A 43,872-nucleotide genomic window follows, 5' to 3' on the forward strand; every position below is an offset into this window, starting at 1 on the left:
TGCTGAGTTTGAATCAGGATGTCTGGCAGGCCACCTTCGGACATCACCTGCCCAGTGCCCTGGAGGACCGTCTCACAGCCAGTCAGGTGCTCCTGCGTGGATTAACGGAAGAGGATGCGGAGAGTCTGCTGCGCCTTCGCCTAAGCCAGACCGGCCTTGCTGCCGAAGCCAGGGATGAATTTGAGCGTTTCGTCAGCGTGAAACGGCACTTCCTGGGACGGCCCATCGGCAGTGTCTCCGCACGGGCTTTCCTCCGCCATTGCGCTCGCCAGTGGGAGATCTTCCAAACCGCACCGCCTGAGTCAGAGCAGCCAGAGGTCACCGAACATTCGGGTGCGATGGACGTTGCGATGCTGCCTTCTTTGGAAAAAGAGGTGGGTGGGGCGATCCCCCTGATGACTGAGACCGTGCGTCTGACCGCTGCCGAAGCTCCCGCCATGGCGCTGCCCGAGCTTTTCGATCCAGAGACCGCCAGCAGCCTGCAAACCATGGCCGAGAGTCTCACCGAGCCTCTCGCCGCCCTGCCTCAGGATGAAGTGGAATCCCTCGTCATCGACACTGCGCCTGCCGAAATCTCACAACTGCCCGTTGCACCCGCGGGTGGCAATGGCCAGCATCCCGATGTCACCACAGTGGAAGACGACGACTGGAGCCTCCCGAGCGGCCCCGCACCCGCTGGGAAGCCCGTGGTGCCCAGCACGGATGCCTTTGTGAAACTGCGGGAGATGCTCGCCAGACTGCGTCAGCCGGGGCAGGTGGCCACCAGCCTCGCCGCCGAAGGCCAGAACTTCACGCCACCTGTTGCCGAATCTCCCTTCCGCGCGCCTGCGGCGGGTCAGGCATCACCACCGCCATCCTCCGTCACCTCCCCCTTTCAAGTCTCGTCCGCCACCGTGGCTGCGACCGGCCTCGCGCCGATCAAAGCCAAGGCACCTGCCACTCCCTCAGATTTGCTTCAGGGCAGATTTCAGGCATTGCGTCTGCAATTGCAGGCCGAGGCACTCACCCAGCCGCTGGATTACAGCCGCCTCGCAGAGATTATCCGTCTCGCTGGACGTCGATTCCCCCTCGTGCGCTTCAGCGAGCACGAACTGCCCAGTCTGACGGGGCGATACGCCCTTTACTGGTCCCTTCAGGGGGTGGAGATCCTCTTCGGCCTCGCCCCCTTCAGTGATGTCTCCTATTGGCGGACCCTCAGCAGCTTTGCCGCTGGGCGTCTCACTGACCTTGCGAGCCAGGCAGAGTCTGAGTCTGGTGCCGCGCCGAAGCTGAAGCTGGTCAGTTTCAAAACCGAACGTGAACAGCTCTCCTGGCAGAATTTCCTCAACAGCCAGATCCTGCCCGAGCCCATCCGGCAGATCACCGACGTCGTCCACCTCGACACTGACGGACTCGCCAGCCTCTACTCCATGCAGCGCATCATCAAGGAGTCCGAATCCGGCGTGCTCCAGGCCGAGCCTGCCAAGGTGATCGGCGTTCTGGCGCGTGAGCTGGATTTCTTTTGGAAACGCATCACACGGATGGCGTAACGAGTTCAAGCACTGGGCAAGTGCCGGATGGGTTTCTTGTGGCAGGGTTTGCCAGTCATGACTCTTGGTTGGGCCGTTCGATGACGTAACTTTGGGGCATAGACCCCATAGCTTCCATGCGCGGCGCTCACCTATGGTCGGGCGACGGTGAAGAGGCATCTTCCGTGCCGCGTCATTCAGCCAACGACATCATACCTATGAAACTCAAATTCTTTTTCATCGCCAGCGCGCTCACGTCCTTGAGCTGCTGCACGCATCCAAACTCGAAAGAACACTCCTCAAAATATCGCGCCGAGGAACAGTTCACCGAATTCATCGGCCTTCCGATCTGGAACAGTCAGGACGTGAAATTAGGCACGGTGAAATACATCACCGCCGACCTGGAGAATGCGCGCCTGGTCGAAGTCATCGTGGCAAATGCCGACGCATCCAAGTTCACCGCAGTGCCACCCCGAGCACTCACGCTCGACGCCCCCAATCAAGTTATTCGTGTGAACATGAGCAAGGCTGGATTCGACGCCGCCCCGGCTTTCAACACCTCCGATTTCACCGCCTCCTCCCAGCGTGGACCGGTGGCCAGGGTCAATCGCTACTTCGGGCTCGAGCCTTGGTTTTTCACCGAAGGCCAGACGGTTCGAAAGAATGCTAAAATCCTGAAACTGGGTCACGTTGCCAGGACAGATCAGCTCCTCAGCCTCCCGATCGTGAACACCAAGGGGGAATCCATTGGCAGGGTGCAAACGCTGCGGATGGATCTGCCCAAGGGCCAGATCGTTCACGTCGTGGTCGATACAAGCGGCATGGGCAGTCCCAACAGCGTCATCCAGGCACGGGCACTGCGTTTCAATGCAGAGCACAACGGCCTCATCCTGGATAGCTCCATGAACGAGCTCGCCGGTGAGCCGCACTTCCGCTGGAACGACAGCAGCAGAACATCCTACCAGGAGGAAGCGTATGTAAACCGCGACGTAAAGGCTGATAATGGACTTCATTCGAAGCAGAGCGCGCAGGAAGGCATCGTCAAAAAATCCATCCCGATGGAGGAAGGAGACAGTTTCCGTGACGAGCAAAAAACCGCCCTCATCAAACGAACCATCCAGGCCGACTCCAGTCTCACCGCGCATTGCAAGAACGTGGAGGTTGTCACGCTCCACGCCCAGACGACGCTGCGTGGTCACGTCAGTTCGATCGAGAGCAAACAACGCATCGGAGCCATCGCGATGCAGGCCGGAAGGCCGGAGAATGTGAGCAATCTGATCGAAGTCAGACCTCACTGACTTCACGATCAGTCAGTTCATCCGCATTCATAGCAATGCCGGAGGTCGGAAGCGACCTTCGGCTTGTAAGGTTCAAATGCATGGCCCAGCGTTTCTTACTTCGGCACGACTGAAGGTGAGGCGTCGTGGCTGCGCCATTCTTCGGCAAGTTCTCGAATCCGGTGCAAATGATCATCGGTCTGACTCGCATAGTGCAGGAGACAGATCGTCACGCCGAGCAGGCCGACCGTGAGGAGCGCCAGCCCCACCGTCAGCCAGGTCAGATAGCGGGTAAGCCGGGTCAGTTGGTGGTGAATTAGCGCCTGCTCTTTGATGATGCTCAGGGAGAGAATGGCGCTCTTCGCTGTCGTCTTCGCCATCTGCGGCCCCGGCTCCTGTGCAGTGTTGGCCGCCTCCTTGTAAATCTCTAGCAGCAGCGCATCCGTGCTCAATGACAGATCGTTCGCGATGGCGCTCGCGCATTCCTCGTCGGTCATTTCTTTGTTATCGGGCATGGGAAAGCAGGGAAGGTGACAAAGAGTCAAGGCAGGCTCAATCGTGCGCCTCCATGCTCTGCGCTTTGGGCATGAGCAGGAGGAAAGAAACCAATCTTGATTGGATCAGCGATTCCTCAGGCGCTGAAGTAGTCGTACTGGGTGCGGTGCTCCATGCACTGATGCAGGTGCCTGACATCCATGTCACGCGGGTGCGCCATGGACTTGAGCGCGGCTCTGGTGATGGCCGCATTCTCCGCCTCATGCAGGTCATCTGCCTGGATGCTGCATCGCAGCAGGAAACGTCCGGTGACGAGATGGTGGATGCTGGCCTGGTAGTTCATGGGTGCTATCGTTCGATGTGGAACTGCCGACTAGTAGCGGCGTCCGTTGTAGTAGTGACGATTGCGCTCGTCCTGGGAGCCGCCGATGACATTGCCACCGAGGGCACCGAGGCCGCCGCCGATGAGGGCACCTTCAAGTCCGCGGCCGCTTTGATTGCCGATGATGCCGCCGACCGCCGCTCCGCCGAGGCCGCCGACGACGGTTCCGGTGCGGGCGTTAGGTCCGTTGGTGCAGGAGATGAGCGAAGCCGACGCGAGCAGCATGGCGATGTAGAGTGTTTTCATGGTGGGCAGCTAGCCAGACGCATCTCTGAATCACTATGGGGTGTTTCCCCCAAAACGGAACCGCGCTCGACAAGCCGCCGGTTATCGAGTCTGCTAAAGGCACAGTCGCTACCGAGGCATCGAGGCGGGGCTCGTGATCGAGCCATGAAAAAGAAAGCATCACCTCCCGCGTCGAAACGCACGGCCAAAGCCGCCACGCCTGCGATTCAGAAATCCAAGTCGAAGGCGGAGCGCTCATGTCCCATCGTCGGCATTGGGGCTTCGGCAGGCGGGCTGGAAGCCCTGGTGCAGTTCCTCCAGCATGTGCCTAAGGACAGCGGCATGGCGTATGTGATCGTGCAGCATCTCGATCCCACGCAGAAAGGCATGATGCCCGAGCTGCTGCAACGCGCCACGGCCATGAAGGTGACGCAGGTGAGGGACCGCACGAAGACACGGCCGAACTGTGTGTATGTGATCCCGCCGAACAGCGACATGTCCGTCCTGCGCGGTGTGCTGCATCTGCTGGCTCCCGTTGAAATGCGCGGACTGCGTTTGCCGATCGATTTCTTCTTCCGTTCGCTCGCTGAAGATCAACGCGAGCAGAGCGTGGGCATCATCCTCTCAGGCATGGGCAGCGATGGCACGCTGGGACTCCGCGCCATCAAGGAGAAAGCCGGCGTGGTGCTCGTCCAAGATCCGACCACGGCCAAGTTCGACACGATGCCCCGTAGCGTCATTGATGCCGGCCTCGCGGACATCATTGCATCAGCCGAGGAACTGCCTGACAAGCTCATCGCCTACCGGAAGCATCTGCCACAGCTCACCACATCGGTGCTTCATCTGGAGGAGAAGGTGCAGAGCGCTTTGGAAAAGATCGTCATCCTGCTGCGTGCACACAGCGGCCATGATTTCACCCTGTATCGGCGCAGCACGTTGTATCGCCGCGTGGAGCGCCGCATGGGCATTCATCAGGTGGGGAAGATCAGCGGCTATGTGCGCTACTTGCAGGAGAATCCGCAGGAGCTGGGCATTCTCTTCAAGGAGCTGCTCATTGGTGTGACCAATTTCTTCCGCGACAAAACGGCCTGGGAGCAACTGGCGTCGAAAGCGATCCCGCTCCTGCTTAAAGACCGGCCCGCAGGCACCACGCTGCGTGCATGGGTGGCCGGTTGTTCCAGTGGAGAGGAGGCGTACTCGCTCGACATGATCTTCAAGGAGACGCTCAAGCACCTCAAGTCCACGGACAACATCTCGCTGCAAATCTATGCCACCGATCTGGATAAGGATGCCATCGACAAGGCCCGCCTTGGTCTCTTCCCCGAGAACATCGTCGCCGATGTGTCACCCGCACGCCTGACGCGCTTTTTCATCAAGGAAGAAGGCGGCTACCGCGTGAACAAAGAGATCCGCTCCATGGTGGTCTTTGCGCCGCAGAACCTGATCATGGATCCGCCGTTCACGAAGCTGGACATCCTCTGCTGTCGGAACCTGCTGATCTATCTCACGCCAGAATTGCAGAAGAAACTGTTCCCGCTGTTCCACTACAGCCTGAATCCAGGCGGTGTGCTGTTTCTCGGCAGTGCGGAGAGCATCGGCAACTTCACGCACCTGTTCACGGCGCTGGCGCTCAAGGAGCGCATTTTCCAACGCAACGAAACGGCCATGCAGGGCAGTCATCTGGATTTCCCCGCCGTCTATGTGCCTGCTCACACGGACCGCCGCGAGTCTTCAGTGACAGCGCGTCCTCCGGCACCCAGCTTGCAATCACTCGCCGATCAATTGCTACAGCAGCGCTACGCCCCGCCCGCCGTGCTGGTGAACGAGCACGGCGACATCCTCTACATCAGCGGCAGAATCGGCAAATATTTGGAACCCGCCGCCGGCAAGGCCAACTGGAATGTCATCGCCATGGCCCATGACGGTTTGCGCAACGAGATCTCCAGCGCGCTGCAAAAAGTGAACCGCAAAAAAGGCACGGTCGCAGTACGCGGCATCAAACTTGGCCCGCAGGCCGACACGCATGCCGTGGACATCATGGTGCAGGCGATTGAGGAGCCGAAAGAATTGTTCGGCATGGTGCTCATCGTGTTTTCCGACTCCGTCGTCCCAGTCGAGACACATCCTGAGTCTGCGAAAGGCAAAGCCACGGCCAGCAACAGCGCCCGGCAGCGTGAGCTGCAAAACGAACTCAAACATGCCCGTGATGAAGTGCAGGCGGGGCGCGAGGAGATGCAGACCTCGCAGGAAGAACTGAAGTCGATGAACGAGGAGCTGCAATCGACCAATGAGGAGCTGCAATCGACCAACGAGGAACTCATGACCTCGAAAGAAGAGATGCAGTCGCTCAATGAAGAGCTGCAAACCGTCAACGCCGAGCTGCAAGCGAAGCTCGACGAGTTGTCCGGCACGAACAACGACATGAAGAACCTGCTCAACAGCACGGACATCGCCACCGTGTTCCTGGACAACGATCTGCATGTACGCCGCTTCACCTCGCAGGCCAAGACGATCATCAAGTTCATCGCGACCGATGTGGGCCGCCCCATCACCGACCTCGCCTCGGACCTGCTTTATCCTGCGCTGGTCAAAGACGCCCACGAAGTGCTGCGCACACTCGTTTTCAGCGAGCGCTCCATCGCCACGCAGAACGGCCGCTGGTTCACCGTGCGCATCATGCCCTACCGCACGGTGGACAACCGCATCGACGGCGTCGTCATCACCTTTGCCGACATCACCGCCGCCAAGAAAATCGAGGCCGATTTACGCGAGCAGCACCGCCACATGATCAAGCAAGCGACCGCACAGGGACTCGCCTTGGACAAAGCACTCGGCAAAACCAAGTCGGCACCCAAACGGAAATCCAAGCCATGAAACAGCCCACCACCGATCTGCGCCGCCGTGCTGAACGCAAGTTGCGCGAGCAACCTGCGAAGACGACGCGAGATGACCGTGCTGACACGCAACGGATGCTCCAGGAGCTGCAAATCCACCAGATCGAGCTGGAACTGCAAAACGAGGAACTCAAGCTGACGAAAGCCAACGTGGACGTGGGTTTGGAGAAGTTCACCGATCTCTATGATTTCGCTCCTGTCGGCTACTTCACCCTCACTGCCGACGGCACCATCCAGCAGGTCAATCTCACTGGCACCAGCATGGTCGGCGTGCAGCGTTCCAGGCTGGTGGGAAAACGCTTTGGCCTGCTGATTGTCCCCGGCTTGCGCACGGACTTCAATCACTTCCTCGAACAGGTGTTTGCCGACGATACCAAGCAGTCAGGCGACTTTGAGCTGCTGCGCCCGGATCAGCCGCCGCTCATCGTCAACATCGCGGCCAAGCGCCAGATCAATGAGACGGAATGCCACGCCGTGGTGGTGGACATCACCGACCGCAAAAAGGTCGAGGACATCCTGCGCCGCAATGAAGCGCTCTTCTCCGCTCTGCTCGCGCAAGCACCCTTCGGCGTCTATGTGGTAGATGACCAGCTTCGGCTGATCCAGGTCAATCCCCATGCGCTTCCCATCTTCAAAAAAGTGCATCCTTTGATTGGCCGTGATTTCGCGGAAGTTCACCGACTGCTCTGGCCGAGGCGTGTCTCAGACCCCATTGTCGCCAGGTTTCGACACACCCTGAAGACCGGTGAAGCCTATCAGGCACCAGAGTTCGTCGAGCGGCGCAAGGATACGCGGGTGGTGGAGGCTTATGAGTGGCAGATCCAGCGTGTCACCCTGCCCTCGGGCGATCATCGGGTCGTGGCGTTTTTCAATGACATCACTGAACGCAAACGTGCTGAGGATAACCAGCGTCGGATCGAGGTGCTGGCCGCCTCGAATGCGAAGCTCAAGAAGGAAATCATCCGCCGTCAGGCCGTGGAGGCAGCCCTCACGAAGAGCGAGCAGCTAGCGCAGAAGCTGCTGAAACAATCACGGCAGTTGCAGAAGAATCTGCGACAGATGTCTCATCAGAACCTTCTCGCGTTGGAGAATCAGCGAAAAGAGATCAGCCATGAGCTGCATGACAAAATCAGCCAGGTTCTGATCGGCATCAATGTGCGGCTTTCTGTCTTCACCCGCACGGCGGAGGTCGATCCGCGCGCCATCGCCCCGGTGCGTGAACTCGTGGAGAAATCCGTGAAGATCGTTCACGACTACGCCCGCGAGCTGCGCCCCGCGATGCTCGACCAGCTCGGCCTGATCCCTGCCTTGCGCACTTACATCGACGAAATCCCGAAGCGCAGGGGCCGGAAGATTCACTTCACCGCCTCTCCTGATGTCGAAACTCTCGACAACGACAAGCGCACCGTCCTTTACCGCGTCGCACAGGAAGCGCTCGTCAACGTCACCAAACATGCGCAGGCGCGCAGCGTTCAAGTCACCCTGCGCCTGGCTCGTGGCGGTGTGTGCCTAGAAATTGCCGACGATGGCAAAGCCTTCGACGTGGACCTCGTCTCCTCCCCCCAATGGAGCCATCGCCTCGGCCTCACTGGCATGAGAGAGCGTGTGGAGATGGCCGACGGCGTGTTCAGCGTTGTTTCCACACCCGGCAAAGGCACCACCATCCGCGCGGTGATTCCAGTTGGCAAAACCAAGCGTCGCCAATAAAAAATCCCGTGTCCTGGCGGACACGGGATGGAGCGTGTGTGGTGATCTCTGACTTACTTCGTACGCACGACCAGCACGCGGCGGTCCTGCTGCATCTCGGCTTCATTGCCCTGGGGATACATGGGGAAGCTCTCGCCGTAGCCATGGGCGCTCAGCACGCTGGCTGGCACGCCATAGCGCTGGGTGAGCTCGTCATACACGCGTTGCGCACGCGCGGCGGACAGCGTCACATTGTATTCGTCCGTGCCGTCCGTGCTCGTGTGGCCTTCGATGTCAAAAACGGTGCCGACCTCAGTCTTGCTGATCGCGAGAATCACACCGGCCACCTGTTGCAGTGCGTTGCGTGACTCGTCGTCGAGCAGTTCGGAGGTTTCCTTCACAAACAGCACCGGGAGCGTCACATACGGCAGCTCACGGCTTTGGCCCTGGTCTTCCACCAGCACCACGCTGCGTTCTGAATTGTACACACGACGTGGCTGGCCGGGTGTGTCCACCACGGTGGTGGTCTTGGTGGTTTTCACCGCCGTCTGAGGAGCGGGTGTCACGATCACCACCTTGGGTGCCAGTGACAACTGGCGCTGCACCACGGCAGAATCTAGTGTGCGAACCACGATGGAAGGCTGTGTGACGACTTGGACCGCAGGTTGCACCACGACGACACTTGCCGCTGGTGGAGATGCAGGGACGACGGTGACCTGGGCATGCATGGGGAGCTGTGCCAGGCAGAAGATGGGGAGAAAAAGCAGAGGAGTCTTCATAATTGGGTTGGAGTTTGTTATGCGATGGACGCCTCCATGCCTCGCCCTGCCTCACGTGATTCGCCATGGGGTCAAACCCCACTTCCACACAGCACCTTCATGCGCGCTTCAGCACGCCGAGCCACCAGGCGGAGTAGGACCGCATGGTCGGGCCAAGGGGTGTGTTATCGCGCAGCCAGCTCACGGGCTGGTAAAACGTTGTCAGCCCTCCTGGGAAGCCCCCGTCTATCCGTCCGCTTGAGTAAAGCGACTGCACCGGGGCGTGGCTGAGGACATACACCAGCAGTAACAGGAGGATTTGCACGAGACAGCCGGAGCGTGAAGAAGTTCGCATATTTCATTTCTACACATCCCGTGATCTCCAACAATGGGGTGAACACTCCATGGCCGGGCCGCTATTTTCCATAAAGCTTAAAGGGCTAATCCGCAGGCCCAGCTTCATGTCGAGGTCATCGTAAAAGAAAAGCTCCTCAACTCAGGCTGAATGCTTCCTGTCTGGTGAATCTAGCAAAGCCAATCGACAGGGGGCTGGCCTGATGGTAAGTGAAGAGCAAATGATCAAACAAACTCGTGCGCAGTTAAGCTTGTTGGCGGCGCACCTTGGCGAACAACGCGAAACCGTCCTGCAACGATGGCGCGTGGCGACAGCGAACGTTGCGGAACTGACCATCGCCTCTTCTTTGACTCGCGTGCAGTTCAACGATCACATCCCCGGCGTGCTGGACTCCTTCGCCCTGAGGCTGTGCGCCTGGCCGGATGAGGACAGCGCCAGGGCACAGCAGAATGAAAAGGAGCATGTCACCGAGCACGGCTTGCAGCGCTGGCAGCAAGGCTACCAGTTGCGTGAGCTGACCCAGGAGTGGGGCCACCTGCAAATGGCGGTGATGGATGAGCTGGAGTCTTATGCGCTGGCTCATCCGGGGCTGGAGCCGCGCGTCATGCCGACGGCGCGGCGGGCGTGGGCTCACTTGTGCTGGGATGGAATCAGCGACAGTGCCACGCAGTACTGGCGGCTCCATCAGGCGGAGGCGAACGGTCACGTCCGTGAGCTGGAGCAGGCTATCGCCACTCTGAATGATCTGGATCAGGCGCGCGCAGCAGCCTGGCGTGAGGCTGCCCATGATTTGCAGGGAAGTCTAAGTGTGGTGACGGGTGCGAGCAGTGTGCTGGACCGCAAAAACGTACCTGAAGTGACGCGCCAGGAATTCTCCCAACTGCTGCAAAAGGGTGTGTTGTCTCTGCACGAAATGCTCAATGATCTGATGAGCTTGGCGCGGCTGGATGCCGGCTTGGAGCATCGCAATGTCGTTCCCTTGGATGCGGGCGTTTTGCTGACGGATTTTTGCGAGACATCCCTGCCGCTCGCGCAGCAGCGCGGCTTGTTTTTGAAAATGAAAGGGCCGGACTCGCTGCCCGTGCATGGGGACCGGTCCAAGATCCAGCGCATCCTGCAGAACCTGCTGCTCAACGCTCTCAAATACACCGAACGCGGCGGCGTCACGGTCATCTGGGGCGCGGTCGAGAGTCACGATGCTCATGACTGGATGTTTTGTATCCAGGACACCGGCCCGGGCTTGGATGAAGGCCCGGGTGCGCCTCTGGCCCGCCAGCTATATGAAGCCACCCAGACCGCACATGCGGTTGACGACATTCACGATTATGAGAAGTCGGCAGGCGACCTCGCCCACGCGCCGACCGTGCCCGCCCAGTCCGTCACGCTGCCCGTCAGCCAAAAGCCCGGAGAAGGTGTAGGCCTCTCCATCGTGAAGCGTTTGTGTGAGCTGCTGGATGCCAGTATCGAGCTGGAAACAAGTCCCGGTGAAGGGTCCACGTTTCGCGTAGTACTACCGCGTCATTACAACATAGGCGTGAAGTGAGGGGGCGGGTTTCACCCCATGGCGCGGAAGCTGAGCCAATTCCGAAAGCTCAACGAAGGAATGCTGTATGGCACAGGATTGAAGGCGCGGCAGTGAGATTGGGCTCAACGAGATGGGGTAAGGCGAGTAGATAGCGCCGGAAGGCAGGTTTGCGGACGTTTTTGCTTGGTCTTGGACATGTCTTCCCCATGGCTGGGATATGGAGGACTGGTTGGGGGGTGGGGTGCTTAAACCACTAGGCGGATCAGCGCTTCGGCGCTCATCACCAGGATGCCAAACATCAGGTGGGTCATCACCTTGGCCGCTCCGCGCACCCGCAGGCTGCGCCCGCCGTGGTTGTCCTTCAGATCGGAGTTGTTGCGTTCGACGCCGCCGCGCGCGTTGTAATGCCGGGCGCGGTCGGGCTCCATCGGGATCGACTCGGGAGAGCGGTAGTCGCGCTTTTCAATGATCGGGATGCTGCCCATCTTCACACTGTGCGCACGGATGGCCTGGGCATCATAGGCGCTGTCCTTGAGCTGATAAAACACGGCTCCGGTGCGCTCGGCTACGCTCTGCTCCAGGATGATCGCCGCCTGGCTGTCGTGCAGGCTGGCACTGCTGAGATAGGCGCACAGCGGGATGTCGCCATCGCCGGTGACGAGGTGCAGTTTGTAGCCGCGCCAGTAGTCGGTGTTGCCCTGGGAGTTCGTCTTGCAGCCGTAGTTACACCACACTTCGGGCAGGTCTTGGAGGTTGGCTGCGAGCGTGCCTTGAAGATGTCGCTGTAGGCGTGTGGGCTCGGGTGGCGGTGGCTCCTGGCCTTTGCGCGGGCGGCCCCGCTTGCGTTTGGGTGTGTTGATCGAGGATGCCTCGCTCGCTGGTTCGACTTGCGGTTCTTTGACTGCCTTCTCGCGCGCTTCAATCGCGGTGCTGTCAGTGGCGGCGTGCCAGATGACCTCTTTGCCAAGGTGGGTGCCAATGAGGGTCTGGTGCGCGCGCTCACCCAGGCCGATGTCGGCAAACAGCGCGAAGGCACGGCTAAAGATGCTTTCAGAGGGAACGCTGCGTGGCCCGTCCTCCCAGCCACAGAGCCGCCGCAAGGTGGTGTTTTGTTTGAGCTGGCCGATGAGCGCCTTGGTGGTGGGGATGTTCCAGAGGGCTTTGGCGACAAAGGCATGCGCCATCTTGAGGTGCGATTTGGGCGGTCGTCCGTTGCCCTTCCAGCCGCAGGCCTCGACCTGCTTTTCCAGGCTGAGCAGCTCGCACACTTTGACGAAGCTTTTGTCTTTGGCACTCAGCGGCCCGGTGACCTCTTCTAGCGCTGGCAATAGGTCACGTTGAATGCCAAAGTGAAGTCGGGTAAGCAGTTTTAAGGTCATGGTTGGCTCGCACCAAACCTTCGGCCAAGGGGCTGCTTACCTCATCACTTTTTCACCCTGAATTTCCGGGGCCTCACGGGGTTTCGGAATTGGCTCGCTAAGAGCCTTTTAGCGTGGTCGCGTGAGCCAGATCATGCCGACGAGCGATTCCCCCCCAGCGACAGCAACTGCACCCGATCTGTCCGCCGCGTTGGTCGCGGTAGATGAAGAGATTCTCCTTCGGCAGGTGGAACTCCACATCCCATGGATCACCTTCATTAAAGTGGCGGCGGTGCTGCTGGCCGCATACGCTGTTTATGTGCTGTGGTCGCTGCTGTTGCTGGTGTTCCTGGCCTTGTTTCTGGCTGTGACGTTGAGCGCTTTTGTGGACTGGCTTGATAAGAAAAGACTCAGGCACTGGGCCAGCCTGCTGATCGTCATCGGCGGCCTGCTGGGCACGCTGGGTGTCAGCATGGCGCTCATCGTGCCCGAGCTGGTCCAGCAAGTGTCAGCCTTCAGCAAAAACCTCCCGCAACTGCATGAAGACGCGCTCAACCAGCTCCCGGTGGGCAATGTCATCCGGGAAAGCATTCAGAGCCTGCTGGACAGCGCCAGCTGGACGGAGGCCAGCACCTGGTTCGGTCATTTCATGTCCGCCGGTGGCATCGCACTCGGCGGAATCTCGCAGATCACGCTGCTGCTGGTGATCGCGATTTATCTGCTGATCGACGGGCGCAAGACTTATGACTGGTTTCTAGCCTTCTTCTCACCCTTGAAGCGCGCGAAGCTTCGACTGACCTCGGAAGAAATCTCCACGGTCATCTTCGGGTATGTGTCCGGGCAGGTGATCACCTCGGTGCTTGTCACAGTCTATTCATTCACCGTGTTGATGCTCCTGCATGTTCCTGGAGCTCTCATGCTTGCCATTCTGGCGGGCATTTTGGACATTTTGCCCATTGTGGGCTTCATCATCGCCACGGCACCGGCCTTCCTGCTGGCACTCAGTATGTCACCACAGACAGCTTTCATCGTCCTGGGGTTGTATCTCCTGTTTCATGCCCTGGAGAGCTACTTCATCATTCCCAAGGTCTATGGGAAGAACCTGCGCGTCTCCACGCTCACCGTGCTGATCGGCCTGCTGGCCGGCGCGTTGCTCGCGAGCATCCCAGGAGCGCTCGCCGCCCTGCCCGTGATCGCCTCCTACGCCGCGATCGAGCGCATCTGGCTGAAGCCCTTCCTGCGCGACGGCGTCTCTGAAAAGCATGAGCTGCAAAAGGACCTGCACTTTGGCGAGAAGGACTGAGTCATGATGAAAGCCTTCCTCTCACTCCTCCGCGAGACCATGCGCCAGTGGGATGCGCATCGCGTGCCGAAGATGGGCGCGGCGCTGTCCTTCTACACCGTCTTCTCGCTCGCGCCGCTTGCGATCATGGTGCTGTCACTGGTCAGCCTGGTGGTGGAGCGCACCGCCGCACGCGCTGAGATCGTCGGGCAGTTCAGGCACTTTGTCGGCCAGGAGGGGGCGGAGATGATGGAGATGATCTTGACGAAGGCTGCTGCGGACAGCGCAGGCATGCTTGGCACCCTCATTGGCTTTCTCGTGCTGCTCGTCGGCGCTTCGGGTGTGTTTGGCGAGCTGCAGGACTCGCTGAATCAAATCTGGGGCGTGTCCTCCAAACGCCACCCGGTCTTCATTCTGGTGAAGGAGCGTGTGTTCTCCTTCGCGATGGTGTTTGTCATGGGCTTCCTCATGCTCGTCTCGTTTCTGTTCTCCGCCGCCATCGCTGCCGCAGGCGGCTGGCTGCACTCGCGGTTTCCCGGCCTCGACGGACCGTGGAATTTTGGCAACGCCGTGGTTTCCCTGATGGTGATCGCGCTGCTGTTTGCGCTGATCTACCGCATGGTGCCGGACGCACGCATCACCTGGCGGGATGTCTGGCTTGGGGCGGTGATTGCCGCCGTGCTCTTTGAGCTGGGGAAGTTTCTGCTCGGGTTCTACTTCGGTCGCAGCGCGCTGGCTTCCAGCTATGGCGCGGCTGGATCGCTCATCATCATCCTGGTGTGGGTGTTTTACACCGCGCAGATCTTGTTCTTTGGCGCGGCCTTCACGCGGGTCTATGCCATGCGCTTTGGCTCACACCAGACTGGTAAAGACGAGGTGAAAGCGTGTTGATCCATCCATGCCTGGTGCAAGCCACGACACCTTCCAATCTGCGAGAAAGCACTCACCATGACTATGAGTGCTGATGCTGATGCAGTGGGGTAACACCCCATGGTGATTGATCCGTCCCCGGGGCAATTTGCAGTCCTATGAATGACGCACCTCCCGCACCACCTCTTGAGCTTTCCGTTCGGCGGACTCTGGACGATCTGAAAGAATTCGCTCGCCGCGAGCCAGCCCAGGCAATTGCCGCCGCGATTGGTGTCGGGCTGCTCATCAATCTGCTGCCATCGAGGATGGTCACCGGCACGGTCGCCATCGTCGGAGCCGCGCTCGTGCGTCCCGTCCTGCTCTCACTCGGTGTCACCAAAGCCATGGAGCTTTGCTGCCAGAAATCCAACAACACACTCCAGCCATGAACACCCCCAGTTTTCCCGACCTCGCCGCTGATGCACAAGCGGTCATCGCCCCCGTTTTGTCCGTCTGTGCCAAGCCTGCGGCTCAGGCCGAGAAATACATGCGCCAGCATCCGGGCGGTACGCTGCTCGTGGCAGCAGGTCTCGGTATCGTCGCCGTGCTCCTTGCCCGTGCATTGACTCCACCACCACCACGGAATCGTGCCATGCGACTGCTCGAAGACATCCAGGAACGCCTGACCACCCTCGGCGAAGACGGAGTACACGCGGTCAACCAGGGCATGGACAGCCTTGGAGGTGTCCATCTCGATCGCTCATTCAACAAGCTCAGCCGCAAGTTCAAGAGCCTGTTCCATTGATACCACAGCCAGAATGAGCGGCGTCCTTTAGGCTCTCTTGCTCCCATGTCTCCTACCTTGGAAACGCAGCATCCGCCTGGCCTAGCTGGTTTCAGGCACGATGCTTTCCACGACGGCAGGCATCACTGCAAAAGCGAACTTGATCCCAGTCGCGTGCCCATTTCTTACGCCAGGCAAAAGGTCGGCCACAAGCGGCGCAGAGCTTTTGCGGCAGATGCTGTTTCTTGACGCCATTCATAGCAAGGTCATCTGAGCGGGTGGAAACTGCTGCCCCAGCGAGCGCGAGGTCTTTTCCCAAAAGGGAAAGAAGCCCGACTTCGCCGCTGGAAACATCTGCGCATCCCACGGACGGCGCACGAGATGCAGTGGCACATTCAGGCCACGATGAATCGCAGGCAACGCATCAGCCACCGGACCGACCTGGGGAGACATGGCGACGATGGAATCCAGCTTTTCCCTCTCGGCCCAGGTTTGCAAAGCCGCTGCCGTGGAGCGCGAATCCGTCATGGTGACGGGACATTGAAAATGTGTCCCAGCTCGTGTCAGCCCATCCTGAAGCGCGGTGTGGATGGAGCGGACTCGGTACTCGCTTAGACCATAGTGCGCGTAGGTCGCACCGCTGGTGACAGCGGCGATGGAAACGGGTCGCAACGCGGCGAGCGGACTCGTTTCCAAACATAGATCATCCGCATGAATCCAGATCCCGACACTGCCTGCGGGTTGTGAGAAAGCCGTCGGCAACTCCGGCAAAGCCTGTCGAGTCAGGTTCGCATGATCCGCAGCGATCGTGGGCGTGATGCAGCCGTCTTCCAGCCGATCCATGCCCGTGGTGTCGGTCAGCATGGATGGCTCACAGTAGCGCTCCAGATTGCTACGGCGCACGAGGTAGGTCTTTCCGACGGTCTGCAAACCAGCGACCCAGCGCCAGGAGAGCGTGTTGCTCGCCGGATCGGCATCCAGCAGGTGCTGGAAGAAGAACTCTGCGCCGAGTTCCCAGGGCAGCCGCTCCGCATGAATCCAAAAGCTGGCCCACCACATGCGGGCGTGATTGTGCAGGTAGCCAGTCTCACGCAGCTCCTTCGCGAAGCAGTCCATGATCGCCACGCCGCTGTGCCCTTCACTGACTTCCTGGGTTCGTGTGATCACATCCTTGGGCAGGCTTTCGCGCAGCTCACGCACCCGCTGCCGCCATGAGCACCAGACCTGCGGTCGCATCTCCAGCCAGCCTTTCCAGTAGCTCCGCCAGCACACCTCCTGCACCCACTTCTCCACCCGGCGGAGATCATGAATAGCCAGTGTCTCCCGCACGATCTCCTCCGGCGTGATCAGCCCGAAACGAATCGCCGGTGACAGCCTCGAAACATCGTCATGAGTCATGCCGACAAAATTCCGCCGCGCTCCGTAACTGGGCACCCGCCGCATGAACTCCCGCCAGCGCAAAAGCGCCGCCTCACGAGTCAGCGGGAAGGGTTCGGTCATCAGAAATCGAACGGCTGACGAGGCTGCGCGGGCGCAGGGAAACGCAGCTCGACGACTCAATCAGGGCGTGAAGAAATGCCGCCCTGTCCTGCCAGCGGGCGTGCCGTGATCGACTTCCCAATACACGTCCTCCAGGATGGCTGCCTTGGTGGGATACGGGCTGGCTTTGGCAAACTCCGCTGCCTCTTTGGCTTCAGCATGTGCTTCGCTTCGGATGGCACTTAGCTCGTCTTCATCGGCATCTTTTTCCAGTAGTAAATGCGCGGCCCAGAGCTTCACGGGATCGTGGTTGAGCATCCGCTCGTCGGCCTCCTGCTTGGTGCGGTATTTGAATTTGTTCGCATCAGCGATGGTGAAGCCCTCGAAGCGATAGGTGGCGATCTCGATCACGGTCGGCCGATGCTCATGCCGAGCGCGCTCGATGGCGGGGTGGAGCTTGGCGCGGATATCGTAGAGGTCATTGCCGTCGCAGAGATCCCAGGCCATGCCGTAGCCCTCCGCTCGCTGCGCCAGGTTTTCCTTCATAGCCGAGGAACGCTGTACGGACGTGCCCATGGCGTAGCGATTGTTTTCGATCAGGTAGATCACTGGCAGTCGGAAGAGCGCCGCCAGATTCAGGCTTTCTTGAAACACTCCCTGATTCACCGAGCCCTCGCCAAGGTAGCAAAAGACGACGCCAGGGATGCCCTGATGCTTCAGCCCAAAGGCCAAACCTGCGCCCAGCGCTTTCTGCGTCGCCGCATAGCCATGCCCGCCCCAGTGATGATGCTCCGGGGTGAAGAACCCAAACGCGCCCGCCTTGCCTTTCGCACATCCTGTGGCCCTGCCAAACAGCTCCGCCATAGCTTCCTTCATGCTCATTCCCGCCACCAGCGCCGTCCCCATGCCGCGCAATCCGCAGAGACTGTGATCCTGCGGCTCCATCAGCGACCGCACCGCCACCGGGATGGACTCTTGCCCTCGTTGCACGATGAGGAATCCGCCCATGCGCCCGGCCTGATAATGCTGCAACGCCAACTCCTCGAAGGCCCGAATCCGCATCATCTGCCGGTAAAAATGCCACCGGTCGTCAGCCGTCAGCGTCCGGTTGACGGGCGAATGCTGGAAGTCTTCGGAGTAGGACATGCGAGTCCCAAAGCTTGTTACTTGGAATCAAAAAAGTCGAGGCAAAGCAGGCCCTGACGATCTGCTTTGCCTCGCCCTGTGCATTTGCCCACAGCCAAAGCTGCGCTTTACTCCACACTCCCATGACCCACGCCGTACTCAGCCTCCTCAAAGAAAGCCGTCACCCTATGCGCATCGACCTGATCGGGGTCGCGGGATCTGGGATGAGTGGGCTGGCGCTGCTGCTGCTGGCGCTGGGGCACAAGGTGAGCGGCTCTGATAAGGCGACGACGCTGGAAACGGATCGCCTGCAGAAGCTGGGGCTACAATTCTTCCACGGGCACTCAGAGCGCGAGGTGGAGGACTGCGACATGGTGATCTACTCCAGCGCGATCAAGCCGGGCAATGTGGCCTACGAGGCGGCTTACAAAGGCGGCATCCCTCTAGTGCGGCGTGCGGAGGCTCTGGCGGCGGTGATGGCGAATAAGAAGGGTGTGATCGTCGGTGGCACCCATGGGAAGACGACGACTTCGGCGCTGACGGCCCATGTTTTGCGCCAAGGCGGGCTGAAGCCGAGTCACTATGTCGGCGCGGAGATCCCGATTTTGGGCTCAAACGCGCACTGGGATACGGAGGGCGAGCTTTTCGTGGCGGAGGGGGATGAGAGCGATGGCACGCTGGTGAACTTCCATCCGCAGCATTCGATCATCTTGAACATCGAGCCTGAGCATCTGGATTTCTATGATGGCATCGAGGCGATCAAGAAGGTGTTTCGTCAGCTCCTGAGCCAGACGCCGGGGTATTGGGTGCATTGCGCGGAAGATCCGGTGGCGCGTGAGGTCTGCGGCGGCGTGGAGAACTCGGTGAGCTATGGCTGGAGCCGCGAGCATGATTTCTCGGCGAACATTTTGGCGATGAAGCCGGATCACTCGGACTTCGAGGTGTATCACAAAGATCAGCTTCTCGGCGTGGCGACGCTGGGTATTCCGGGCAAGCACAATGTCTCGAATGCACTCGCGGCGATTGCTTTGGCGACGAAGCTCGGCGTGGCCTTCGAGAGCATCCAGCACGCACTGAAGACCTTCCGTGGAGCGCGTCGGAGATTCGAGATCCGGCACAGCGGAGAGCGCTTCACGGTGGTGGACGATTACGGGCATCATCCGAGTGAGATCGCGGCCACTTTGGCGACGGCGAAGGGTCTCCAGCCGAAGCGCATCGTGTGCGTCTTCCAGCCGCATCGCTACAGCCGCACGCAGCTTTTGAAGAAGGAGTTTGGGGCGAGCTTTGATGACGTGGATGAGCTCTTCGTGACGGATGTCTATGCCGCGAGTGAGAAACCGCTGCCAGGCGTGAGCGGGAACACGATTGTCGAAGAGGTGCGTGAGCATGACAAAGCGCGCGGCGTGGTGCGTCCGGCGGCGAGTTTCCAGTTCACACCGACAATGCTGATGTCTCGCGACAAGGTGGGCAATGCTTTGAGACCTGGTGATCTGCTGATCACGCTCGGCGCGGGCAATGTGCATGAGGTCGGGCGCTGCATCGCGAAGGATCTGCCCGTGCTGGAGAAGCTCTGGGAGATCCTGGAGGCGAATGGCGGCGGCACTGCGAAGCTTTATGAGCCGATGAATCGCCACACGACCTTCCTGATCGGCGGCCCGGCGCAGTATTGGGTGGAGCCGCACACCGTGGCGGGCTTTGCGGAGATCGTGAAGCACCTGCGCTCGGCGAGTGTGCCGATTCGGGTGATTGGTCGCGGGTCGAATCTGCTCGTCAAAGACGGCGGCATCCGCGGTGCGGTGATTCATCCGAGCAAGGGCGAGTTTGAAGAGGTGCGCGTGGAGAATGGGCAGCTCGTTTGCGGTGTCGGGGCGCGTTTGAAGAAGATCGCCAGTGCGGCACGGAATGCAGGCATCGGCGGCCTGGAATGGATGGAAGGCGTGCCGGGGAATCTCGGCGGAGCCATCCGCATGAACGCCGGCGCGATGGGCGTGGAGATGGCGGACAATCTCGTCAGCGTGCGTTTCATCGCAGCCGATGGCAGCGTGCAGGAAAAGCCGCTGAGCGAGATCCAGCATCAGTATCGCAGCATCGCTGAGTTTGAAGAGCGCTACATCCTCGTTGCCGTTCTGAAGGGCAAACCAGCCACGATGGCGGAGATCGACGCCGGTTTGGAAGCCAGCCGCATGAAGCGCCGCACCAGCCAGCCCATCGGTGCCAGTGCCGGCTGCATGTTTAAAAACCCGCAGCTCTGTGGTGCTGGGAAGCTCGTGGATGACCTGGGACTCAAAGGCCGCCGCTCCGGCAAGGTCGTGGTGTCCGAGGTTCACGGGAATTTCTTCGTCAACGAAGGCGGAGCCACTGCCCGCGAGGTCCTGGACCTCGTGGCTGAAATCAAAGAAGTCGCCCAACGCGAGCGCGGCGTGCAGCTCGAGATGGAGGTGAAGGTGATCGGCGAAGATCAGCCGCTGCCGCTTTAAGTGGCGGGCTTTGTCAGAGGAGGTCCATCCACCTGGAACGAGGCAATCAAGACTGCCACGAAGCCGATCACCAGTACCATGGGCACCAGGATCAAGAGCAGTGGGAGCAGCATCACGAAGACGAGTGGTGCCAGGATCACGGACAGGATCACCGTGATGATGCTGGGCTTCTTGAGCGACAGATCGACCATCTCCGATGCGCCCTGGGAGGCATGAATGGCGACGTGATGTTTGAGCACCCATTGCTTCAAAGGCTTCAGCAGGATGCGGAAGGGCTCGGAGAGTCCGCTCTTGACGAAGGCTTTGTATATCAGCAGGTGACGAAGGTCATGTCCGCCCACGGAGAGTCCGTGGACAGTGTGGTGGGACGAGGAAGGCGTGGGCGCCTGAATGGTGCCAGCCGCGAGGTTAGGATTCGTGTCCATATGCGGATGTAAGGTTGGTTACGCCGTATGAAACGATGGCCAGCGACAAAATATTTCAGCCACGTTTTTCCTGGTGATGGCAACTTGGACAGGCTGCGGTGGTTTGAGGTCAGCCATGACCAAGCCTCTCAAACTTCAGTTCACGCTCCTTTGGTTAGCCTTTGCCACCCATTCGGCGCAGGGAAATCCTGCCTATGAGGCGGCTTCCAAGTATCTCGAATCCGTGAATGGTCATGCGATGCTCGTGTATGAAGATGGGAAGCTTGTCTTTGAGCGCTACATGAATGGGCACACCTTCGAGAAGCCGCATCTGTTGGCAAGCGGCACGAAGAGTTTCTCGGGATTCATGGCCGTGGCAGCACAGGAAGATGGTCTTTTAAAACTGGATGAGAAGCTCAGCGAGACGATCACCGAGTGGAAAGAGGACACGCAGAAGCAGGACATCACCATCCGCCAGCTCCTGAGCCTGAGCAGCGGCATCGCGGGTGGGGAAAATGGTCAGGTTCCGAGCTACAAGCAGGCACTCGCACAGGCGAAAGTCACGGGAGCACCGGGGACGCGATTCCAATACGGGCCGATCCCGTATCAAATCTTCGGCGAGGTGATGCGCAGGAAGTTGGTGACGAGCGGCAAAGCCAAGGACCCGCTGGACTACCTCCAGCAGCGTCTCTTTACCCCGCTAGGCATGAAGTATGAGCTGTGGCGCGAAGACGGCGACAAGATGCCGCACCTGCCCAGCGGGGCATTTTTCACCGCGCGCGAGTGGGCGAAGTTCGGGCTCTTTGTCCTCAATGGCGGATCGTGGGAGGGGAAGCAGATCGTGAAGCCTGAGTCGCTGGCGGAGTGCTTCAAGCCTGCGCCAGCGAATCCAAATTACGGCATGACTTTTTGGAAATCGAAACCGACGGACCCGATCCCAGATCTCGTGATGGCAGCAGGGAAGGGGAAGCAGAAGCTTTTCATGATCCCCTCGAAGAAGCTGCTCATCGTGCAGTTCGCCGATGCCGAGCAGCGCTATCGGGAGGAGAAATTTCTCAGTCTCGTGCTGGGTGACGCGAAGGTGGCGGGCTCTGGTGTGGCGTCGGATGCCGATGCTGGTGTCGAGAGTGAGATGGCAAAAGCCCGGATCGAACAGAATTTCAGCCTTCTGGACAAGGACGGCGATGGTCGGGTAAGCCGTGAAGAAGCTGGGGAGGCTGCGGACCGCATTTTCCCTGCGGACACGAATCAGGACGGCTTTCTGACCCTGGAAGAGGCAACGGCATTGGCGGACAAAATCGCCCGTTTTCGCCAGCTGCGGAACCCAGCCGGAAAAAAGTGAGATTCTTTCTTGCCAGAAAGCCTCCAAATTGGCTAACTCTAGCTGCTCTCATGAAAAATCGTTTCGCACTCATCCTCCTCGCCGCCGTCTCGCTTAGCAGCGTGGCGATCGCTGACATCCAGTCGCCTCCCGGTCACCATTACAACTGGAGCCGCAAACTTAGCCGTGGCATTGGCAATCTTCTCTACGGAATCGCTGAGCCGATCAATGTTTGGCAGAAAACAAACAGCTCTGATGGCGCCGTTGCTGCATTTTCTGATATTTTCGTCGAAGGACCAAAGCGCATGATTGTTCGTGCTGGATACGGCATTTATGAAGTGGCGACCTTCCCAGTTCCTTCTTGGAAGCTGACCTATCGCCCACCTTACTACAAGAAGGAGAAAATCGATCCATGGTGGGGTTACACTGAATTCGCCCCCCAGCCAGGCGCCCTTTCCGAGGTGTCCTACAGCCGCACGCAGGGCTGGTAAGACTGATATTTTAATCTGAGCGCAGGTCCGAAAGACCTGCGCTTTTTTTATCCTCAATTTTTCTTGGCGAAAGTAAGGCAACGTTCAGGAGGCGGTGATGGGAACTGTCTAAATCCGAGGCCATTTGGGGGACAAACTGCCAAAGATTGTGCTTGGAGTCTGACATGACTTTGTGATTACATTGTCATTAAATGAAAATTGGTAAAAAAAGCCCTTTTCAACCTTCGCACCCAGGTAATGCCGGGGTGTATTATATCGTTCGTGCAGGAATGAACGAATGTATTTTTGGATTTTATGATGAGTCGCAATACATTGGTTTTCAGCGACTTAGTAATTGTTTATTGTATATTTGAGACTCTCCGACCCACGGATGTCAAAGCTATCGGGATCTGATACCCAACCCAACCGCCGCTATGAAACGCACCGAACGTCCGCGCGATCTGTCGCAGCAACTTATGACTACCATGCGCACACGACTGCGCGTGCCCGTCACTACGCTGCTGCTAATCTCCGGTCTGACTTGGACTCTCCCCTCCTATGGTCTGACTCTGATCAAGACAAACTCGGGGGCCGATACCCTGTTGGCTGTTCCGACTTTCCTTCCGGCGACCAGTTATGCTCAGAACCAAGCGCCAACATTGTCAGATACGCTTCTATTCAACAGCACCATCACTAGCGCGACGACGTTTCGTGTCTCGAACCTTTCGACTAGCGCGACGAACCCCACCAATGGTATCCTGAATATAGGTGGGCTGCAGGTGGTGAATCCTGGCGGAGGTGCGATCACCATCCAGAATACGGCCAACCAGAACCAGACGATCAATCTCGGGGCTTCCGGGATAGACATGTCCCGGGCTACGCAGGCTCTCACGATCAGCAACACTTCCACGACCAATGGGATCACATTGAATCTGCTGAATGCCGGAGCGGCAACTTGGAGCGTTTTGGCGGGTAGGACGCTGACGGTGAGTTCGGTGGTCAATGGGACTGGCACGGGTTTGACCATCAATCCGGGTGTGAATGGGTTGGGTGGCATTGTCGTTTTGGGCAGTGCTAATGGAGCCAATAATATCACGGGAGCGACTACGGTAACCGGCTCCCAACTGACTTTGGACTATGCCACCACAGGCAACCGGATCGACAGCGCCTCCAGTCTGACACTGAATCGGTCCACGCTTTTAGTGCAGGGCGCAGCGACCAATACACAAACTGTAAATGGTCTGAATCTTGGAGTCGGAGTTAATCAAATTACGCGTGGCGGAACGACAGCTTCAATCAACGTGGGGGCGATCAGTAAACCACAAGCAGCGACCATGTTGAATATTGGTGCCGCAGGTTTTGTGACAACTTCCAATGCCAACATCAATGGAATCCTTGGTGGCTGGGCGGTAGTGAACAATGCAGACTGGGCGGTCGGTGGAGGTGTGATTGCTGCATTGGCTAGCGGCAGCTATACGGCCCGCACGGGTGCCTGGACAGATGCTGCTGAAACCGCGCATATTAACGTCACCGGCAGCGTGACTGCCGGTTTGACGGATACCATTCAGTCTCTGCGCTTCACTGGCGCAGGTGCTCTTTCATTTGCTCAAAATGCCGGCACGATTCTCAACATAGTCTCAGGGGGGATCATGCGGGTGGGAAGTGAAAACCAGACAACATCCATAACAACTGGGACACTGACTGCAGGCGGTGCCGCTGATAGTAATCCAGACACGCTGTACATCTGGAATAATCAGAATGCCATGACCATTGGCTCGATTATTGCCAACAACGGAGCTGCTGCGCTGAGCTTGGCAAAGGCTGGGGCTGGTGATCTTATTCTCACTGGTGCAAACAGCTACACGGGATCAACCGTCATCAATGACGGCAGGCTTACGGTGGGGGCGGGCAGCACGACTGGTGCGATTAATCTTTCAGGCAACATCCAAATCTTCGGGAACTCTGGCTCAGATAATACAGGTAGCTTCCGCTGGAACCGTTCCGACGGTGCTACTATTACGGGCAACATCAGTGGTGCAGCTGGTAATGATGGCAGCCGTCATGCATTCCAAAAGCTTGGGGCTGGCACGTTGATACTCACGCCGAACACCGCAAATACCTACTCGGGGGGCACCCTGATCACGGCTGGGATTATCCAGGCTGGAAACGCACAGGCATTGTCCCCCAATTCGCGTTTTGAACTGGCCAACACCGGAGGTGTCTCGCTGAATCTGAACAACTTTAGCAACACTATTCGCGGTCTCACTGTCGGTGGTACGACTGGTGGGGGAGTTACTCTTGGTTCTGCTACGCTTACTCTGAATTCATTGCCTATCGATGCCTTCAGCTACGCAGGGGTGATTTCAGGGGCGGGCGGTTTGGTGAAAAATGGCGAGGGATCGCAGACGTTCACTGCTGCACAAACCTTTACGGGACCCCTGATCGTCAATGCGGGAACACTGCAGGCTACAACCCTGAAACCAAATGCGGTGACGATCAATGGGGGTACTCTTCAGGCCACGACGGTGACGACTGGCGGAGCGCTTAGCGTCACCAATGGCATCTTTAGAGCAGCTTTGGTTTCGACCAATCCTAACGTGACTGTGGGCAGTGGTGGGAGCGTCATCCTCAATAATGGTAGTTCTCTTCCTGCGAATGCGAGCCTTAGCCTTGGGGCAGAGCGCGCCACATTGCAGGTTCAAAACGGCTCAAACTACGGTGTGGGCACATTTAGCTCCGTTGCTGGGAGCCAACTTGCTATTGGCACGGGTGTTGCGGTCACAACGTTGACCTTCAATGACACCGGGGTGAATAACCTGAATGGGGTTATTACCATGAGTGGCCCGATCAGTGCTGGAGCAGGTAACATCGTGAAAAGTGGTGCTTCCAATTGGATTCTCTCTGGCGGCAATGCATACAACGGCAACACGACGATCAATGCAGGCAACATTCAGATCGCTTCCGGAGCCACGGTGGAAGTATTGCCTGACCGCACGGCTGTTACTCTGGCGAATACTAGCGGTGTTGTTTTGAACTTGAACGGTAAGACAGAAACCATCGGTTCCATTGCTGGTGGTGGTACTGTTGGCGGCAATGTGGGCCTTGGCAGCGGCACTTTGAATGTTGGTCGGGATGGACTTAACACCACCTATGGCGGTGCCATCACCGGAGCCGGTGGAGTTAACAAGGTAGGCAATGGAGTACTGACACTGTCTGGAGCATCCAGCTTTACCGGTGGGTTGAATATCCTCGGCGGAGGGGTGCTACTGGCGAGAGCGGGTGGGGATACTCTTTCGGATACGTTGAACGTTCTTCTTGGGGCTGGGGGCACAACACTCACGGTGAATACATCAGATACGATTGGTCGCCTGACGACTCTTGCCAACAGTTCTCTCAATCTCGGCAGCGGAGCCACCCTAACCACGACTCACACGGTGGCACCTGACACTGTCCGCGCTGGCAAAGTGCATACGGCGACACGGGTCATGAGCGTCACTGGCGGTACTAGTGGCCTAGTGCCTGGAATGGTGGTGAAGTCCCAGGATGGAAACTCGGATATTCTCGACGGCACTTATATCGTTCAGGTGCTGAGCAGCAATCAGGTGCTTTTGAGCAATACTCCTGCCATTACCACGGGGACTAACGCCAAGAACTTTGTTTTTAGCAGTGCTGATCAAATGATGGGATCATTCACAGGGACTGGCAATTGGATCAAAAACGGTGCCGGGACTATGGTCCTGGGTGGAAATAACAATCTGAACGGAGCCATGACGATCAATGGAGGCGCCATCATCGCAGGTGGAATAAACGTCAACGGGCGTAATGTGATCCAGGATACCATTGGAAATCAGACAGCAGTCCAGTTCAGCACGAGCGCAGTGGCCAGCTTCAGCCTCGCCTCCAACGGCGTGAATCTGATTCCGTTTGAAAGAATCGGGAGCCTCTCTGGCGGACATCAAGGGGATGGAACCCCTGCCAACCCGGGAACAATCGTGAATCTGACCGGATTTGCCAGCACAGGGGCGCTGGCACTTGGGGGAAACAATGCAACCACCAGTTACAATGGCAAGATTCGTGGGGGGGGGGCGACTTGGTTGATCAAGGAAGGAACTGGAGTTTTCACTTGGAACAATGATGACGCATCCGTAATGGATGGCACGATTCGCGTTGAGGGAGGAGAACTCAATGTAGGTGGCACGTTCGGTCTTTCTAGTTCATCTAATGTGATGGTGTCCAATGCTGCTGGAGCAAAGCTGACGCTTAACACCTCCGATATTAATGGTGAGACTCTCGCTTCTATCGTTGGTGGGGGGCGCGGTGCGACTCGGAACTTCCCCAATGGAGTCGCTGGATCTCTTGCGGGCGGATTTATAGTCGGCGATGGAGGTGAGATTGATATCGGCGCTGGGCTCACATTGAACAACTCGACAGCGAATTCCGTTTTCGTTTTCAGCGGGACACTGTCTGGTGAAGGTGATCTCGATAAACTGGGGAACAACGTGCTCGAACTGCGCGGAACTTCTACTTATGAGGGACGCACCATTGTGCGGCCTACCGCCAATAATGTGAACAGCACTTTGCGGATCGGAGCATATGGGGCAGCATCAGGTTTGGGTGCTCCAACGACAGGTGGCTTTGGGGTGCTTCCTGCCACGACGGATTTGCAGCTATTTGCGGGCACCTCCGGTCTATTGAATGCAAATTCAGCTTTTGAACTCAGTGGTTCCACCCAGACTGTGAAATCCCTCTCGACGCAGGAAAATGCCGGCTCAAAAACCTTCCATTTTAACGGCGGCACAATTAACATTAACAACACAAGCCTCACTGACACGAACGAGCTTTTCAACGGCATCTTTAACGGCCTCGGGACGATCAATGTCAACGGCACGCATTCGAGTGGCTGGAGAATCCGCGCTGACACTGCCAGCGCCACTTTCAATAGCAATGTGGTTCATCAAGGCGCACTTAACATAAATAGTGGTCTGGTGATTCTTGATGGCTCGACAGGAAGCATCGGTGACGAAGTCCATTTGAGTGTGGCGTCCGGCGGTCAGCTCCGTGTGACACGCACGGACACCGTTGGATCTCTCTACGGCGCGGGTTCCTTGGTCCTGGATACTGATGAGGAGTTGATCCTCACCTCCGCTCCACAGGCGGGCATTAACACTGGAACTTGGTCAGGCTCGTCGTCTGGTGGAGGTGGGTTGACACTCACCGAACGAGCCCGCTTGCGGATGAACTCCAATCAGGGATATACGGGGCAGACGAATGTTTCGGGGGCCTCATCGTTGATCCTGAATTATTCGGGGGTAGGAGTTAACAACATCATTTCAGGGGGGCTGCGTCTGGCAGGGGCCAGCATCTATCTTGAAGGCGGCAGCGCTTCGTCAGTTGTGGAAAACGTCTCCTCGACCATTTTGGGGGCTGGTATTAACAGCATCTCGGCGGCCTCTGGCATGGGGGGCAGAATCAATCTCGGCGTCATCAACCGCGGGCCATTAGGCTCTATCGAATCTGGCAGCGTACTAGAAGTGCATGGTACATCTGCGGCCACGCAGACTCTCAATGACAATGCCTATATCGCGGGCACCATGGGCGGCCATGCCACCTTTGGTATTGGTCATGACATCACCACATGGGCTGTAGGCAGTGAATCCGGGCTAGTCACCACCATTACAGGATTACCTGACAGCGCGTACGAGCCGATAGGGCAAGAGTTGGCGCAAGGAGGGCACACCAACGTGTTGGGAGATTTCGATTTCAGCAGTAATACGGGTTCCCTGCGGTTCAACACCGCTCCTAGTTCAACCTTCTTGACTGTGACTTTGACTGGGAACGGATCTGATGCCCGCAGTGTGGAGTCTGGCGGTATCCTGGTGACCAAGAATGTGGGGGCGCATGACATTTTGATCACCACTGACGGCACAGCCCTTACCGGCGGTGAGGGCGAGTTAGTTGCCAATGAACTCATTCTCCATCAACACAACACGCGAGGCAGCCTGATTATTGAAAGCACGATCGTAAACAATCAGAACTCACCTTTTGAGTCATTTTTGAGCCTTACCAAAACAGGTCGTGGCAAAGTGATTTTGTTGGCCGACAACCAGTTTGACGGAAAGACCAGCATCTTGGATGGAGTGCTCCAACTAGGTTCCAGCAGTTCCAGCACAGGCAGCCTGGGCTTGAGTTCAAACATCGTTAACCATGGCTACCTCAGCCTGAATCACTCAGGAGGTGCGGTAGATTACACCTATCCAGACATCACAGGTTCTGGTGCCATCCAGGTCAAGAGCTTTGGCAAACAGATACTGGGTGGAGCCAACAGCACATACACCGGGGGCACCTATATCGTATCTGGAACGGTGCAAATCAGCAGCGGCACCTTTGCTGGGGGATCTGGATTGGGCAGTACTGCTGGGCTCACAACAGTGGATTCTGCAGGCACGCTGGAACTCGGCTCGAATGTCCGCATCAATGAAACCATCTATCTGAATGGCGGCATTCTAGCCGGTATCTCTGGTGGTGCCACACAACAGGGGCCTGTTTATGTAGGTGCCAACAGTCAATTGCGCTCCACCACTCCAGGAAACAGTCTCACGTTTACGGCTCCAGTTGTTACCCGCCCAGGCGCTACTCTTGCCTTAAATGGCTCGGGCAACTTCATCTTTAGTACTGCGAATAGCGTGCTTGGTCCGCTTACATCCAGCAGTCCGATTTATGTTGGGGGTGGGCCACTAAATGCCGCAGGAGTGGATGGAAGTCTTGGCGACGGAGCAATCGTGAACAATAGCTCCATCACCCTGAATCTCATCCATGCTCACTATGGGCTCTCCAACACGATCTCTGGCACTGGAGGACTCAATCAAACGAGAAACGTCGTACATGTGACAGGCCACAACACCTACTCAGGTGCGACCAACATAGGCAGCATGCAGACGGGTGCCAATATCAACGCCGACATGCGAGTCGGTGCTGACACCTATACCGGACGTCTCGGCACAGGCCCCATTACCCTTCAATCATCTACAGGTGGCCAGTCCACTCTGCGCTTCCAAAGTCTGCGCAATCAGATTCTGACCAACGACGTGAATATCAATCCTTGGACGGATGGAACAAATGCCCGCAATGCCGTGGTTGTGAGGTACGGTCTTGGCGCTCTCAACTTTGCGGGCACAGTTACCGCAGGCGAGCACTCCCAGCCAGGGCAGAACCCGTTCTCCCAGCGTGCGATCATACAGTCAGAGCCGAATAACAAAGTTACCTTTTCCAGCGTTATCTCTACAGGCTCAGGAAATCGACTGAATTTCCAGCCGATCAGCAATTCCATGTTCGAGATCGCTGGCAGTGAAAGCAACGTCTTGTGGGGGCGCTTCCTCCCACATGGGACAGACAATGCCACGGCCAATTTTGTTTTCAATAACAGCGGGGCTACAACACTCAAGGGCTACAATAATTTTGCCGGTGTAATCACCACAAATCGTCACCACAACACTTACATCCAGCGTGGAACTTTGATCGTGGATCATACCGATGATTCCGATCCTGATCTGGCGAACACCACCCAGGTGCCAGACGGCATCAACAACGATGCTGACCTCTATCTTCTGCGCGGGGCCACTCTCCTGTTTAATCAAAACGAGACAGTGGGATATCTGGCTACACAAAAGGGTTCTACCGTCCAAGTGCCCACCGATGTTACACTGAGGATCGATGATAATACAAACCATGTCATTAATGGCAATTTCGAGGGGGGGGGCACCCTGGCATTGGATGCTAATGGAGGCGCTGCCTGGTATGGCCTGTTTGGCACAAATACACTTGCCAACTCTTTGCAAATCGGCAGTTCGACTCAAGTCGTTACGGCACGCGTTTCCAACCTGGCCACCCTAAGTGGCTCGGGTGAAACGTCTAAAATCACTCTCGGTGTTTCAGGTCTCATCGGCACTGCACCCCAGGAAGCCAGAATCGAGTATGTTAGCAGCAGTTTGGTTCCACATATCGTGACGAAAGACATCAATTTGTCCAACAGTGGTGCCTTCGAGACGAAGAAGAACAGCGTGGGGGTCAGTGGAACGAGTTCCACGATCACACTCCAGGACGTCGGCGGACTAGTGCTCAACATGGCTGTTCAGGGGCTGAACATTGCTCCAGGAACAACGATTTCAGGCATCGATACAGGTAACAATACTGTGTCGCTTTCCATCCCCACGCTCAATAGCATCCCCGCCCTCACTGAATTTAGTTTTGAGGATGTCAGCCAGGCTGCCACTGTCCGTATTGGCTCCAATGGCATCGCGCCCCTGAGCATTGGTTCAGCCAGTGGATTAGATGGTAAAATATCGATCACGAATTTCGCCAACAAAACACTTATACTTCACGGTCAAAATACTGGCGATAATACCATCAACGGGGTCATCGACCAAGGCACTGCCGTCTTGTCTCTGATCATCAATCCAAACGTCACCAACAATGACCAGTATGGAGCTGGGCGTTGGCTGCTGAAGAATACCAACAATAACTTCAGTGGCAGGGTCACCGTCAACCTGGGAACCTTGAAGCTTGCTGGCAATCTAGGCTTGGGGAATGAAACCACTGGTATCCTCGGAAACCTCTCTGTCCCGCGTGTGGTTGATCTCGGTACGACAGGTTCTGATGCTCGCCGCTACACTATTTTCGGAGGCGGTGACAATCTCGGTGCTATTGCAAATCAAGGTTCCATCCTATTCAACGACCCGAACGCGGGCACACTGTCGCTCGGCTCGAACATCTCCTTCAACCGCAGTTACTCAGGTGGTGATGGCAGTGGTGCTATTCAAAATGACGGCACCAAAGTCATTGTCATCAACGGCGGGCTTTTCTCCAGTGGCTACACCAGCGCAGGGACACTCGAGCAGACTCTTGATAACACAACAAGCACGGTCAGCATTGGTAACACTCACACTTGGTTCCTAGGCGGCAGCAATTTCGGTGATAACACCATAAATGGATCCATCAATAACTCAGCGCTTGGCGGTGGCGTGGCAGCTATAACGAAGGAAGGGGCAGGTAAATGGATATTGAACAGCACAACGAACACGATTACTGGCACCATTACTGTAACTCGTGGTTGGCTAGAATTCGCTGGTGGAACCGCTGTAGCTGGTTCCACGGAACCGCTAGACTCCGCAATCAAGCGGATGAATAAAATTGGTTCGATTGGTGAAGATTCCTTGGTGAATCTGACCAACGCTGGATCGGACGGCTCTTCTGGGGGTGCCGCCACTCTTCGTATCCGCAGCAGCGAAACCATCGGCGGTCTTGCTGGCACCATCGGAGCCAGCGTGATCCTAGATGCTGGAGTGCTCACTGTCCGTAATGCTAGCCAGACCTTCAGCGGTGTCATCAGCGGCGGCGCAGGCATCACCCGCACGAACAATGACGCCAATGCCCGTGTCTCGACTTTGACCAACCGCAATACTTACACGGGATCAACGACAATCACCACACTTGGCACGGCCATCCAAGGAAACCGTATTGATGTGCTCTACTTGGCTGACGGTGGTCAGCCTAGCGGAATTGGTGCAGCCACAGATGATGCATCAAATTTGGTCATTAACACTGTCACCGGCAATGGTGGGCTGCGCTTTATTGGCCTCACAAGCAATAGCACAAATCGCCTGATGACTTTCGGTGCGACAGCCTCTGCTACAACCACCGCAGCACCTGTCGCCATTTGGGCTGACGGCGTCGTTCAGGGCGGATTGGTGCCCACGGTGAGTTTTACTGGGACAGGACCTGTCGCCTTCACTGCACCTAATCTTGCCTCAACTCTTATGCTGCGTGGCCAAAATCTGGGAAATAACACGTTCAATCCGCAGATTGCCAACAATGGATCCGGTGTGGTGAATCTCACCAAGATTGAGCAGGGGAATTGGGTTGTCGGTGGAAACAATTCCTTCACTGGTGCGGTCAATATTTTTGCCGGCGTGGGCAGTTCCAGCACCACGGCGACCACAGGAGGCGCTTTGATTGTCACTCATGACAATGCGCTGGGCACTTCTGCTGGCGGTGTAACTATTGGGCTCTTCCCGGGTTCTGCGAATGCAGGTGGCGGAAACGGCACTGGGCTGATGCTTCGTGGCGGGCGCACAATTACTGGTGAGACACTGACGAATACGATTTCTGACGCCTCTTTCACGGCCGATTCTGGTGACAACACATGGACGGGTGGTGTCGTGCTCGGAGGCACCAATGCAAACTTCCGTGTGGCGGCCTCACCCAGTGCAACGTTGACTGTGAGTGGTGCCATCAGTGGGACAGTTGGCACCGGACGCTTGCTGTTGACCGACATGGGGACCAAGGTGCTTTCTGGAACCAATACCTACACAGGCATCACTGCTGTTACAGGTGGTAAAGTGAGGCTTGATTACACCGTCAATAATACATCCAAATTTGCTGACGGCTCTGCTTTGGAATTGGGTTGGAATGGGGCTGGCGTCATTCAACTTCTTGGCGCTGATAGTGATGTTCCAAGTGGGACTTACTTCGCTGGCATGTCGGGGGCAAACATTGAACTCGTTGGAGCGGCCAGTGCTAATCCTGAAATTGTGCTTAGCACGAATCTGAATGTGGGAGCTAGCTACCTCAGTCGTCCATCGGGTCTTGCGACTATGAGATTGAATGCGATCACTCGGGCGGTCGGTGGAACGCTTGATCTGAATGCAGCTGGTCTGGCTGACACAGACACCCTCAACACCAATGGCATCGTGGGTGGAGGCAGCATTACTGTTGGACGCAGCACTTGGGGTGTGAACAGCACGAACGCTGCCGATGGAGCGATCACGGGATTGGCTACATTCAGCAACGACACTTATGCTGCTTCGAATAATGTGGATGTCGTCGCATTCACTGCCATCTCTGCGGCTAGCATAGCCAATACCCTTCGCTTCAATCAGCCGGCCGGTGGCACCTTAAGCGTAAATAATGTGCTTGGCATGACTGCGGGTGGCCTATTGATGACACCTGCCTCAGGCAACGTGATTATTAACGGGACAGGATCTATCCGCAACAATGTAACCGGTGCTGGTCTTGAAGCGCTGATCATCCACCAACATAGTGCCAATGCACTTCAGATCGACACGGTCATCGCCAATAACACAGGAGCCCAGGGCATCACGAAAGCGGGTGCAGGCAAGCTCTTCCTGAACGGGGTCAATACATTCACGGGTGCAGTGAATCTTCATGAGGGGGAAATCCAGGTGGGTGGCACCATCGCATCTCCAGGTTTAGCCACCAACGCTAGCCTGAGCACGGGTGCCCCAGCAATTAATCTCAGTCATGGGGCTACTCTGCGATTCGTTTCAAGCAGTGCCGCCATTCAAGATCTCGGAGCACTTCAGGGGGCCGGTCGCGTTGTCCTGGGTGCTGGCAACAGTCAGACGGTTTTGTTTGATACGGCAAGCGACAACTACTTTGGCGACATCACGGTTGAGAGTGGCAAGCTACGTGTCGCTGGCTCGAATATCTCCAATCCATTGGGTGTGAATAGAGGTATCACAACCATTAACTCAGGCGCCACACTCGAATTGTTCGGTGTTACCGTCGCGACAAGTGGCACAATCAATAATAACAACGAGTGGATCACCTTTAGCCATGGTAGTTCTCTCACAGCAGTGGCAAACGGTGCCACTAACACCAACCTGCCCATGACCGGCAGGATGACCCTTAACAACACCACCCCAGCAGGTTTCACCATTGATCTAGCGACGTCTCAAATTGTGAGCTGGACCGGCTATGTTCATGGAAATGCAGGCTTCACGAAAACCGGCAATGGATTGCTGAACCTCAATGGTAATAATTTCACGGGGGCTCTTGATGGGCAGACTGGAGCTGCCGCCACAGCAACTCTCTCCGGCCAAATTATGGTGAACCAGGGGGAAATGCGCATTGGAAACAGCCGTGCTCTCGGTGCTTTTGGTGTGGGCAACGAGACGATCATTGCAGCGGGTGCCACGCTTGATCTGCGCGGCCAGGCGTTGAATTTGGGGGATGACCCCTCCCCGACGCGTGAGATCTTCCGCGTCGGAGGTGCTGGATTGAACAACACGGGAGCTCTACGCAATACTTCAGGCACTGGTGTTGTTTCGCACATCGTGCTAACTGGAGACACGACCCTGAGCGGTGGTGGATTTGTCAATAACGCGCGTCTCGATCTCGCAGGCTATGATACGAATCCCAACAACGGTTCTGCTCTCGATGGCAATTTCACCCGAAATTTCCCAACGCTCGACGGTCAAGGCTTTGTACTCAATATAGTTGGCAGTCGTTCGGGGGATGGTGTGGTGCTCCACCAGCCCACCTTCACCAGCTCCCTTAGCAAGATTAACGTCCGCGAAGGTATTCTCCGCCTCGAAATGGATACCCCCGTTAATGCGGCTGGCCTTTGGAGTGGAATCACAGCAGCCAACGTCACCAATGGCATCGAGATCGGTTACGAAGGAGCCACACTTGCTGACCAGACGGTCGTGGGAACTGGAGCCGGTCCGAACGTGGGTGCTCGTCTGAATCTCTACCGTAACTGGGATGTCCACCACACTGTGAACATCACCATGAATGGCGTCACTGCTAAGGGCACCGCATTGGACATCTCTAGTGGTGGTGTGAACTACATCGACACAGGAACGGACACCATTCCAAGTCCGCGCACATATCTGGATGGAACTCTCACCGTCCTTGGTGATGCAAGTCGTAATATCATTCACAATGAGTCTGCGACTGGCACGAACAGCGTGGTCGCTCAGTCTAACCTCACAGGCGATCTTCAGACCAAACTCATCATTGGAGGACAGATTACAGGGGCAGGGGGCTTCACTAAAACGGGCACTCGCGAAGTGCGGCTGACGAACAACAACAACTTTACTGGGGCATTGAATGTTCTCCGTTTCAGTCAGGTGGCCGTAGGCTGGCAGAGCGATACGGTAAGCGTGAACGGAGTTAATTATCAGACCTACGGTGATGGTGAGGGATGGGCTGAGTACGGTCTCACATTGGCAGGTGCGAATGCACGAGTCTCGGGAACCTCTGACATCAATTTGCAGCGACGTGGTATGCTGACTCTGGACAACACCGACAGACTCGATGCCTCATCCGCCGTCAGCGGTGGTAACCATGATGATCGAATCAATAACTCCGCCAACATCAATCTCGATCATGGTTGGCTGCGCATCCATGGTGGCATTTCTGCCAACAACGAAGCTCTAGCCACCTCCGGCGGAGCCCAGGTTCGGGTGCAGTCCGGAACGAACATGATTGATCTCTGGCCGACTGATGGTGCCAATCAGGCCATGACTCTGACCATTGGCAACATCACCCGCAGTCCAGGAGCCATTTTGCGAATCAGTGATCTCGATGCCTCTTCCACGTTCGGCAGCGCTGCCCCCCAACTCGGTACAGACAGCGTCCGCGTGGCGGTGACGAATTCCTCAAACCTTACTGAGTATGGAAGCGGCACGACGACGACCAGCCGCAAGATCGTTGCAGGCATCTTGGGTGGCATTATCCCGCATGGTTATTTGGATGACTTGCGAGAGATCGGCTATAACAACGCAAACGTCTCCGATCTATACAACCAATCACGCACTCTACAATTCCTGGCAGGCAGCCACTTCATGACACTAGATGGTGGATTCCTTCGTCCGCTGGATGATTCGGAGTACTTCTCCCCATACGAGGGCATCTTGGACGTTGGCAGTGGTTCGGGCAAAAATGTCAACCTGACCGAGATCACGAGTGTGGTTCGGCAAAACATGAGCATTAATGCACTGCGTCTTGGTCCTGCGGCCAACAGTGCTGGAGACTTTATTGGGCAATCGGCCATCAACAATGGCACCACGCTCACGGCTTACAGTGATCCGCTCACACAGACGCTCATAGTCGATGCCAGACTTACAATCTCCTCAGGCATGGTCAGCAGCGCCTTCTTCCGTGCTGGAAACAGCACGATCGGGAACAATGGAAATATGGCAGACACCGTGATCCAGGGGGGGGTGCTCGACTTCGGCACTCGTGAGGCCATTATCAACAACCAGAACGGCTATGTGCGCTTTACAGATGGAACTGTCCAGACAGGAAACTTCTTCATCCGCTCCGACATTGTGGGTTCTGGTGGTCTGACCAAGACGGGATTGGCTCAGGTCGTCCTGGACGGCTACAGCACTTACACAGGCGTCACTACCATCTCAGAAGGTGTCCTTAACCTCAGAAATGGCCGTTCATCAGCAGGCGCTGGTGGGCAGGGAAATCATTTCAAGGTGGAGGGACTCGGCACATTGGTCACCAGTCAGGGGATCACTCTTGGCAGTGCCTCCGCTCCAAAGGACATCTTTGTAGGCACTCTGCAGGGTGATCAGACCGTCATGCAGGCTCAGAATGACCTGACCTATTTCTACGGTGACATCGTCGTGGACAATGTGGATGCAGCCGGTCAGATACTTTTCACACCTCTGATCAGTGCCTCCGGCGCTAACTCCACTCTCATCATCCAAGGCGACATCTATGGCGGCAGGATCAATGCGGATGGCAGCTATGCCGCAGGATCGGCTGTGACTAGTGACGTGCAGGCGATTGATTCCCGTGTCCTGAGCACCGCAGGTTCATCCAATGGTTTTATCTTTCTGCGTGGTCAGATTGGCGATCGCGGAGTGAACGGAGTGGCGACACCTGTCGCCAATGTCGTCGCATCCCTGCCTACAGGTTCTACCATTAATCGTGGCACCGCCGGTGCCACCACCGTGACCAATGAAAACGAAGTCTTCCGGTTCACCATTACTGGCAATGAAACGCTTAATGTGATGATGGAGAAGCAGTATGCCGCCGCTGGTCGGCTCTTGCTGAACCAAGGCATCATGATTGTTGACTATGATCCTGCCGCGCAAGGGAATGATGGCTCTGGTTTTTGGACAAATTCTGCTCTTAGCAAAATTGCAGGCGCCGATTCAAACAGCGTCTTCAACACCTCCTCCACCAGCAACAACGGCAACGCAACCATGCACGGCTTCAACATTGGTGGTGGTGGAAACAACATGCTCTTCCTGAGCAAGCCTGGCCAGCTCTTCAACATGGCGAGCTGGCGCGTCAGCTCTGGCAGCACCTCCTGGATCGGTGGTATCAATACCTCAGGCACTGTCACTTATGGGGACGGCACCGGCAGCCTCGGCCTGGATAAAGCAGCACGCTTCTACTCTATGGCTGGTGGCAACGTGGATCTAAATATGCGACTGAACGGTCAGAGCATCCAGAAGATCGGGCGCGGCACGCTAAGCCTGTTGAATACATTATTGGCTAGTGGCAGTGACACCCATTCCTTCGAACTTGGGGGCGGCACCGTCGTCGTCGATCATCGTGGGCAAAATGTCGCCCGGCTCGGTAACTCCGGCAACTTCACCTTCCGTGGCGGCAGTTTCCAAGTCCTCGGTAATTCCACTGCCGCCACGACTGCAAACTACAGCACTGACACTGGTGCTGCACGAACGGTGGCCTTCACCGTTGGTGGAAGCGAGATTGAGGCGCGCACCACTGCCGCCTTCAACGTGACCTTGAACCTTGGCAACACGAATGCCACGAATGGCATCTTCACACGTGGGGTGGGGGCTACGGCGAATTTTGTCGAGAATCAGGATGCTGGCGGAGTTGCCGCCATCAATCTTCCGTTTGGTAGTTCGTCAGTGATCTCTAGGAATCGCATCGTCTCGTGGGCGACTTATGGCAATGCGAGTCGTACGGCCACCGACTTTGCGATGGTCAATGGCAACGCCAGCCATGGCATTGAGGCATTTTCCCGTGCGCCCGAAGAATATCAAAACAATGTCGCTGCCTGGGCTGGAGGCATGGATGTCTCTGAAAACGGAGGGGCTGGATACTTTGGTTCGCTCGCTGGCAATCTGGCGCTCAACACACTGCGTTTCGACACACTCGCTGAGAGTGTTGTGAACTTGGGTGGCAATGCTCTTTCACTCATCGGTGACGAGCTTGCCGGTGGCATTCTTGTCAGTTCAAATACCGGCGCGGCAAACAAAACCATCTCCAATGGCACCATCAACATGCTCGATTCCACTTCGAGTGGTGACTTCAACTTCACCCGTTCTGGCAATGTAACCAATGCGAATCGAGTGATCACTAACTTGAATAGCACCACGGGCCTAGTTCCCGGCATGTTGGTCTCAGGCACAGGCATCCCCGCAGGCACCACCATTGACAGCGTGAACGCCGGGGGCTCAACGATGACCCTGACGAACGTCGCCACCGCCAGCAATAACGGTGTCACCATCACCGTGAATCGCTATCTGGGTGATGCGGATGGCGACAACTCCAGCAGCCCTGCGAACCAAACCATTACCAATATGCCCTCTACGGTTGGTCTGGCACCAGGCATGTTGGTGCGAGGTATCCCAAATGTGAGATCAGTGCGAGTCACGAATGGCGGTAGCGGTTACACCTCTGCCCCAACGGTGGTGATCAGCGGTGGTGGTGGTACCGGAGCCACGGCTACGGCCACGGTTTCAGGCGGGGCTGTGACAGCCATCAGTGTAACAGCTGCTGGCAGTGGTTTCACGAGCGAGCCCACCATAGCGTTCTCGGGGGGAGGGGGCACCGGAGCCGTCGCCAGAGTGATCGTCCCAGCGGCGGTTATTCCACCGGGTGCGTATATCACACAGGTCACGACGAACTCGATCACCCTTTCAGCGAGACTCTCAGCGACAGCCACAGGCATCGCTCTGATCAGCGCGACACCTGAACTCATCGTTCATCAATATGGTCAGGGTAATCTGAACATCGGTGCCATGGTCACAGGCAATGGTATTTTGACGATCTCGGGCCCGAACTCCACCAACATCAGTGAGTTCAATACCACTGGTACGGTCCGTCTGACAGGAACGAATACCTATACAGGGCGAACCAATGTGAATGGTGCAGTATTGGAGATCGATTCTGTGAATGCGCTGGGGCAAGAGCCTGCAACAGTGACGAATAGCCACCTGACTTTAAATGGCGGCACGCTCCGCTGGACGGGTGGCATGTCCTCTCTCGGCAACCGAGGCATCACCCTACAGGGCAGTGGCGGTGTTATTGAAGTAACTCGTTCAGATGGCAATCTGATCATCGGCAGTTCAGTCAGCGGGACTCAGGCAGCTATTACTTCTGAAGACATTTTCCGTGGAGATCTCGTGAAGACGGGCACTGGGACGCTCACCTTCATGGGGGGTAGCGCAGGGCACAACGGTGGCTTCCAAGGGTTGCTCGACATCCGTCAGGGGTCGCTGGTAATCCTACAGGATAATGGTGCGGCTAATGCAGGTGGTACGTCCATTCTTGGCACCAATCGTTCCTGGGCAGATGGCACGATCTTCCGCCAGGGGACCAATGTACAGTTCTTCCTCGGCAATGGCAATAATGGCGGTGACTGGACGATTGAAGAATTCATGACCTTCGAGGGTGGAAATACCTTCACCTACAGTGGTCTCATAGACATTGCTGCAGACAACTCCACGACGCTTGCCGCTGATGAACTTCTCAACCTCGGCAACCGCCGTCCCTTCAACCTCAACGGAGTCACCAACATCGCCGGTAATACCACCTTTGATATCGGGGTGAATTCCAACCTCCGGTTCGCTCTCGATGCAGGCTATGTCATGGGCGGTGGAGACATCATCAAAGACGGTCAGGGGCAGATGGAGTTCCGTGGTAATATCCCCGAATGGAAGGGCAATCTCGTGATCAAGCAGGGCACCGTCTATGCTTTCAATCAGGCCGACATGCTTGGCACTGGCTACGCTTCGGGTAAAAAAATCACCCTTGGTGACAGTGAGCGCCAGGGTACTGCCCAACTCCTCATCAACAATGCTGGCAGTGTCCAGAATTGGATTCAGGAAGTGAAGCATGACATCGACGTGGTTTACAATCCCACTCAGACCAAGCGACTTGGCATCGATAATCCAGCCAATGGAAATCGCTTCTCCTTTGATGGAAACATCACTCTGAATGACAGCCTCATCGTCCTCCTCCAGGATGGTGGCATTTCTCTGGGCGGCGAACAGGCGATCGTGAATTTCAACGGTCAATTCCGCGATGGAACCACGACCAGCGGCAACCTCCTCTTCCAAGCCACTGATACGGGGGGTGCCAATGACAACGTCAACGGACGTATGACAGGCTATGCCGTCCTCAATGGCGACAACAGCGCTTGGACGGGGGATGTCACCGTCAATGCAAATACCTCCAACGACTTCGATAAAACCGCTGTCCTTCGTTTTGGCAACAACCTTGCCCTGACTGCTGCGAATGACGTGCTGATGAACTTCAACTCCATGATCCAGACCGGTGGTAAGTCAGTGACCATCGGTGGACTCACCACCAGCGGCGGAACTGGCTCATTCTACGGCGAAGTCGGCACACTGAACGCCACCACAAATGGCAGCACTGAGATCATCGAAAATGCCGACACGACTCCTGGCAGCCTCACGATCACCCAGGCCACACCGGCAGCCTATGAAGCCGTCTGGGATGCCAAGTTCCGCGATGGCGTGCCCAACAGCCAGTTCTTTGCCCCCGGCACGAATTCCCACCTCACCGGCGCTTCCTTGAGTCTCGTGAAGGCCGGCAGTGGCTGGAGCGTACTGACCCTGGACAATGATTATAGCGGTACCACCACAGTGTCTGGTGGTATCCTTCAGGTCGGGCGTGACGGGGTGGGTGACACAGGGTCTCTGAATGCTCAAGGCACCACAGTAAACAACGGCGGCACCATCGCTGGTTCCGGTTGGATCATGGGCGGTGCCTCAGTGAATGCTCTGACTGTTCAGTCGGGTGGCATTACCTCTCCAGGAGATCTTGCTGGCCGTAAAATGGGTACTCTGAGTGTCAGTGGTGACGCCATCTTTAAATCTGGCTCGGAAGCGCTCATGCAAGTGCGCCTGCCGACCTACAATGCCCCCGGCTCTGTGGATGCTTCTGATTTGAACTACATCAACTGGATCAGCAGCCTGCATACCAATGAATTCTCCAACGCCCTCAACACTCTGGTCACCACCCAGCAGCATGACATGATCAATGTTCAGAATGCCTCGGGGGCCGGTGCGATCAGAATCGAGAGCGGTGCCAAGATCACTCTCATCAACGAGGGCTACACACCAAGGGCAGGAGACGTCTTCCACCTCTTCAAAGCAGGCACCAATGGCATCAACGGCATCCTTGGAGCAATCAATGTCGGTAGCACCAGCCTCCGCACGGGAACCGAGACAGGCACAGACCTCACCCTTTTCGAGTTGGGTGGCAATTACCGCTGGGACACCAGTTTACTGAATACTCTCGGTGCACTCGTCGTTGTCACACTTTCTGGCCCTTCCCCGTTCTCCCCTCCCACCATCACGGCTGGTCCGACCCGCGTCCCTGCTTCCGGAATACTTGAGCCAGGGGCGACTTTCACCATTACTGCCAAAGCTGACTCCACCTCTTCCGCGCCGATCTCCTTTACTTTGATCAAGGATGGTTCGGCCATTTCGGAAGACTTGATCCAGTCCCTCGTGCTATCACCAGCGGACGGCATTCCTGCTGGCAATGGCGTGACAGCCACATTCACACTTGTTGCCAGCACAAACACTGAAGGCGTCTATCAGGTGCGTGCCCAGAATACAGGGGGTTCGATGGTCAGCAATGGAAGTGCTGCTATTGATGTGAATGACACGCCTGTCATCCTCGCTGGCGACCATCCTCTTTCAGAGATTAAGACTCCAGGAGCGCCACTGGAGCTTTCCTGCATCGTCACGGGCCCTGGTCCCTACAACGCCGTGTGGACTAAGCGTGTCGGAACGACGGATACCTTTGTCTCTGCCCAGCCTGCGACCGCCGTGCCTGCTCAGGCAAACAAATTCATAAGCACCTTCACAATCACGGAGATCACTGAGGCTGATCAGGGTGGCTACTTCTGTCATTTCGTCTCCACGGCCAATCCCGCCCTGCAGGTGACCAGCACCATCGCCACCATCACCGTGCGTGACACGGTCACCAATGTCATCGCTACCCGCACTCGCGATCCGGGGCCGACGTATGTGGGTGAGAATATCACCTTCAGTGTCACGGCCTCGGGAGAGGGGCCTCTCACCTACCAGTGGTTCCGCGTGAGTGGTGTCAGTGCCCCTGTGCAGGTTAGCTCCAGTGCTTCCTTCGTTGTTAATAACGCAGCCATCCTGGCCACTCCAGACATCTACTACTGCCGCGTCTCAAACCCAGTCATCCCGTCTGGCGTGCAGAGCAACAGCCTGACCCTGCCCGTGCTTGACGCTGCACCGGTCGTGTCTGATCACAACGTCGCCAGCCGCACCTTGCTTGCTGGTCAGCCATTCAGCATGTCCGTCAACGCTTCTGGCCGCCCTGAATTGCGCTACGCCTGGAAGAATAACGGCAAGGTCATCGCTGGTGCCACGACCAACACCTATGCTTTGAGTTCCATCGCCATCGCCAACGGAGGCAGCTACTCCGTTGAGGTGACCAATACGACCAGCACCAAAGTCACGCTTCCACCCGCACCAGCATTCGCAGAAATCGTCGTGGTGGATCAAACCACCCGCATGGTTCCTGTGAAGTTGGGTGCCCCCAGCTTCTCGCTCACCGCCAACGTCGGGCGAGGCGCGAAAACCAATGTCTCCTACAAATGGTACAAGCGTGTTTATGTGGAGGAAACCATCCCGCCGGAGGAGGAAGGCGGGGAACCGCAGGTGGTCATGGTTCCAGATGACACTCCAATCAGTGACACAGATGTCCGTTTTGCAGGCGAAACCTACTCTGGCACGGCAGTCAATGCCCTCATCGTATCGAACGCTATGATCGAAGACGACGGCCTCTATGTTTGCAAAGTTACCGGTCCAGACGGCACTGAAGTCGCAGGCTGTTTCTACGATGTGCGTGTCTATGACAAGGTGCCTGTGAACAACACTCCAGCCGTTCTCAATCCAGGGGTCATCGGTGGCCTCTACAACGATACCATCGACGTGAACTTGAACGATCGTGCTGAGCCGCCTGTGGACTTCACCGAGGCGGAATCCCGCAGCCGCACCGCTGTTAGCTACAATGTCCAAGGCTTGCCTGCAGGGCTGACGTTCGACAAGACCACGGGAGTCATCAGCGGCTATCCTACCAAGGCATCCGCTCCTGCCAGCGTCACCATCACCACCTGGGCCACGAACTTG

The 43,872-nt window shown here is 57.0% G+C and carries 23 protein-coding genes; 13 read left to right on the forward strand and 10 right to left on the reverse strand.

Annotation, left to right across the window (positions count from 1 at the left end):
- Window positions 1-1,529: hypothetical protein (locus AC6FTP_RS27055; RefSeq protein WP_497210004.1), on the forward strand; the 1,529-nt coding region annotated here is incomplete at its 5' end.
- A 197-nt stretch (window positions 1,530-1,726) separates the two neighbouring features.
- Window positions 1,727-2,806, forward strand: coding sequence for a PRC-barrel domain-containing protein (locus AC6FTP_RS27060; RefSeq protein WP_497210005.1), 1,080 nt, complete (start codon window positions 1,727-1,729; stop codon window positions 2,804-2,806).
- Between the two features lie 95 nt (window positions 2,807-2,901).
- Here AC6FTP_RS27060 and AC6FTP_RS27065 read toward each other — a convergent pair whose 3' ends face one another.
- The 3 genes from AC6FTP_RS27065 to AC6FTP_RS27075 all read right to left on the reverse strand — a co-directional run bounded on the left by AC6FTP_RS27065 (window position 2,902) and on the right by AC6FTP_RS27075 (window position 3,908).
- Window positions 2,902-3,300, reverse strand: a complete 399-nt coding sequence (locus tag AC6FTP_RS27065; protein WP_497210006.1) for a hypothetical protein — start codon at window positions 3,298-3,300, stop codon at window positions 2,902-2,904.
- 116 nt (window positions 3,301-3,416) lie between these two features.
- Entirely contained in the window at window positions 3,417-3,623 is a 207-nt protein-coding gene (locus tag AC6FTP_RS27070; RefSeq protein WP_497210007.1) for a hypothetical protein, read from the reverse strand.
- A gap of 30 nt (window positions 3,624-3,653) precedes the next feature.
- Complete coding sequence (locus AC6FTP_RS27075; RefSeq protein WP_497210008.1) at window positions 3,654-3,908, reverse strand: YMGG-like glycine zipper-containing protein; 255 nt, start codon at window positions 3,906-3,908, stop codon at window positions 3,654-3,656.
- Between the two features lie 144 nt (window positions 3,909-4,052).
- Here AC6FTP_RS27075 and AC6FTP_RS27080 point away from each other — a divergent pair, with 144 nt between their 5' ends.
- Together AC6FTP_RS27080 and AC6FTP_RS27085 are read left to right on the forward strand one after the other, a co-directional pair.
- A complete protein-coding gene (locus tag AC6FTP_RS27080; RefSeq protein ID WP_497210009.1) occupies window positions 4,053-6,761 on the forward strand; it encodes a chemotaxis protein CheB in 2,709 nt (902 codons plus the stop codon).
- Window positions 6,758-8,488: a PAS domain-containing sensor histidine kinase gene (locus AC6FTP_RS27085; protein WP_497210010.1), complete on the forward strand. Its 1,731-nt coding sequence runs from the start codon at window positions 6,758-6,760 to the stop codon at window positions 8,486-8,488. Before AC6FTP_RS27080 ends, AC6FTP_RS27085 begins: the two co-directional genes overlap by 4 nt.
- Window positions 8,489-8,541: 53 nt before the next feature.
- Here AC6FTP_RS27085 and AC6FTP_RS27090 read toward each other — a convergent pair whose 3' ends face one another.
- Together AC6FTP_RS27090 and AC6FTP_RS27095 are read right to left on the reverse strand one after the other, a co-directional pair.
- Window positions 8,542-9,246, reverse strand: a complete 705-nt coding sequence (locus AC6FTP_RS27090) for an OmpA family protein (RefSeq protein WP_497210011.1) — start codon at window positions 9,244-9,246, stop codon at window positions 8,542-8,544.
- 97 nt (window positions 9,247-9,343) lie between these two features.
- The gene (locus tag AC6FTP_RS27095; protein WP_497210012.1) at window positions 9,344-9,580 is read right to left on the reverse strand and encodes a hypothetical protein; all 237 of its coding nucleotides are present in this window, start codon (window positions 9,578-9,580) and stop codon (window positions 9,344-9,346) included.
- Window positions 9,581-9,800: 220 nt separating this feature from the next.
- Between AC6FTP_RS27095 and AC6FTP_RS27100 the strand changes: the two genes are divergently transcribed.
- Complete coding sequence (locus AC6FTP_RS27100; RefSeq protein ID WP_497210013.1) at window positions 9,801-11,123, forward strand: sensor histidine kinase; 1,323 nt, start codon at window positions 9,801-9,803, stop codon at window positions 11,121-11,123.
- 227 nt (window positions 11,124-11,350) lie between these two features.
- Here the strand turns inward: AC6FTP_RS27100 and AC6FTP_RS27105 are convergent, their stop codons facing one another.
- Window positions 11,351-12,484 (reverse strand): transposase, encoded by a 1,134-nt coding sequence (locus tag AC6FTP_RS27105; protein WP_497210014.1) that lies wholly within the window; start codon window positions 12,482-12,484, stop codon window positions 11,351-11,353.
- Window positions 12,485-12,710: 226 nt separating this feature from the next.
- Here AC6FTP_RS27105 and AC6FTP_RS27110 point away from each other — a divergent pair, with 226 nt between their 5' ends.
- The 4 genes from AC6FTP_RS27110 to AC6FTP_RS27125 all read left to right on the forward strand — a co-directional run bounded on the left by AC6FTP_RS27110 (window position 12,711) and on the right by AC6FTP_RS27125 (window position 15,399).
- A complete protein-coding gene (locus AC6FTP_RS27110; protein ID WP_497210015.1) occupies window positions 12,711-13,766 on the forward strand; it encodes an AI-2E family transporter in 1,056 nt (351 codons plus the stop codon).
- 3 nt (window positions 13,767-13,769) lie between these two features.
- Window positions 13,770-14,636, forward strand: coding sequence for a YihY/virulence factor BrkB family protein (locus AC6FTP_RS27115; protein ID WP_497210016.1), 867 nt, complete (start codon window positions 13,770-13,772; stop codon window positions 14,634-14,636).
- A gap of 137 nt (window positions 14,637-14,773) precedes the next feature.
- The gene (locus AC6FTP_RS27120) at window positions 14,774-15,043 is read left to right on the forward strand and encodes a hypothetical protein (protein WP_497210017.1); all 270 of its coding nucleotides are present in this window, start codon (window positions 14,774-14,776) and stop codon (window positions 15,041-15,043) included.
- On the forward strand, window positions 15,040-15,399 hold the full coding sequence (locus tag AC6FTP_RS27125) for a hypothetical protein (RefSeq protein ID WP_497210018.1): 360 nt from the start codon (window positions 15,040-15,042) through the stop codon (window positions 15,397-15,399). Before AC6FTP_RS27120 ends, AC6FTP_RS27125 begins: the two co-directional genes overlap by 4 nt.
- Window positions 15,400-15,490: 91 nt before the next feature.
- Here the strand turns inward: AC6FTP_RS27125 and AC6FTP_RS27130 are convergent, their stop codons facing one another.
- The 3 genes from AC6FTP_RS27130 to AC6FTP_RS27140 are packed head-to-tail and all read right to left on the reverse strand — an operon-like array spanning window position 15,491 to window position 18,003.
- A complete protein-coding gene (locus tag AC6FTP_RS27130) occupies window positions 15,491-15,637 on the reverse strand; it encodes a DUF2256 domain-containing protein (RefSeq protein ID WP_497210019.1) in 147 nt (48 codons plus the stop codon).
- Window positions 15,634-16,878, reverse strand: coding sequence for an FAD-binding domain-containing protein (locus AC6FTP_RS27135; protein ID WP_497210020.1), 1,245 nt, complete (start codon window positions 16,876-16,878; stop codon window positions 15,634-15,636). The genes AC6FTP_RS27130 and AC6FTP_RS27135 overlap by 4 nt, the downstream gene beginning before the upstream one ends.
- 60 nt (window positions 16,879-16,938) lie before the next feature.
- Window positions 16,939-18,003: a thiamine pyrophosphate-dependent dehydrogenase E1 component subunit alpha gene (locus AC6FTP_RS27140; protein WP_497210021.1), complete on the reverse strand. Its 1,065-nt coding sequence runs from the start codon at window positions 18,001-18,003 to the stop codon at window positions 16,939-16,941.
- 122 nt (window positions 18,004-18,125) lie between these two features.
- On the opposite strand from AC6FTP_RS27140, the gene murC reads away from it, so the two are divergent.
- On the forward strand, window positions 18,126-20,459 hold the full coding sequence (murC, locus tag AC6FTP_RS27145) for a UDP-N-acetylmuramate--L-alanine ligase (RefSeq protein WP_497210022.1): 2,334 nt from the start codon (window positions 18,126-18,128) through the stop codon (window positions 20,457-20,459).
- Here the strand turns inward: murC and AC6FTP_RS27150 are convergent.
- Window positions 20,456-20,884 (reverse strand): hypothetical protein, encoded by a 429-nt coding sequence (locus AC6FTP_RS27150; protein WP_497210023.1) that lies wholly within the window; start codon window positions 20,882-20,884, stop codon window positions 20,456-20,458. The two genes, murC and AC6FTP_RS27150, sit on opposite strands and share 4 nt — an antisense overlap.
- Window positions 20,885-20,999: 115 nt before the next feature.
- On the opposite strand from AC6FTP_RS27150, the gene AC6FTP_RS27155 reads away from it, so the two are divergent.
- The 3 genes from AC6FTP_RS27155 to AC6FTP_RS27165 form a co-directional block, all read left to right on the forward strand.
- Window positions 21,000-22,205 (forward strand): serine hydrolase, encoded by a 1,206-nt coding sequence (locus AC6FTP_RS27155; protein ID WP_497210024.1) that lies wholly within the window; start codon window positions 21,000-21,002, stop codon window positions 22,203-22,205.
- Between the two features lie 50 nt (window positions 22,206-22,255).
- A complete protein-coding gene (locus AC6FTP_RS27160; RefSeq protein ID WP_497210025.1) occupies window positions 22,256-22,675 on the forward strand; it encodes an exosortase system-associated protein, TIGR04073 family in 420 nt (139 codons plus the stop codon).
- A 413-nt stretch (window positions 22,676-23,088) separates the two neighbouring features.
- On the forward strand, window positions 23,089-43,872 hold a 20,784-nt coding region (locus tag AC6FTP_RS27165), incomplete at its 3' end, for an autotransporter-associated beta strand repeat-containing protein (RefSeq protein ID WP_497210026.1).

Origin of the sequence: Prosthecobacter sp., from assembly GCF_044378005.1 — a bacterium.
Lineage (GTDB): Bacteria > Verrucomicrobiota > Verrucomicrobiia > Verrucomicrobiales > Verrucomicrobiaceae > Prosthecobacter.

What these genes read in the sequence shown, in the direction of transcription:
- AC6FTP_RS27120 (WP_497210017.1), top strand. Translation starts at nt 14,774, where the DNA reads ATGAATGACGCACCTCCCGCACCACCTCTTGAGCTTTCCGTTCGGCGG.
- AC6FTP_RS27060 (WP_497210005.1), top strand. Translation starts at nt 1,727, where the DNA reads ATGAAACTCAAATTCTTTTTCATCGCCAGCGCGCTCACGTCCTTGAGC.
- AC6FTP_RS27100 (WP_497210013.1), top strand. Translation starts at nt 9,801, where the DNA reads ATGATCAAACAAACTCGTGCGCAGTTAAGCTTGTTGGCGGCGCACCTT.
- AC6FTP_RS27140 (WP_497210021.1), bottom strand. Translation starts at nt 18,003, where the DNA reads ATGTCCTACTCCGAAGACTTCCAGCATTCGCCCGTCAACCGGACGCTG.
- AC6FTP_RS27115 (WP_497210016.1), top strand. Translation starts at nt 13,770, where the DNA reads ATGATGAAAGCCTTCCTCTCACTCCTCCGCGAGACCATGCGCCAGTGG.
- AC6FTP_RS27160 (WP_497210025.1), top strand. Translation starts at nt 22,256, where the DNA reads ATGAAAAATCGTTTCGCACTCATCCTCCTCGCCGCCGTCTCGCTTAGC.
- AC6FTP_RS27150 (WP_497210023.1), bottom strand. Translation starts at nt 20,884, where the DNA reads ATGGACACGAATCCTAACCTCGCGGCTGGCACCATTCAGGCGCCCACG.
- AC6FTP_RS27065 (WP_497210006.1), bottom strand. Translation starts at nt 3,300, where the DNA reads ATGCCCGATAACAAAGAAATGACCGACGAGGAATGCGCGAGCGCCATC.
- AC6FTP_RS27095 (WP_497210012.1), bottom strand. Translation starts at nt 9,580, where the DNA reads ATGCGAACTTCTTCACGCTCCGGCTGTCTCGTGCAAATCCTCCTGTTA.
- AC6FTP_RS27105 (WP_497210014.1), bottom strand. Translation starts at nt 12,484, where the DNA reads ATGACCTTAAAACTGCTTACCCGACTTCACTTTGGCATTCAACGTGAC.
- AC6FTP_RS27135 (WP_497210020.1), bottom strand. Translation starts at nt 16,878, where the DNA reads ATGACCGAACCCTTCCCGCTGACTCGTGAGGCGGCGCTTTTGCGCTGG.
- AC6FTP_RS27090 (WP_497210011.1), bottom strand. Translation starts at nt 9,246, where the DNA reads ATGAAGACTCCTCTGCTTTTTCTCCCCATCTTCTGCCTGGCACAGCTC.
- AC6FTP_RS27155 (WP_497210024.1), top strand. Translation starts at nt 21,000, where the DNA reads ATGACCAAGCCTCTCAAACTTCAGTTCACGCTCCTTTGGTTAGCCTTT.
- AC6FTP_RS27070 (WP_497210007.1), bottom strand. Translation starts at nt 3,623, where the DNA reads ATGAACTACCAGGCCAGCATCCACCATCTCGTCACCGGACGTTTCCTG.
- AC6FTP_RS27085 (WP_497210010.1), top strand. Translation starts at nt 6,758, where the DNA reads ATGAAACAGCCCACCACCGATCTGCGCCGCCGTGCTGAACGCAAGTTG.
- murC (WP_497210022.1), top strand. Translation starts at nt 18,126, where the DNA reads ATGACCCACGCCGTACTCAGCCTCCTCAAAGAAAGCCGTCACCCTATG.
- AC6FTP_RS27125 (WP_497210018.1), top strand. Translation starts at nt 15,040, where the DNA reads ATGAACACCCCCAGTTTTCCCGACCTCGCCGCTGATGCACAAGCGGTC.
- AC6FTP_RS27080 (WP_497210009.1), top strand. Translation starts at nt 4,053, where the DNA reads ATGAAAAAGAAAGCATCACCTCCCGCGTCGAAACGCACGGCCAAAGCC.
- AC6FTP_RS27130 (WP_497210019.1), bottom strand. Translation starts at nt 15,637, where the DNA reads ATGAATGGCGTCAAGAAACAGCATCTGCCGCAAAAGCTCTGCGCCGCT.
- AC6FTP_RS27075 (WP_497210008.1), bottom strand. Translation starts at nt 3,908, where the DNA reads ATGAAAACACTCTACATCGCCATGCTGCTCGCGTCGGCTTCGCTCATC.